This window comes from Sporosarcina aquimarina, from assembly GCF_019748715.1.
GTDB classification, from domain to species: domain Bacteria; phylum Bacillota; class Bacilli; order Bacillales_A; family Planococcaceae; genus Sporosarcina; species Sporosarcina newyorkensis.
In genome coordinates this window covers 1-57,201 of record NZ_JACLBZ010000037.1, presented here as the reverse complement: position 1 = coordinate 57,201, position 57,201 = coordinate 1, and the positions used below count along the sequence as shown (strand labels likewise).

The 57,201-nt window shown below is 40.3% G+C and carries 65 protein-coding genes and 2 pseudogenes (1 of these 67 only partly in view); 11 read left to right on the top strand and 56 right to left on the bottom strand.

Features of this window, described 5'->3' with window-relative positions; all coding sequences use genetic code 11:
* Both modB and modA read right to left on the bottom strand, forming a co-directional pair.
* Nucleotides 1-265: the start of a molybdate ABC transporter permease subunit gene (modB, locus tag H7J92_RS16360; protein ID WP_425441327.1), read on the bottom strand. Its footprint begins 410 nt before the window's first position; the window shows 265 of its 675 coding nt (coding positions 1-265); the start codon lies at nt 263-265; the stop codon falls past the left edge of the window.
* Between the two features lie 27 nt (nt 266-292).
* Nucleotides 293-1,117 carry a molybdate ABC transporter substrate-binding protein gene (modA, locus tag H7J92_RS16355; RefSeq protein WP_221838018.1) on the bottom strand — a complete coding sequence of 275 codons (825 nt, stop codon included), beginning with the start codon at nt 1,115-1,117 and terminating at the stop codon, nt 293-295.
* Between the two features lie 156 nt (nt 1,118-1,273).
* On the opposite strand from modA, the gene H7J92_RS16350 reads away from it, so the two are divergent.
* Entirely contained in the window at nt 1,274-2,230 is a 957-nt protein-coding gene (locus tag H7J92_RS16350; RefSeq protein WP_221838016.1) for a substrate-binding domain-containing protein, read from the top strand.
* 24 nt (nt 2,231-2,254) lie between these two features.
* Here H7J92_RS16350 and H7J92_RS16345 read toward each other — a convergent pair whose 3' ends face one another.
* Nucleotides 2,255-3,484, bottom strand: coding sequence for an AI-2E family transporter (locus H7J92_RS16345; protein ID WP_009496642.1), 1,230 nt, complete (start codon nt 3,482-3,484; stop codon nt 2,255-2,257).
* A gap of 28 nt (nt 3,485-3,512) precedes the next feature.
* The gene (locus H7J92_RS16340; RefSeq protein WP_221838013.1) at nt 3,513-4,469 is read right to left on the bottom strand and encodes an LCP family protein; all 957 of its coding nucleotides are present in this window, start codon (nt 4,467-4,469) and stop codon (nt 3,513-3,515) included.
* A 485-nt stretch (nt 4,470-4,954) separates the two neighbouring features.
* On the opposite strand from H7J92_RS16340, the gene H7J92_RS16335 reads away from it, so the two are divergent.
* Nucleotides 4,955-6,553 carry an ABC-F family ATP-binding cassette domain-containing protein gene (locus tag H7J92_RS16335; RefSeq protein WP_221838010.1) on the top strand — a complete coding sequence of 533 codons (1,599 nt, stop codon included), beginning with the start codon at nt 4,955-4,957 and terminating at the stop codon, nt 6,551-6,553.
* 97 nt (nt 6,554-6,650) lie between these two features.
* Nucleotides 6,651-7,334, top strand: a complete 684-nt coding sequence (locus H7J92_RS16330) for a YgdI/YgdR family lipoprotein (protein ID WP_221838007.1) — start codon at nt 6,651-6,653, stop codon at nt 7,332-7,334.
* A 49-nt stretch (nt 7,335-7,383) separates the two neighbouring features.
* On the opposite strand, the gene H7J92_RS16325 is transcribed toward H7J92_RS16330, so the two are convergent.
* Together H7J92_RS16325 and H7J92_RS16320 are read right to left on the bottom strand one after the other, a co-directional pair.
* Nucleotides 7,384-7,584 carry a cold-shock protein gene (locus H7J92_RS16325; RefSeq protein ID WP_009496637.1) on the bottom strand — a complete coding sequence of 67 codons (201 nt, stop codon included), beginning with the start codon at nt 7,582-7,584 and terminating at the stop codon, nt 7,384-7,386.
* Between the two features lie 211 nt (nt 7,585-7,795).
* The gene (locus tag H7J92_RS16320; protein ID WP_221838004.1) at nt 7,796-8,089 is read right to left on the bottom strand and encodes a DUF1033 family protein; all 294 of its coding nucleotides are present in this window, start codon (nt 8,087-8,089) and stop codon (nt 7,796-7,798) included.
* A 232-nt stretch (nt 8,090-8,321) separates the two neighbouring features.
* Here H7J92_RS16320 and H7J92_RS16315 point away from each other — a divergent pair, with 232 nt between their 5' ends.
* Both H7J92_RS16315 and H7J92_RS16310 read left to right on the top strand, forming a co-directional pair.
* A complete protein-coding gene (locus tag H7J92_RS16315) occupies nt 8,322-8,981 on the top strand; it encodes a 5-bromo-4-chloroindolyl phosphate hydrolysis family protein (protein WP_221838002.1) in 660 nt (219 codons plus the stop codon).
* A complete protein-coding gene (locus tag H7J92_RS16310) occupies nt 8,971-10,161 on the top strand; it encodes a toxic anion resistance protein (RefSeq protein ID WP_078816636.1) in 1,191 nt (396 codons plus the stop codon). Before H7J92_RS16315 ends, H7J92_RS16310 begins: the two co-directional genes overlap by 11 nt.
* A gap of 1,466 nt (nt 10,162-11,627) precedes the next feature.
* Here H7J92_RS16310 and H7J92_RS16305 read toward each other — a convergent pair.
* From H7J92_RS16305 to H7J92_RS16290, 4 genes are all read right to left on the bottom strand, one after another.
* Nucleotides 11,628-11,837, bottom strand: coding sequence for a DUF6501 family protein (locus H7J92_RS16305; RefSeq protein ID WP_078816639.1), 210 nt, complete (start codon nt 11,835-11,837; stop codon nt 11,628-11,630).
* An 82-nt stretch (nt 11,838-11,919) separates the two neighbouring features.
* Nucleotides 11,920-13,137 (bottom strand): 2-oxoglutarate dehydrogenase complex dihydrolipoyllysine-residue succinyltransferase, encoded by a 1,218-nt coding sequence (gene odhB / locus H7J92_RS16300; protein WP_221837998.1) that lies wholly within the window; start codon nt 13,135-13,137, stop codon nt 11,920-11,922.
* Between the two features lie 96 nt (nt 13,138-13,233).
* Nucleotides 13,234-16,044 (bottom strand): 2-oxoglutarate dehydrogenase E1 component, encoded by a 2,811-nt coding sequence (locus H7J92_RS16295; protein ID WP_009496630.1) that lies wholly within the window; start codon nt 16,042-16,044, stop codon nt 13,234-13,236.
* Between the two features lie 188 nt (nt 16,045-16,232).
* On the bottom strand, nt 16,233-17,309 hold the full coding sequence (locus H7J92_RS16290; protein ID WP_221837994.1) for an undecaprenyldiphospho-muramoylpentapeptide beta-N-acetylglucosaminyltransferase: 1,077 nt from the start codon (nt 17,307-17,309) through the stop codon (nt 16,233-16,235).
* Between the two features lie 100 nt (nt 17,310-17,409).
* On the opposite strand from H7J92_RS16290, the gene H7J92_RS16285 reads away from it, so the two are divergent.
* Nucleotides 17,410-18,762, top strand: coding sequence for an MATE family efflux transporter (locus tag H7J92_RS16285; RefSeq protein WP_139365926.1), 1,353 nt, complete (start codon nt 17,410-17,412; stop codon nt 18,760-18,762).
* A gap of 16 nt (nt 18,763-18,778) precedes the next feature.
* On the opposite strand, the gene H7J92_RS16280 is transcribed toward H7J92_RS16285, so the two are convergent.
* From H7J92_RS16280 to H7J92_RS16220, 13 genes are all read right to left on the bottom strand, one after another.
* Complete coding sequence (locus H7J92_RS16280) at nt 18,779-19,843, bottom strand: Ger(x)C family spore germination protein (RefSeq protein WP_009496627.1); 1,065 nt, start codon at nt 19,841-19,843, stop codon at nt 18,779-18,781.
* Nucleotides 19,819-20,862: a GerAB/ArcD/ProY family transporter gene (locus H7J92_RS16275; RefSeq protein WP_009496626.1), complete on the bottom strand. Its 1,044-nt coding sequence runs from the start codon at nt 20,860-20,862 to the stop codon at nt 19,819-19,821. Before H7J92_RS16275 ends, H7J92_RS16280 begins: the two co-directional genes overlap by 25 nt.
* Entirely contained in the window at nt 20,859-22,277 is a 1,419-nt protein-coding gene (locus tag H7J92_RS16270; RefSeq protein ID WP_009496625.1) for a spore germination protein, read from the bottom strand. Before H7J92_RS16270 ends, H7J92_RS16275 begins: the two co-directional genes overlap by 4 nt.
* A gap of 88 nt (nt 22,278-22,365) precedes the next feature.
* On the bottom strand, nt 22,366-23,253 hold the full coding sequence (locus H7J92_RS16265) for a CAP domain-containing protein (protein ID WP_050804620.1): 888 nt from the start codon (nt 23,251-23,253) through the stop codon (nt 22,366-22,368).
* Nucleotides 23,254-23,432: 179 nt separating this feature from the next.
* Nucleotides 23,433-24,335, bottom strand: a complete 903-nt coding sequence (locus H7J92_RS16260; protein ID WP_009496623.1) for a CobW family GTP-binding protein — start codon at nt 24,333-24,335, stop codon at nt 23,433-23,435.
* Between the two features lie 74 nt (nt 24,336-24,409).
* A complete protein-coding gene (locus H7J92_RS16255; protein ID WP_221837991.1) occupies nt 24,410-25,909 on the bottom strand; it encodes a lmo1851 family serine protease in 1,500 nt (499 codons plus the stop codon).
* 106 nt (nt 25,910-26,015) lie between these two features.
* Nucleotides 26,016-26,720, bottom strand: a complete 705-nt coding sequence (gene deoD, locus H7J92_RS16250) for a purine-nucleoside phosphorylase (RefSeq protein WP_009496621.1) — start codon at nt 26,718-26,720, stop codon at nt 26,016-26,018.
* A 78-nt stretch (nt 26,721-26,798) separates the two neighbouring features.
* Nucleotides 26,799-27,023, bottom strand: coding sequence for a YozE family protein (locus tag H7J92_RS16245; RefSeq protein ID WP_078816650.1), 225 nt, complete (start codon nt 27,021-27,023; stop codon nt 26,799-26,801).
* The gene (msrB, locus tag H7J92_RS16240) at nt 27,023-27,448 is read right to left on the bottom strand and encodes a peptide-methionine (R)-S-oxide reductase MsrB (RefSeq protein WP_009499536.1); all 426 of its coding nucleotides are present in this window, start codon (nt 27,446-27,448) and stop codon (nt 27,023-27,025) included. The genes H7J92_RS16245 and msrB overlap by 1 nt, the downstream gene beginning before the upstream one ends.
* The gene (gene msrA / locus H7J92_RS16235; RefSeq protein WP_221837989.1) at nt 27,445-27,975 is read right to left on the bottom strand and encodes a peptide-methionine (S)-S-oxide reductase MsrA; all 531 of its coding nucleotides are present in this window, start codon (nt 27,973-27,975) and stop codon (nt 27,445-27,447) included. The genes msrB and msrA overlap by 4 nt, the downstream gene beginning before the upstream one ends.
* Before the next feature lie 13 nt (nt 27,976-27,988).
* Nucleotides 27,989-28,561, bottom strand: coding sequence for a YpmS family protein (locus H7J92_RS16230; protein WP_078816652.1), 573 nt, complete (start codon nt 28,559-28,561; stop codon nt 27,989-27,991).
* A gap of 7 nt (nt 28,562-28,568) precedes the next feature.
* Complete coding sequence (locus tag H7J92_RS16225) at nt 28,569-29,372, bottom strand: SGNH/GDSL hydrolase family protein (protein ID WP_040758095.1); 804 nt, start codon at nt 29,370-29,372, stop codon at nt 28,569-28,571.
* A 31-nt stretch (nt 29,373-29,403) separates the two neighbouring features.
* Nucleotides 29,404-30,240, bottom strand: coding sequence for a DegV family protein (locus H7J92_RS16220; protein ID WP_009496616.1), 837 nt, complete (start codon nt 30,238-30,240; stop codon nt 29,404-29,406).
* Between the two features lie 82 nt (nt 30,241-30,322).
* Here H7J92_RS16220 and trhA point away from each other — a divergent pair, with 82 nt between their 5' ends.
* The gene (trhA, locus tag H7J92_RS16215) at nt 30,323-30,958 is read left to right on the top strand and encodes a PAQR family membrane homeostasis protein TrhA (RefSeq protein ID WP_009496615.1); all 636 of its coding nucleotides are present in this window, start codon (nt 30,323-30,325) and stop codon (nt 30,956-30,958) included.
* Nucleotides 30,959-30,966: 8 nt separating this feature from the next.
* On the opposite strand, the gene H7J92_RS16210 is transcribed toward trhA, so the two are convergent.
* From H7J92_RS16210 to H7J92_RS16185, 6 genes are all read right to left on the bottom strand, one after another.
* A complete protein-coding gene (locus tag H7J92_RS16210; protein ID WP_221837986.1) occupies nt 30,967-31,449 on the bottom strand; it encodes a dihydrofolate reductase in 483 nt (160 codons plus the stop codon).
* Between the two features lie 14 nt (nt 31,450-31,463).
* The gene (locus H7J92_RS16205; RefSeq protein ID WP_078816654.1) at nt 31,464-32,405 is read right to left on the bottom strand and encodes a thymidylate synthase; all 942 of its coding nucleotides are present in this window, start codon (nt 32,403-32,405) and stop codon (nt 31,464-31,466) included.
* A 264-nt stretch (nt 32,406-32,669) separates the two neighbouring features.
* Nucleotides 32,670-32,807, bottom strand: a complete 138-nt coding sequence (locus H7J92_RS16200) for a hypothetical protein (RefSeq protein WP_009496612.1) — start codon at nt 32,805-32,807, stop codon at nt 32,670-32,672.
* A gap of 134 nt (nt 32,808-32,941) precedes the next feature.
* Nucleotides 32,942-33,538 carry a YpjP family protein gene (locus H7J92_RS16195; RefSeq protein WP_221837984.1) on the bottom strand — a complete coding sequence of 199 codons (597 nt, stop codon included), beginning with the start codon at nt 33,536-33,538 and terminating at the stop codon, nt 32,942-32,944.
* Nucleotides 33,539-34,184: 646 nt separating this feature from the next.
* Nucleotides 34,185-34,964 (bottom strand): class I SAM-dependent methyltransferase, encoded by a 780-nt coding sequence (locus tag H7J92_RS16190; protein ID WP_221837981.1) that lies wholly within the window; start codon nt 34,962-34,964, stop codon nt 34,185-34,187.
* Nucleotides 34,961-35,392, bottom strand: coding sequence for a BrxA/BrxB family bacilliredoxin (locus H7J92_RS16185; RefSeq protein WP_009496609.1), 432 nt, complete (start codon nt 35,390-35,392; stop codon nt 34,961-34,963). Before H7J92_RS16185 ends, H7J92_RS16190 begins: the two co-directional genes overlap by 4 nt.
* Nucleotides 35,393-35,637: 245 nt before the next feature.
* Here H7J92_RS16185 and H7J92_RS16180 point away from each other — a divergent pair, with 245 nt between their 5' ends.
* On the top strand, nt 35,638-35,748 hold the full coding sequence (locus H7J92_RS16180; protein WP_245799415.1) for a putative holin-like toxin: 111 nt from the start codon (nt 35,638-35,640) through the stop codon (nt 35,746-35,748).
* Nucleotides 35,749-36,450: 702 nt separating this feature from the next.
* On the opposite strand, the gene H7J92_RS16175 is transcribed toward H7J92_RS16180, so the two are convergent.
* The 5 genes from H7J92_RS16175 to H7J92_RS16155 form a co-directional block, all read right to left on the bottom strand.
* Entirely contained in the window at nt 36,451-36,642 is a 192-nt protein-coding gene (locus H7J92_RS16175; RefSeq protein WP_221837979.1) for a pilus assembly protein PilO, read from the bottom strand.
* 13 nt (nt 36,643-36,655) lie between these two features.
* A complete protein-coding gene (locus H7J92_RS16170; protein ID WP_221837977.1) occupies nt 36,656-37,231 on the bottom strand; it encodes an ATP-binding protein in 576 nt (191 codons plus the stop codon).
* Between the two features lie 6 nt (nt 37,232-37,237).
* Complete coding sequence (locus tag H7J92_RS16165; RefSeq protein WP_221837975.1) at nt 37,238-37,510, bottom strand: hypothetical protein; 273 nt, start codon at nt 37,508-37,510, stop codon at nt 37,238-37,240.
* Nucleotides 37,511-37,521: 11 nt separating this feature from the next.
* The gene (locus tag H7J92_RS16160) at nt 37,522-38,346 is read right to left on the bottom strand and encodes a DnaD domain-containing protein (protein WP_221837973.1); all 825 of its coding nucleotides are present in this window, start codon (nt 38,344-38,346) and stop codon (nt 37,522-37,524) included.
* A gap of 217 nt (nt 38,347-38,563) precedes the next feature.
* Entirely contained in the window at nt 38,564-38,827 is a 264-nt protein-coding gene (locus H7J92_RS16155) for a hypothetical protein (protein ID WP_221837969.1), read from the bottom strand.
* 100 nt (nt 38,828-38,927) lie between these two features.
* Between H7J92_RS16155 and H7J92_RS16150 the strand changes: the two genes are divergently transcribed.
* Entirely contained in the window at nt 38,928-39,941 is a 1,014-nt protein-coding gene (locus H7J92_RS16150; protein ID WP_221837966.1) for a DUF1646 family protein, read from the top strand.
* Between the two features lie 151 nt (nt 39,942-40,092).
* Here the strand turns inward: H7J92_RS16150 and H7J92_RS16145 are convergent, their stop codons facing one another.
* Nucleotides 40,093-40,536 carry a GNAT family N-acetyltransferase gene (locus H7J92_RS16145; RefSeq protein WP_221837964.1) on the bottom strand — a complete coding sequence of 148 codons (444 nt, stop codon included), beginning with the start codon at nt 40,534-40,536 and terminating at the stop codon, nt 40,093-40,095.
* Between the two features lie 163 nt (nt 40,537-40,699).
* Between H7J92_RS16145 and H7J92_RS16140 the strand changes: the two genes are divergently transcribed.
* Complete coding sequence (locus H7J92_RS16140) at nt 40,700-41,161, top strand: Lrp/AsnC family transcriptional regulator (protein WP_078816660.1); 462 nt, start codon at nt 40,700-40,702, stop codon at nt 41,159-41,161.
* Between the two features lie 204 nt (nt 41,162-41,365).
* On the opposite strand, the gene H7J92_RS16135 is transcribed toward H7J92_RS16140, so the two are convergent.
* From H7J92_RS16135 to H7J92_RS17990, 3 genes are all read right to left on the bottom strand, one after another.
* On the bottom strand, nt 41,366-42,052 hold the full coding sequence (locus H7J92_RS16135; RefSeq protein ID WP_009496597.1) for a M23 family metallopeptidase: 687 nt from the start codon (nt 42,050-42,052) through the stop codon (nt 41,366-41,368).
* Between the two features lie 134 nt (nt 42,053-42,186).
* Complete coding sequence (locus tag H7J92_RS17995) at nt 42,187-43,170, bottom strand: GMC oxidoreductase (protein ID WP_343228102.1); 984 nt, start codon at nt 43,168-43,170, stop codon at nt 42,187-42,189.
* Between the two features lie 135 nt (nt 43,171-43,305).
* Nucleotides 43,306-43,788, bottom strand: coding sequence for a GMC family oxidoreductase N-terminal domain-containing protein (locus H7J92_RS17990; RefSeq protein WP_343228101.1), 483 nt, complete (start codon nt 43,786-43,788; stop codon nt 43,306-43,308).
* A 215-nt stretch (nt 43,789-44,003) separates the two neighbouring features.
* Between H7J92_RS17990 and H7J92_RS18080 the strand changes: the two are divergent.
* Nucleotides 44,004-44,096, top strand: a pseudogene (locus tag H7J92_RS18080) (hypothetical protein); the annotation flags it as partial.
* 150 nt (nt 44,097-44,246) lie between these two features.
* On the opposite strand, the gene H7J92_RS16120 reads toward H7J92_RS18080, so the two are convergent.
* The 18 genes and pseudogenes from H7J92_RS16120 to H7J92_RS17735 form a co-directional block, all read right to left on the bottom strand.
* Complete coding sequence (locus H7J92_RS16120) at nt 44,247-45,212, bottom strand: hypothetical protein (protein ID WP_221837961.1); 966 nt, start codon at nt 45,210-45,212, stop codon at nt 44,247-44,249.
* 43 nt (nt 45,213-45,255) lie between these two features.
* Complete coding sequence (locus H7J92_RS16115) at nt 45,256-45,651, bottom strand: hypothetical protein (protein ID WP_221837958.1); 396 nt, start codon at nt 45,649-45,651, stop codon at nt 45,256-45,258.
* Between the two features lie 416 nt (nt 45,652-46,067).
* Nucleotides 46,068-47,021, bottom strand: a complete 954-nt coding sequence (locus H7J92_RS16110) for a calcium/sodium antiporter (protein ID WP_221837955.1) — start codon at nt 47,019-47,021, stop codon at nt 46,068-46,070.
* A gap of 122 nt (nt 47,022-47,143) precedes the next feature.
* Nucleotides 47,144-47,584, bottom strand: a complete 441-nt coding sequence (locus H7J92_RS16105) for an NUDIX domain-containing protein (RefSeq protein WP_078816666.1) — start codon at nt 47,582-47,584, stop codon at nt 47,144-47,146.
* Nucleotides 47,585-47,633: 49 nt separating this feature from the next.
* Nucleotides 47,634-47,981, bottom strand: a complete 348-nt coding sequence (locus H7J92_RS17985; RefSeq protein ID WP_343228103.1) for a ferredoxin reductase domain-containing protein — start codon at nt 47,979-47,981, stop codon at nt 47,634-47,636.
* Between the two features lie 87 nt (nt 47,982-48,068).
* Nucleotides 48,069-48,344, bottom strand: coding sequence for a hypothetical protein (locus H7J92_RS17980; protein WP_342746507.1), 276 nt, complete (start codon nt 48,342-48,344; stop codon nt 48,069-48,071).
* Nucleotides 48,345-48,438: 94 nt separating this feature from the next.
* Nucleotides 48,439-48,849 (bottom strand): SRPBCC family protein, encoded by a 411-nt coding sequence (locus H7J92_RS16095; RefSeq protein ID WP_221837952.1) that lies wholly within the window; start codon nt 48,847-48,849, stop codon nt 48,439-48,441.
* Nucleotides 48,850-48,875: 26 nt separating this feature from the next.
* Complete coding sequence (locus tag H7J92_RS16090; protein WP_009496591.1) at nt 48,876-49,175, bottom strand: ArsR/SmtB family transcription factor; 300 nt, start codon at nt 49,173-49,175, stop codon at nt 48,876-48,878.
* A 427-nt stretch (nt 49,176-49,602) separates the two neighbouring features.
* On the bottom strand, nt 49,603-51,426 hold the full coding sequence (locus H7J92_RS16085; protein ID WP_343228100.1) for a serine hydrolase domain-containing protein: 1,824 nt from the start codon (nt 51,424-51,426) through the stop codon (nt 49,603-49,605).
* 204 nt (nt 51,427-51,630) lie between these two features.
* Complete coding sequence (locus H7J92_RS16080; RefSeq protein WP_078816669.1) at nt 51,631-52,059, bottom strand: RND transporter; 429 nt, start codon at nt 52,057-52,059, stop codon at nt 51,631-51,633.
* Nucleotides 52,060-52,750: 691 nt separating this feature from the next.
* Nucleotides 52,751-53,113, bottom strand: a complete 363-nt coding sequence (locus H7J92_RS16075) for a VOC family protein (protein ID WP_078816670.1) — start codon at nt 53,111-53,113, stop codon at nt 52,751-52,753.
* A 74-nt stretch (nt 53,114-53,187) separates the two neighbouring features.
* Nucleotides 53,188-53,577: a DUF4181 domain-containing protein gene (locus H7J92_RS16070; protein WP_246603080.1), complete on the bottom strand. Its 390-nt coding sequence runs from the start codon at nt 53,575-53,577 to the stop codon at nt 53,188-53,190.
* Between the two features lie 382 nt (nt 53,578-53,959).
* Nucleotides 53,960-54,229, bottom strand: a complete 270-nt coding sequence (locus H7J92_RS16065; protein WP_221837943.1) for a hypothetical protein — start codon at nt 54,227-54,229, stop codon at nt 53,960-53,962.
* Nucleotides 54,230-54,274: 45 nt separating this feature from the next.
* Nucleotides 54,275-54,640 carry an EamA family transporter gene (locus H7J92_RS16060; protein WP_221837941.1) on the bottom strand — a complete coding sequence of 122 codons (366 nt, stop codon included), beginning with the start codon at nt 54,638-54,640 and terminating at the stop codon, nt 54,275-54,277.
* Nucleotides 54,641-54,676: 36 nt separating this feature from the next.
* Nucleotides 54,677-55,282, bottom strand: coding sequence for a stage II sporulation protein M (locus H7J92_RS16055; RefSeq protein ID WP_221837940.1), 606 nt, complete (start codon nt 55,280-55,282; stop codon nt 54,677-54,679).
* Nucleotides 55,283-55,403: 121 nt separating this feature from the next.
* Nucleotides 55,404-55,640, bottom strand: coding sequence for an ATP-dependent Lon protease (locus H7J92_RS16050; RefSeq protein WP_221837939.1), 237 nt, complete (start codon nt 55,638-55,640; stop codon nt 55,404-55,406).
* 605 nt (nt 55,641-56,245) lie between these two features.
* A complete protein-coding gene (locus tag H7J92_RS16045; RefSeq protein ID WP_246603078.1) occupies nt 56,246-56,896 on the bottom strand; it encodes a DUF3885 domain-containing protein in 651 nt (216 codons plus the stop codon).
* 143 nt (nt 56,897-57,039) lie between these two features.
* Nucleotides 57,040-57,180 (bottom strand): annotated as a pseudogene (locus tag H7J92_RS17735) (dihydrofolate reductase family protein); the annotation flags it as partial.
* Nucleotides 57,181-57,201: the final 21 nt, after the last annotated feature.

Sequence of the window (57,201 nt, the reverse complement as noted above, 5' to 3'; positions counted from 1 at the left end):
CAATCCACGTAAAAACAATTTGAAAATCAAACCATTCCAATAGCCAACTACCGATCCACCCTTTTTTCCCGAATAAAATGAGCAGAGCAAACCCCACTACAGTAGGCGGCAATACGAGAGGTAACAAAAACAAAGCTTCCAATATACTTTTACCAAAAAAATCTCGTTTTGACAGTAAATAAGCTATGAAAACTCCTGCTAAAAACACAAAAAAAGTGGAGATGACAGCTACTTTCAACGATAAAATCAAAGGTGAATAATCCATTTCAAGCAAGCCTACTCCCCCTTCCTCTTACTTAAATCCAAATTCCTGCAATGTTTCTTTTCCTTTATCACTCGTCAAATAATCCAAAAATTGCTGTGCAGCCTCCTGATGTTTGGAATCTTTTACGACTGCTCCAGGATAAACAATTGGCGCATGCCATTCAGGATCTGATTCAGCCAATACTTTTACATCATTCGAAATATATGCGTCACTTGAATAAACCACGCCATAATCTGCATTACCCATCTCCACATGTGTCAACACTTGACGAACATCTGAACCTAACACTAGTTTATCTTGCAAAGGCTCCCATAAATCTAGAGTTTCAAATGTTTCTTTCGTATAGCGTCCTACTGGAACGGATTCAGGTTCACCTACTGCAAAGTGATCGAGAGCAGCTGGATCGATATCTTCAAACGAGTCAATCGTACTGTCCGAATCTTTATGTGTGATTAATACAAGTACATTTGATGTGAAATTTTCTCTAGATTCATTGTTGATTAATCCTTTTTCCTCCATATCATTCATATCTTTTGAGCTTGCAGATAAGAAAACGTCAGATGGTGCTCCGTTTTCAATGTTTTTAGCTAATTTTCCAGAACTACCGAAATTATAAGTCAGTTTAATTTCTTCGTGCTCTTCTTCAAAAGTCGATTTTAAATCTTCTAATGCGTCTGTCAAGCTGGCTGCAGCAGAAATAAATAACGCCACTTCTTCATCAGGTTGCGATTTTGACTCAGGCGTTTCCTGATCTACGGTCGCATCTGTTTTTTCTGGCTCATTGTTATTCGAACATCCGAACAATAGGACAGACAGCACGGCGAATGTAACCGAAAGTAAAAAACGTTTCACTGTTATTCCTCCTTTTCTCTTGAATAAAACTAACTATAACTAGTTATATTTAATTATATTTAAAATTATCTTAATATGGTTTGCTATACTTGTCAATTTTGCATTTTTCATAGAAATGACGGAAGATAGAATGAATGTGCATTGGAGGATGAAAAAATGAGCAATCCAGATAACAGTGTATCGTATACAACAGAAGAAATTGCCCAACTGCTGAAAGTTTCTAAACTTACGGTCTATGATTTAATTAAGAAAGGCGAAATACGTGCCTATCGTGTGGGAAGGCAAATGCGTGTAGATGCAGTGGATTTATCGGCTTATAAAGAGCGGTTAAAAAGCGGAGGTGACTTTCCTACAAGACAGCCAGTCCAAGCAGTTTCGGAAGAACAGGCACCTGGATTATCTAGGGCTTCCTCGATTATTATTAGCGGGCAAGATTTGAGCCTTGATATTTTAGCCAATACGATTGAAGATGCCGGACTAGGCGTTCGTCCATTACGTTCATTTACAGGCAGTCTCAATAGCTTAATTAAAATGGTTCAAGGAGAAGCAGATATTGTCAGTACGCATTTGTTTGACGGTGAAACGAAACAGTATAATTTGCCGTATATTACACGTTTACTTACTGGCCAATCTTATTTGGTCGTTAATTTACTCGGTAGAACAGCTGGAATGTATGTACAAAAAGGCAACCCGAAAGAGTTTAGTACCTGGTCTGATATAGGACAGCCCGGCATTCGCCTGATCAATCGTGAGAAAGGCTCGGGTGCACGCGTCCTGCTAGATGAACAGCTGCGTCTTGCAGGTATTGCCCCGTCTGCTATAAAAGGTTATGAGGACGAAGAGTTGAATCATATGGCCATAGCGGCGCGCATTGCCTCGGGTCAGGCAGATGTGGGAGTAGGAATTGAAAAGGCCTCGCGTCTTATTGATGTGGAGTTCGTTCCGTTGATTCAAGAGCAGTATGATCTTGTATTGCTGAAAACACAGGACAATGAAAGACTGCGTGATCTGGTTTTGGAAACTTTAAATTCTCAAAATTTCCAAGAGAAAATCTCTGCAATCGGCGGCTATGATTTATCAAATACAGGTTCCATTTTATACGAAACACCATAAAAATAACCCGCCGTACATGGCGGGTTATTCTATGTCCTCATAGTTTTCCAAAGTATCATAATACATCTCTTCCTCGGTTTCGAAGCGATTATAGCGCAGTGTGAATAAATGAAAGGCATGTGTCGCTACTACCTTCAGCAATGCATACGAAGGGATTCCAAGAATGACACCGGCTACGCCAAATAACGATCCGGCGGTCAACAAGACAAAAATAATTGTAATCGGGTGGATATGTAGGGATTTGCCCATGATTTGCGGCGAAATAAATTTACCTTCCACGACTTGTACAATGGTCCAGACAATCGCCAGCTTGACCAACATGAAAGGTGACGTCACAATGGCGATAATAACCGCAGGCGTAATGGCGATGACAGGTCCTAAATAAGGCACAATGCTTGTAAACATTGCCAGAACACCGAGCAAAAGTGCATATTTCATTTTAATGATTAGGAATCCAATTGAAACCATAATACCGATCGCAATTGCCACTAAAATCTGTCCTTGAATATAGGCGCTGATCTGTTTGTCCGCATCTCTGAAAATAGTTGATGCGTCGTCACGTAAACGAGGCGGCAACATACGCAAAATCATCTGTGGCAGCTTCTCGCCCTCTTTTAGCAAGTAGAACAATATTAATGGAACCGTAAACAAACTTAAAATAATACCAGTCAATGCGGAAATAAAGGACGTGACACCGGAAGCGATCCCTCCAATTGTTTCGGTGAAGAATTTTCCGATGCTCTCAAATCCTGAATCCAAAAAGCTGTTGACATTGAAATTAAATCCTTCATAAACAGGAGCGAATATGGAAGTTCTAAAAAATAAGTCCATATCTAAAATCAGCTGTTTGAAATACGAAGGAAATTCATCGAATAAGTTGATCGTCTGCTCACGCAGAAATGGCAGCACGAGGAAAATGACTAATGTGAGCAATCCGGCTGCAGCTAGGAATAAGATCAATATCCCATAAACCCGTGGTATCTTCAGTCGTACTTCCAAAAAACGCAGAATGGGTCTCATTAAATAATACAAAATGGTTGCCAGCACCATAGGCAGGACAACTGTTGAGAAAAACACACGGATCGGATAAAAAATAAATGAAACTTGAGTGAATATCAAAATGATCAATCCAATAAGCAATAAACAAAGCAGCACAAACAATGTAGATTGACCACCAAGAAATCCAACGATCGGTGACGCTGAACGAATAGACCAAAAATCCCGTAAAGAATTCTTTTTTGGTGGCTGTCTCAAGATCCTCTTCCCCCTTCTGTACGACCCTTTATTGTGCGGCTAAAAAAGAATGAATCGCTTCCCTATTTTTATCTAGATCGATTTCTATAACAGAACCTGCATGCCGGTAAGAGGTGAACGAATAACTATCCTCTACTGGTATCCTCAATGTTTCGAGATCCAATTTTCTTTTCGCCAAAACGGTCAAGACTTTGGTCAATTCTTCTTTCGAAGTGAGATCGGTTTGGATATAGTTATCAAGTGCGCCTGCTACTTTAGGTGCCTGCAAAATAGTAGATAAACTAAATAATTCATTCTTAACAGCTGAAATAACTTCCTGTTGCCTGTTTACTCGGCCGAAATCTCCTTCGTTGTCCGCGCGATAGCGGGCATAACCTAATAATTCTTTGCCGTTAAGCTTCTGTACCCCCGGAGTTAACGTAACGCCTATTTTTTCAGACATTTCCTTTTTTACATCCATCTCCAAGCCCTTTGGAAACATAATATCCATAATTGATTCAAAGTTTTCGAAATCGACGACCGCGTAATGATGAATTGGAATATTAAACATTCCTGAGATGGTTTCTTTTGCGGTTTGTACACCGCCTAAGTAGTATGCCGTATTTAATTTATAGGATTGATAACCCGGTATCTGAGCATAAATATCTCTCATGAATGAAATCAACTTGGCGTTTCCGTGTGTTTGATCCCAAGAAAGTACCATCATCGTATCCGTACGGTATTTACCAGAACCATCATTATCAATTCCAAGCAACAAATAATTTTCCGTTGTGGGGTCTTGGGGATCTAGTAAATCGCCTTGAAAGTCTCCAGGGTCAATCTCATTTCCCGCAGTCATCGCTTTACCTTGCTTGTATTGAAAATAACAATACGCTGCAACTGTGATCGTGACAAGCAATAAAAGGGTAATAAAAACCCTGCCGACCCGAAGCTTGCGTTTCTTTCTTCTGCGACGCGGCAGTTGTTCTTCCAAGTGTTCTTCCATTTAAACTTCATTCCTCCAATAACCCTGTAGTCCTTTAATCAATTACGCCTCGGCGTAATTGCGTCCAGATTTTGAATTGTGCAAGCACAATTGACTCCTCTCAAAATCTGTGATATCCGCCGGAGGCTTTATCTTTGTTCAGCGGGCGTTTAAACACCCATCGAACAGGAAATAAGACCCCATTCATCTCACCACCTGTAGAGGTGAGAGTCTCCTGCTGAATATAGATAATGACGTTTTTGCCTCCGGTGGGTTGCGTCTGGACCTATGCGTTTCAAATTGATTCGCGATTTTACAATGTCAGTATAAGCATAGCCGAAAATAAAAGTGGAAATACAAATAATATGGCTTGATGATTTGCTGTGTCAGCAAACTTCTGCTTCTCTTATCGTAAACCCAAAATGCAAACAGTTCCAGCCCAAACATTCCATTCCATCATTTTTTAATGTATAATAGGAGCATTGTGAATTTAGGAGGATTTAATTATGTTAGCAGTCAGTAATGTGAGTCTTCGCTTCGGCGACCGCAAGCTATTCGAAGACGTCAATATACAATTCAATCCAGGTAATTGTTATGGATTAATTGGAGCGAATGGTGCGGGAAAATCAACTTTTATCAAAATCGTTTCAGGCGAACTTGAACCTCAAACAGGTAATGTCATCTTAGGTAAAGACGAGCGCTTAGCTGTATTGAAGCAAAACCACTTCGAATATGAAGAATTTGAAGTGATGGAAACGGTTATCATGGGACATAAGCGTCTATATGAAGTCATGAAAGAAAAAGATGCCATCTATATGAAAGAAGATTTCTCAGATGAAGACGGTATGCGTGCAGCTGAATTAGAAGGCGAATTCGCTGAAATGAATGGATGGGAAGCCGAATCAGAAGCTTCTGTTCTTCTGCAAGGACTGGGACTCTCTGAAAGTATGCACCATGTTAAGATGTCCGAATTAACTGGATCGGATAAGGTTAAAGTATTGCTGGCCCAAGCTTTATTCGGCAAGCCGGATGTCTTGCTTCTCGATGAGCCGACCAACCACTTGGACTTAAAAGCCATCCAATGGCTGGAAGAATTCTTGATCAACTTTGAAAATACTGTTGTCGTCGTTTCCCACGACCGTCATTTCCTGAATAAAGTATGTACGCATATTGCGGATCTTGACTTCAGTAAAATTCAAATCTACGCTGGGAACTATGATTTCTGGTACGAATCCAGCCAACTTGCATTGAAGCTTTCCCAGGAGCAGAATAAGAAAAAAGAAGAAAAAGTTAAAGAACTCCAAGCGTTCATTGCGCGTTTTAGTGCGAATGCTTCGAAGTCGAAACAAGCAACTTCCCGTAAAAAGACACTTGATAAAATCGAATTAGACGACATCAAACCGTCGTCCCGCCGTTACCCTTTCGTAAACTTCACGATGGGCCGCGAAATTGGAAATGATGTATTAACGATCAAAGACGTTACGAAAACAGTAGATGGTAAAACCTTCTTGAAAGATGCTACGTTCACACTTGGCAAAGAAGATAAAGTCGTTTTACTAGGTAATCCGCTTGCTAAATCTGCATTGCTCGATTTGCTTGCAGAAGAAACTGAGCCGGATACAGGGTCGATTAAATGGGGTGTTACAACGACACGTGCGTACTTCCCTATCGATAACTCGAAATACTTTGAAGGATCTGAGCAGACATTGGTCGAATGGCTGCGTCAATATTCTCCGGAAGATGAAACGGAAACTTTCCTGCGTGGATTCCTGGGCCGTATGCTCTTCTCGGGTGAAGAAGTAAAGAAAAAACCAAGTGTATTATCGGGTGGAGAAAAAGTACGTTGCATGCTTTCTAAAATGATGCTGACAAGTGCTAACGTTCTTTTACTTGATGAGCCGACCAACCACTTGGACTTGGAGTCGATCCAAGCATTGAACAATGGTTTAATCGCGTTTAAAGGCGCTATGGTCTTCACATCTCATGACCACCAGTTCATTCAGACAATCGCCAACCGGATTATCGAAATCAATGAAGATGGAACAATTTTCGATAAAATGATGTCGTATGATGAGTATTTGGAATGGAAAGGTCAAAAAGCATAATTGATTCATGCCCGCTTTCTCAAAAGCGGGCTTTTTAATTTTCTTGAATAGTTGGTTTCATTGAGGGTATACCACAGAATAAAGGAGGTTTTTTTACATGAAACGCAATTCAATCGTTCTTGTATTTGCGCTTCTGCTTGTAATGGCCGGTTGTTCTTCTAAGCCTGCTACATCACTGGATGACAGTGGCAGCACAAATGATAAGCCAACTAAGGATGAACAAACAAATGAGAGCCAAACAGATCAACAGGATGCAGAAAAAACAGAAGTGCAATTACTGGACTACTTTCTTCCTGATGGATCAAGTGCCCATTATAAAGGTGAAGGAAATGAGTTTGCTGAATTGGATATCACAGTGAATTCCCCTATTGAGGATTATATTGTGGTCCATGAAAATAACGGTGGGTCTTTCATTCAGAAAGTATACAAGCTTCAAGGAGATGAAATCCAGGTTCTTCAGGAAGAGCCGGTCCAACTGGCTGCCGAAGTTCCTTCAAAAGAAGAGTTGGAAGCATTGAAGCCGATCCGCGTCTATTTAAAGGGACCGATCGAAAAAGGCACAACGTTTGATGAGTGGACCATTGTAAAAACGGATGCTTCTGTAGAAACACCGTATCAGCAATTTGAGGATGCGATCGTTATCGAAAAAAAGGATAAAGACATTATCAATCGCATCTATTTAGTGAAAGGATTCGGCGAGGTAAAACGAGAGTCGATCATGACATCAGAAGAAGATTTTGTAGTAACTTCTTTGCTGGAAACCGTAACACAACCTGAATGATTTATACCACATAAAAAGGCGCCTCTATAGGCGCCTTTCTGCAAGTGGATTATAATTTCACAACGTTAGCTGCTTGTAAACCACGGTTTCCTTCGACAACTTCAAATTCAACTTGTTGACCTTCGTCAAGTGACTTGAATCCGTCGCCTTGGATTGCTGAGAAGTGTACGAAAATATCGTCTTCTCCATCAACTTCGATAAAACCGAAGCCTTTTTCAGAATTGAACCACTTTACTGTACCTTGTTTCATTCGATAACCTCCAAAAATGTATAAGTACTTGTTAATACATGAACTTTCGCATAAAAAAAATTCACATATTACAAAAGGTGCCGACGTCGCCGATCCCTTTTGTAATAGGTGAATCAATTAGCATACGATCGTTTGACTATTTCACTTAGAGCAAGTATATCATAATTGGATGGATTGTCAATAAAAAGCATACCGAACTTACAGAATCTTTTTACGATATATCTGGTTGATCATTCACCAATACAATAAGTCCATGATAAATTTGCAAATCGCCTTCACAGCCGTCGCAATAATGCTTTTCAGATGGCGACCAAAATGCGTGAAAACAGCCTTTGCGTATCTCATAGTGCTCGTAACGCGTTTTCATATCGATGACCATAGCACTCACATATTCTTGCATTTCAATTTTATTTGGAAAAGTTTTCGTGGAGATTGTAAAGTCTCTCCACTCTTCAAACATCCACCATGGTTCAAAATCAGCTTTCATATAGACCACTTCATACATTAGTATGCACCCCTTTATCCGCTCTATGCATGAATGACACTTATTCTAGCAAATCTATTCCCTATAGCAAAGTAAAAAGATTGGTGCGACGAAATATATGAGTTTTCATCCGATTTCAGCTATAATTAGGATAGGATGGATTATGGTCAACATCCCCTATTGGGCCGAATGAAACTTTTTCGCTGTCAATCCGTAAGTAATGTATATAGAATGGAAGGTGGCCTGACAAATTATGAATAAAATAAAAAACTTTTTTACGCGACACGCAATTATGGCTCCTGCTAGTTTCCTGACTTGGTTTACTCTGATCGGGGCTACGAGTCTGAATTTCTTTGTGAGTTCTGCGATTGGTATCGCGTTGTATGCAGGTGGAAATGTGGCCATCAAAGAAGTACAATTACGTTCCAACCTGAAACAACTTGGAATGACGCGTTCTGAATATAAGCATATCGAACACCAACTCACCCAATCCAAGCAAAAATTGAAACGTTTGGCCAATATGTATGGACAAGTGCGTTCTATCCAAGCGTTTAGACAAGTATATGATATGTCTTCGATGGCTAGAAGGATCATTAAAATTGTTCAAACGAATCCACGTAAATTTTATCAGGTGGAGACGTTTTTCTACGCACATCTAGATTCTGCAGTGGAATTGACTTCTAAGTATGGTCTTTTAGTTAATCAACCGCTAAAAGATCGAGAAATCAAAGTAGCCCTTCAGCATACACGGGAGACGTTATCTGATTTAAGTCAAGAGATGGAAAGAGATTTACGAAATGCAGTTGCGACGGATTTAGAGCAACTACAAATGGAAATTGATTTTGTTGATGTTACAATCAATAAAGATAAACCGTTGCTCGAATCGAAAGGAGAACATTCTAATGACAGATAAAAATGCACAAGAGGAAACCACAATTGATGACTTACTCGGCAATCCATTCGACATGGATGCCAGCCTATTACCGCAAGAAATGGAGACCACCCTTGCGGAAAGTGGTGCATCTACTAAGCTCGTAGACCGCCTATCAAAAGAAGAACAAGACAAAGCGAAACAGTTGGCTTCGCAAATTCCCGTAGGTAATTATGAAGCGATCATTACGTATGGTGCCAATGCTCAGAACGAACTGTCCCGCTTTTCCCATAAAATGCTGGATCATGTACAAAGTAAAGACATAGGTCCTGTAGGCGACGTGCTCAATGAATTGATGAATAAACTATCCGAAATCGACCCGGATGACTTATCGGAGAAAAAGAAATCTGGCCTAAGCCGCCTATTTGGTAAAGCGACACGCTCTGTTCAGGAAATGATGACGAGATATCAAAAATTAGGTACCCAGATTGATAAAATTGGGGTGCAATTGGAACATTCAAAACGCGGTTTAATGGAAGATGTGCGTATGCTTGATAATCTATATGAGCAGAACAAGACCTATTTCCAAGCACTTAACGTCTACATTGCAGCTGCAGAACTGAAAGTCGAGGAAATTAACAATACAATTATTCCTGAGTTGCACAGAAAAGCAGAGCTTGCGGATGATCAAATGATGGTTCAAGAAGTCAATGATATGGCACAGTTTGTCGATCGCCTGGAGAAACGTCTCTATGATCTACAACTGTCACGCCAAATTACGATTCAGAGTGCTCCGCAAATCCGGATGATTCAGCAAACTAACCAGACGTTGGCAGAAAAGATCCAAGCATCCATTATGACGGCTATTCCCTTGTGGAAGAACCAAATTGCGATTGCCCTGACGTTGAATCGTCAGCAAAAAGCTGTGGAATCGCAAAAGCTTGTTACAAAGACAACGAATGATCTGTTACTGCGTAATTCGGAGATGCTGAAAACGAACAGTATTGAAACGGCCAAAGAGAATGAAAAAGGCATAATTGAAATCGATACTCTGAAAAAGACACAAGAGAACTTAATCCAAACGATCGAAGAAACACTTGTTATCCAAGCAGACGGCCGAGCGAAACGTAAAGCAGCGGAACACGAGATCGCGCGTATGGAAGAAGATCTTAAAACTCGTTTACTTTCTGTATATGAAGAATCAAAAAACCGTCCTTCGTAAGTACAGCTTCGGTTGATGGGAACTAGTACTATAAGTATTATTCTAATTAGTATGCAGTTCACTAGTAAAACGACAAAACACATAGCAAATAAAAACGCTCAGATTTGATTCTGAGCGTTTTTGCATTTCAACAGTTTACAGATGTTGGGAGTTGTTTGTCCGATAATCGTGCCTTTTAATTGAACTATGAATTTAACCTGACTAACGGGTTACAGCCTGGCAGCCGTTGAATTCCGTTGCAGGCGGACGCGTTCCGCAGGGCGGGCGTTGAACCACACTGCTCGCTTCGCTCACCTAGGTGTTTCACCTGTCCCGCTAATCCTGCCGGAGTCGCCGCCTTCCACTCCAATCAACTAAGGAGGTCTGTTTGAAATTTTTCTTTCGCAATTGCGCCCGTTACCTAAGTAAGTCCAATGTTAAAACCACAAAAATAATATTCAAAATTATAATTTCATTTGTAAACTGCAATAGGTTCTACTGAAATGTCCGGATAAGCAACCGTTAAAAACATATCGTTTATTTTGCTAAACTCTTTTACAATTTCATTAATAAACGGACCTAAAGATTTAGCTTTGTTAATCCCTAGTGATTAATTCCTTTTCCTAAATCCTTAACAAATGATTCTATATCTTCACTACTTCTTCCTGGGATATTAGTTATTTGACAAATCAATAGGAAATAGGTGAATGCTTTATCAGAGAAGAAATAGTCAACTTTAGACAAAAAGAAAGCCACTCTGCGCCGTAAGAAGCAAAAGGGTGGTTCTTGAGATAAAAAGGAATTTTAAGTTGACAACCACTCACCTGGATGGCTAAGATTGCGGGAGAGTTCAAGCTCTTCTATCTTTTACTATCTGCCCCCATTCTAACGTAAAAAGTATGCATGATTCAAGGAAGGGTTTCTAATCTTGAGTCATAGAGGAGAATGGTTACTTTTTTCTATTGATGAATAGTGCAATCATCCCTTAAAAAAGGAATTGAAATTTGTTTAATGAACTGGCTATTTAGTGTTGCAAGTATGAAACTCGTAATGAATTTAATCCGTCTTATATTACAACGATTTCGAGAAGGCGTTCGATAGGAACAACTTTAATCAAAATCTAAAAAGGAATGGGTGATTTTATGGGGTTCTGGTACTTACTTTTACTTCTGACAGGTGTTGTCGTTTTTATTGTGGGGTTAGTTAAAATAAAGACAGCTGGAGGAATTAAAGCGTTTGTTCCACTAGTTACAGGAGGACTATTTGTAATCTTATCCGTTTTCTTATTAACGCCTAATAGCTCAGAAATTATTACAGACCTTTTAAATTTGCAATAGTAAATAGCTTTTCAAAGCAAATGGTCGCGATCGTGGAACAAACATTATGGATACCTTCTATTCGTAAAATAGTATAGAAAAAAACGCTCAGAAATCTGAGCGTTTTTTCATGTCAACCGAACTTGTTACCTCATAAGGACATTTTTGCAGTTAGATCTGTTCGTTTGCAAAGTACGTTTTGTAATAGCCGCCGACTTTTCCAGAATTGTCGACGATGAATAAAAATTCATCTGTTTCATTTTTTACTTCGTACGTATTCCCTGCTGTCAACATATGATTGACGACATATTTTTCCGCGTCGGTGTGTGTGCACGTGACAGTTTTCAAAGTAGGTGCCTCTAACCAGTTCAGATAAGACATAGTTTCATCTCCCCTCTCATATTTCATAAAGGAAAGCGACCCGCGAATTGAAACGCGGGTCGCTTTATTTTGAATCAGACGATCAAGAACCTAGTAGAAGGTCTTCAGGGTTTTCAAGCAACTCTTTAACCATCTTCAAGAATCCAACTGAATCCTTTCCATCAATTACACGGTGGTCGTAAGAAAGTGCTACATACATCATTGGACGGATTTCGATGTTGTCGCCAACAGCTACTGGACGTTTTTGGATAGTATGCATACCAAGGATACCTACTTGTGTACCGTTTAGGATTGGAGTAGATAGTAATGAACCGAATACTCCACCATTCGTAATTGTGAATGAACCGCCTGTCATATCGGCAATTGTCAATTTATTGTCGCGTGCTTTTTTCGCAAGCTCTCCGATAGAAGCTTCAATTTCAGCGAAGTTTTTGCGGTCTGCGTCCACAACGTTTGGTACAACCAATCCGCCTTCAGTGGAAACTGCGATACCGATATCAAAATAGTTTTTCAATAAAATTTCATCGCCATCGATTTCCGCATTGACATAAGGATATTTCTTCAATGCTGCAACGACTGCTTTCGTGAAGAATGACATGAAGCCTAGGCGCACATCGTTTTGCTCGAAGAACTGATCTTTCTTGCGTGAACGAAGAGCCATCACGTTTGTCATATCAATTTCGTTGAACGTAGTAAGCATTGCAGTCGATTGCTTCACTTCAAGAAGACGCTTTGCAATCGTTTGACGGCGGCGAGTCATTTTTTCGCGTGTGATGCGGCCGTCATCTTTAGCTTCAGTTACAGCCGGTTTAGCTTGTGGCTGTGCTTTAGGAGCGTTTGTATGAGCGGATACGTCTTGTGCACGTACGCGACCCATTGGATCTACAGGTGAAACCGCTGCTAGATCGATTCCTTTTTCACGTGCCATCTTACGTGCTGCCGGGCTTGCAATTGTACGGTCTGTAGAAGTAGCTTGCTCAACTGCAGCTTCTTGTTTTGGAGCTGGAGCTGCTGCCGGAGCCGCTGCTTCTGTTGCTTGTGGAGCTTGCTGTGCCGGTGCACCTGAACCTTCGCCTACAATCGCGATTACTTGGCCAACTTCAACTGTGTCGCCTTCCGCAGCCAGTAGTTCAGATACAACACCTGCTTCTTCTGAAATGACTTCGACGTTCACTTTGTCTGTTTCCAATTCAACGATGAATTCACCTTTATCTACGTTTTCACCGGGTTGTTTCAACCATTTTGCAATTGTGCCTTCTGTAATCGATTCTGCTAGTTCAGGTACTATGATCTCTGCCACAATAAATTCCTCCTCGTAGGTGTACCGTTTTCACGGATAGCTACTTTTGTATAAGTAGTTTTTGACTGTTTTTGAAAAGCTTCCTTATTTGTTATATCACTTTTTTAATGCTTCTTCAATAATTCGATTTTGTTCAACTTTATGAGAAGCTCCGTCGCCTTCTGACGGGCTGGAACGGTGAATACGACCAACATATGAAATGTCCTTGCCATCTGCCAACTCTTCCAAGTACGGATATGCAAACGACCAAGTACCCATATTTTTAGGTTCTTCTTGTACCCATACCAAGTCTTTCACTTTCGGGAAGCGAGCAAGGATTTCTTTGATTTTGTCGGATGGGAATGGGTAGAGCTGCTCTACACGAATGACGTGCAAGTAGTCAAATCCTTCGCCATCTTTAATTTTCTCTGCAAGATCGATTGCTACCTTACCGCTTGCAAATAAAATTTTCTTAACTTTTTCAGGCTTCGTACCCGTACCCGGCTGTTCAAGCACTGTTTTAAAGTGTCCTTCCACTAAGTCATTGACGTCTGCCCCAACTAGTGGATGACGCAATAACGACTTAGGTGTCGCAATAACTAACGGACGCTCTGCTTCACTTCCAAGAATCTTCGATTGACGACGCAATACGTGGAAGTAGTTAGCTGCACTTGAGATGTTCGCAACTGTCCAGTTATTTTCTGCACACAGTTGTAAATAACGTTCGATACGAGCGCTGGAGTGCTCAGGTCCTTGTCCTTCAAATGCGTGCGGCAATAACAAGACAAGTCCTGATTGCTGACCCCACTTGGAGAAGCTGGAAGATACAAACTGATCAAACATAACTTGTGCCATGTTCGAGAAGTCACCGTATTGTGCTTCCCAGATGGACATCGTTTTGTCTTCTTCCAAGTTGTAGCCGAATTCATAACCGACGATACCCGCTTCCGTTAATGGGCTGTTGTATGCCACGAACGAAGCGTTGGAGCCACCAATATGATGCAACGGAACGAATTCTTCACCTGTTTTTTCATCATGGAGAACTAGGTGACGTTGAGCAAATGTACCGCGCTGGATATCTTGACCAGACATACGGATTGGTTTGCCGTCCTGTAAAATAGAACCGAATGCGAGTTGCTCAGCGTGCGCCCAGTCGATTTTACCTTTTCCGTTAAACGGTTCTTCACGTCTTTTAAGGATTTTATCCAGTTTGCTAAATACCGTGAATTCAGATGGATATGTCAATAGATCTTCATTCATTTTACGAAGACGATCTTCTGCAACACCTGTTTCAAGATCACGCGGTAGTCCAGCAAGTACCCCTTCTGGTGTGGCATTCGAAGTTTTTGGAGCGTCTGCAGAATCTTCCTTCACACGGTCGTAAGCTTCTTGCATAGACGCGATGACGGATCGGTCCATCTGCTGCACTTCTTCGTCTGTCATGATTTTCTGTTCCACCAGACGCTGTCCGTAGATTTGGCGAACTGTTGGATGCTTATGAATCTCATGATACATCACTGGGTTTGTTACGAGCGGCTCGTCCATTTCATTGTGTCCGTAACGGCGGTAACCGATCAGGTCAATTAGGACGTCTTTACCGAACTTTTGACGGTATTCAAATGCTAACTTCGCTACAGCAAGAACTTCTTCCGGGTGGTCTGCATTCACGTGGAATATAGGCACCTCAAAGCCTTTTGCTGGATCGGACGCATAATGCGTGGAACGAGAATCATAGTATTCAGTCGTAAAGCCAATAGTATTATTGGCGATTACATGAATAGATCCGCCTGTTCTGAAGCCCCGTACACGACTGTAGTTGAATGATTCAGGTACAATACCTTGTCCTGGGAATGCTGCGTCACCGTGTACAAGTACCGCATACGCTGCATTTGTATCTTGTTTTGGAATCCCTGGCTGATCTGTGTTCTCCTGTGCAGCCCGAGTTTGTCCTGTAATAACTGGATTCACAACTTCTAAATGTGAAGGGTTATAGGCTAAGAAACGGTTTAGACCGGATTCACCTTTGTAAAGAGCACCCATATGGTATTTTACGTCGCCAAACCAACCGCGCGTAACTTCCAATGAGCCGTCTTTTGGTAAGAATGGGGATGCCGGTACGCCTGCAAATTCTGCAAACATCATTTCATACGGTTTATTTAGATTATGTGTCAACACGTTCAAACGTCCGCGGTGAGCCATGCCAATCAACATTTTTTGTACTTTCGCTTCTTCAGAACGGCGAACCAATTCATCGATCAATACGACAAGAGTGTCCACTCCTTCTATAGAGAAGCGCTTGGCTCCGACGAATGTACGGTGAATAAATTTCTCGAAACCTTCAATTTTCGTCAAGCGTTCGAGAAGTTCCTTTTTCTCATCGCCTTGCAAGCTTGACTGCACGTCGCCGTTTTCAATTTTAGTTTGAATCCAGTTACGCTCAGTTTCGTCGATTAAGTGTGAAAACTCATATGCGATGGAACCTGTATATAAAGATTTCAGGTAATTCATTGCATCCAATCCGTTTTCCACTGTTGGTGGAACATTTTTCAAGAACAAAGATGCTGGCAATCCGACCAGATCGCTGTCTGTCAATCCGTGATATGACAATTCTAGACGTGATGTATCCTTTGGTCGATCGTTTAATGGATAAATGTCTGCTGCAAGATGCCCATACGAGCGAATGGCTTCTAGTAAAGAATAGACGGCAAGTACTTTGCGCAGATCTGTTTGTGAACCTTGCGCTACAACTGCTACTTCGCCGGACTCATCGATCTGAGGCGCACCAAAATTCCTGAATAGCTCTGCTAACTCAGGATCAACTGCATCTGGATCTGTTTTAAACAGATCATACATTTCCATTACATACCCAAGGTTTGGACCCGAAAAAGCAGAATACGGGGAACGATGGGAATCCACAATGTTCGACATGTAATATTACCTCCACATTTGCCTATTGGCTTGTTGTGATTATTTTATATACTTCCATACAATAATAGCACGCAAATCCTAGAACTGAAAGGGATTAATACAAAGTTGTGAACTTTTCTATAAAGGACACGAAAAAAAACATGAAAATCGCGACAAAGTCTTTGACAAAGGTGTATTGCTATTGTTTTTTATTTCTGAAAAGACAAAATCATTTCAGCCATTTTCTCAGGGGTTTTTGGTTCTGTCGTTTTTTCAATATTCGACAGCAGTCGAGTTTTTTCTTGCTCCAGATTTTTGAAGAGTTCATCCATCGGCTGATCTGCAAGATGTTCTTCCTCTACTTTAAGCGCTAATCCTTTCGATTCGAAATAAGATGCATTCAGTAGTTGATCTCCCCTACTTTTGGATGCAGCGAGCGGAACGAGTAGCATAGGTTTATGGATAGCGAGCAGCTCGAAAATTGCATTGGAGCCGGCGCGTGAGATCGCGTAATCGGAAGCCGCCAGCAAATGAGGCAATTCCCCTGTTACATACTCAAATTGAACGTAGCCTGCTAAGTCGTTTAGCTCATGAACTGCATTTCCTTTCCCGCATAAATGAATGATCTGATAATTTTTCAACAGTTGAGGCAATTCACCGCGTATCGCTTCATTCAATACGGCTGAGCCTTGGCTTCCGCCCATGACGATGAATATTGGACGGTCGGATTTTAACCCCGCTATGCGCAAACCTTCTTCTTTGCTGCCGTTAAAAAGTTCAGGACGGATAATAGGACCCGTGCAAGTAGATTTTCCAGCCGGCACATATTGCAGCGTTTGCTCAAACACGGTGAAAATCTGCGAAGAAAACGGCAATGCGAGTTTATTTGCTAATCCTGGCGTGACATCGGATTCGTGGACTACAACGGGCACATTGGCCAGCTTAGCCGCCATCACAACAGGAACCGAAACGAACCCACCTTTAGAGAAAATGATTTCTGGCTTGAGCTTTCTTATAATAGACAATGCCTGAAAGGTACCTGCTCCCACGCGAAATGGATCGGTAAAGTTTTTCATGGAAAAATAACGCCGCAACTTCCCACTTTGTATAGAGTGATAGACCACTTCAGGATGTCCATCTCCGATTAACTCTCTTTCTATCCCTTCATGTGAACCAATGTAGTGCACACTATATCCTTTACCCAATAAAACCGGGATTAAAGCTTGATTGACGGATACATGCCCTGCCGTACCGCCACCTGTTAATACAATTACCGGTCGCTTCATTCTTCCCATCCTTCCTTGTAAATCTTATGTAATGTAATTTTCGCTTTGTTTTTCATGATACAATAGCCATTGAAAAATAATTATAGAGGAAATGAAAACTATGTCTATTGCTGAGAACACATTAAAACAGAAAAGCTCGTTATTCATTAAAATCATGCTGCCGATTTTAATTACTCAAGTTGCACTCTACTTGATGTCTTTCTTCGATATCCTGATGACCGGACGCTATGATACCTATCATTTAGCAGGCGTCACGATCGGTTCTTCTTTCTGGATCCCTGTCTACACAGGGCTATCTGGTATCTTGATGGGTCTTACCCCTATTATTGCACAGCAAATCGGCTCGAAGAATAAAAGTGCGATCCGGCCTACTGTCCAGCAAGCATTATACGTTTCCCTCACTCTTTCGGCAATCATTTTTGTATTGATCAAGTGGGGGATCTTGCCTGCGATCACCAAAATGCCGCTCGATGATCAAGTTGTGGAAGTTGCTACGAATTACTTGACCGGTATGAGTGTCGGCTTGGTACCGCTGATGGCCTATACCGTGTTGCGTTCTTTTTTCGATGCCTTAGGTGCAACTCGAGTGTCCATGTTCATTATTTTATTATCTGCTCCGATTAATATTGTCTTGAACTACTTATTGATTTTCGGGAATTTTGGTTTTCCTGAATTAGGCGGAGCGGGTGCGGGCTATGCTTCTGGAATTACGTATTGGTTAGTATTCTTCATAGCCACGTTAATCGCTTGGTCATCTAAGCACTTTAAAGAGTTTGCTTTGTTCCAAGAATGGCAACCTGTATCGTTTACGAAGTGGAAAGAGATATTATTGGTCGGTGTGCCGATTGGTCTTTCGATTTTCGTGGAAACGAGTATTTTCTCAGTTGTAACGTTACTCATGAGCGGCTATACTGCCCAGGTGATTTCTGCGCACCAGATCGCTTTGAATTTTACTTCTTTACTTTATATGGTGCCGCTAAGCGTATCGATGGGTACGACGATTTTGGTTGGTCAATCAATTGGCGGCAATCGGCCAAAAGATGCCCGGGAGTTTACGTATCTCGGAATTGGGTTTGCCGTATTGTTCAGTTTCCTATCCATATTCATCTTACTGACGTTCCGTGAAGCCATCGCTTCTATGTATACGCCGGATCCAGCAATTATTGCACTCGCCATTCACTTTTTTGTCTATGCAGCGTTCTTCCAACTGTCCGATGCAGTGCAAGCACCTATTCAAGGCGCTCTGCGAGGTTACAAAGACGTAACGATGACGTTTTTGGTTGGTGTCATTTCATTTTGGGTGATTGGTCTGCCGGTAGGGTACGTTTTGGCTGGTTATACGAGTTTAGGAGCGTATGGCTATTGGGTCGGACTTATCACAGGATTGACAGTCGGTGCGGTCATTCTTTCTTTTCGCTTACGCTATATCCAAAAAAGACAAAGCCAGCAGTGATTTTCTGCTGGCCTTTTTATTCTAGAATACCTAAATCACGGAATGTCAGCTCTGCTTCCACCGTGATCGGCAGCTCTGAAAAAGTGTCCTGCCATCTTCCGCGATTCCAAATTTCAGGATGAAATGCTTGTACTTTGCGACCGAGACCGATCATATCGCTTTTTGCTTCCTGCATTTTGCCGACCACATCATTGAAGTCTTTCGTTAACTTTTCCGATAGTTGTTTCTCTACTGCTTGTGTATTATGGTGATAATCAGGAAATGCTTCCATAGTCGCTTTCAGTTTCATGCGGATTATTATACGATCGTTCAAAATATCCCAATTATCTTTTACTTTCAAAACGTCAAATGTCAGTTCGTTTTCTTTTTCATCATTCTCTAGTTTATAGCTGAAGCGGGTGAATTTACCTTTCTCCCCACTTAAGAGCGTAGCGAGCATTGCTTCTCTCCTCTCTAAAACATGACCTGTAAAATCCTTTCCCGAAAACAATCCCACACCTACCAATTGAGGTAGCCCTTCCTCATCTATTCTTAGATAAGGCAATGCAAGGTCCTGTGTGTTTTCTAATAACAAGGTACCTGCACGCTGCAGGTTTGCAGGGGGAAAATATGTGTAAATCTTTCCGGTCAATAAAAGCTCTGTATAGTAATTGGATACTTCCCCTTGTAAATCACCAGAAGGATTAAAATATGTCTGGATATCGCCCTCTACCAAAGCCATGTAACTTTGCAGACGGTTTCTGGGCGCTCTATAGACGTTATCTAGATACTGATATAGATCATCTCGAGCCATCTCTTCAGAGACAAGAAGAACTTCCATTTTAGATAAATTTAGCGCTTCCTTCGTACTGTAGTTGGCGTTCATTTGAGCTTCCTTCATGGAATTCCCTTTCCCTTTGGATGTTGAAAATTTGATCTGATTACCATCAAATACTGGGAAAGCAAATGTCATGTGAACATCGTCATCGCCTCCTTCCATTCCCGCAAGCGGAACGATGGTCACATCTTTAAATAAAAGCTCATCCCAGCAACCGCTGAGCAGTAAAGAGGACAGTATTAAGACGAGGAGTCTTTTATCCATTTATTCAGCCCCTTCTTTAGAAGAATGAGAATGATAGGCAAGACGATACCTATTGCTAAGTGTAGATAATTCACTATTTCTCGAATCCATTCATTTCTTTCCTTTGAAACAAAAAAACCAATGACTGCCAATAAAAATAGGTGGATAACTATATTTTGCCGTCTTCGTTTGCTCTCATTGTCGGCTGGCCAAGTCATCACAACGAAGAAAATGTATAAAATGACTGTGACAATACTCCATATGATCCATGCAATCATATAAAACAAGTCCGCCCGTTCAATGAAAGACAATGTTAAAGATTTCATCATGTATAAAGTGGGCTGCGGGATGGTCTTGATTTCCTCTATCCCAAAGAATAATTGGTTGACGAGGATGGTTGCTAAATAAAAAAACGTCCAACTCATTTGATAGGAGAATAACGGCCAGCCCGCCAATGATCTTACTTCTTTAACAAAGGGGCGTAAAAATAAATAAAACTCCAAGCCAATCATCGGTGCTGTCGCGACTAAAAACGCTCTTGCCATTTTCACCACATTAAAATCCATTTGGGGAGCCATCCTGTACCAATCCAAATGAGGGACGGCTAATAGCCAGGTGATTACGATAAAAATAACTACAGGTATGGCGATTGTCCAAATGTTTAATACAGCAGTTACCTTTCCGTAGTTCGCATAATACGAAACAATAAGAATGATAGCCGTTGTCACAATAATAGGCGTGTCTGGTAACGTCCATAACGACAATAAATAGATGATAAAACTGAGTCCGCTGATGATGACAAGCAACCAGTAGATTTTGAATACCCAGCGAATGAATGTGGGTACGCGCAACGCGTGATAAGTCTTTTCAAAGAGAAGAAACAGCAAGTATTGCATGAGGGCAATCACTAAAAATACCAACCAGCTATTTTGTTTCGCATCTTGAATCAAGTAATGCTGAAAAGAGATAAAGACGCCGCCTGTCTGTATAAAAAATAATATACAGAAGAATTGAGTTTTGGATAGTTCAAACATCATCATTTCCTACCTCTCCGAAAAAACGAAAATGTCTTTTGCTGTGGATGATGACGAAAAAAAGGAAGCCTCAAGAAAACTACCCAAAGACGGGACGCATCAAATGGTATTAATGGAGAAAAATAAGGCTGCTTCAGTGACGAAAGATTAAGTAGATGGATATACAAAAGCAAAGCCATGATACTCATCCCGAAAAAACCAAATAACGTGGCCATGATCATAAACGGGAAACGAATAATTCGGATACTCATATTCATTTCTGGTGAAGGGATGACATAACTCGAAATAGCTGTTATGGCTACCACAACAATCATGATATTCGATACGAGCCCTGCGTTTACAACTGCATCCCCTATTACCAGTCCGCCCACAATCCCAATTGTCGGACCAATAGGAGTAGGCAATCGGAGACTGGCCTCCCGAATTAGTTCAATGAAGAGTTCTAAAAATAACGCTTCGATAATAGGCCGGTATGGGAGATCATTTACCGTAAGCTTTACTTTTTGACTAATATCATTCGGTAAAATTTCAAAATGATAACTCACAACGGCTATATAGAATGCTGGCAGTAAAACAGCCATTGCCAAGCCGCCTAAACGCAATAGTCTATAAAACGTACCGACAATAGGGCGGGCATTGTAATCATCGGGGGATTGGAAAAACGAAAAAAACGTGACCGGTCCAATTAATACTGTAGGTGAATGATCGATTAAAAAAGCAATTTTACCTTCCAATAAATTTTCCACTACCCGATCCGGTCGTTCTGTATTCAATAGCTGAGGAAACGGAGAGTAAACCGTGTCTTCAAGATAATCTTCCATTTGTCCAGAGCCTAGGGCATATTCACCGGGAATATTCTTAAGTCGGTTTGCCGCCTCAAGGACCACATCCGGATCTGCAAGAGAATCAATATAAATATATGTTGCGTAAGAATTATTTTCTTTACCCATCTTGACCGTACGAATCACTAAATCAGGGATGGCAAGCCTTTTTCGAATCATGTATAGGTTTTGCTCCAAAGACTCTACAAAACCTTCGTGTGAGCCGCGGACGGTTGTTTCTCCAATTGGTTCATCGGGAGAACGGGCTGTGAACTGTTGGGTTGATAATTGTATTTGAATGTTCATCTCCGGGAAGATCAGTAGGGTCATGCCTGAACAAATGCTTTCGATTAACTGCTCTTGATTGAAGGTCTGAACGGTTGAAATAGCTGTCGTGCCCCAGTTTTTCAACGCTTGTTCAGAGCGCGAACGCATCAACTCAATTTGTTTAGCCGTTTCAACAGTATCTACTAGGGTTGTGAAATAACAAACGAAACCTTTCCCTATCGTCCATTGTACTTCCTGGATAACTAAATCAGATGATCCATAAAACAAGTCTTCCAAAAAATATTTATCTATCATTGATGCGGGGTTCTTCATGAAACTCACCTCTATGCAAGTCAGTATGCATAAAATTCATCTGTTATATGCAAAAAGGACGATGGAATATTCTCCATCGTCCTACCGCTTATTTTTGAATGAATTGTTGTGTCCAGTAATTTCCGTTCGCATCATAACCGATTCCAATATGAGTGAACTCTGGTGTCAAGATATTTTGTCTGTGACCTGCTGAGTTCATCCAAGCTGTTACGACTTCTTGTGCGTTCCGTTGACCCTGTGCAATATTCTCAGCTGCCTTACGGTATGTGATGCCATTCATCTTCATTTGATCAAATGGTGAGCCATATGTAGGGCTTGTGTGTGAGAAATAATTGTTCTTGGCCATGTCTGCTGATTTTTGTTTAGCAGACTTCTGAAGAGTTGCGTCAAATTGCAATGGTTTTAGACCTGCTTTTGCTCGTTCAGCATTTGTTAGATCTAGAACTGCTTGTTCTTCAGCAGACACATTTGCAGTCGGCTTTTGCTGTTCAGGCTTTTCAGCTGTTGGCGGTGTGCTAGGCTGCTGTGGTTTTTCAGCCGGTGTGCTTGGCTGTTGTGGTGTTTCCACTGGTTTGCTCGGTTGTTCCGGCTTCTCTACTGGTTTACTAGGCTGTTCAGGCTTTTCAACTGGTTCGCTCGGTTGTTCCGGCTTCTCTACCGGCTTACTAGGCTGTTCTGGCTTTTCCACTGGTTTGCTCGGTTGTTCCGGCTTCTCTACCGGCTTACTAGGCTGTTCTGGCTTCTCTACTGGTTTATTCGGTTGCTGTGGCTTCTCTACTGGCTTCTGAATCTCGTTGTTCAAGATGCTACAATACTTATCCCAGAAATTAGAGAATATCCCCTTATCTTGTCCTTGGAGTATATTCCACGTGTACGTTTGGCTGATGTGGACAGTTTTGATCGTGCTTGCCTCCGCTGAATGGTTAGGCAATAAAATAGCTGAGCTTAATAAGATGATTGTCAATGGTTTTTTCATCTTCATACCTCCTCTTCTACGAAACTTATCATAACGTTTTAGAAAAGAAGAAAATATGACGGAAATTGCCAACTCGCCCAATACAATCTACAAACCTATGAGACAAGAGCCTCAGCTTCCTTATAATTGGAAGATATGCCCTTCCATGAAGACTATTGGCAGCGAAAAGCTATTGACAACTACTTTTCAGGCGGATATTCGATGCTTGAAAGCTGCTCACCTATGATGACAAGTTTTGAAGGAATTTGCATATATTCAGGTATCCAATTGACCATTCCATACGCATATTGGAACAAGTGTGAGTATCTGGAGCCTTCTAATTGGATATAGCCCTTCATCCGATATACGGTGTCTGGCAAGGAACGCACCCAATCTTCAAAATGCTCTTGATTAATCGGTTTCTCAAAAGACAGTACCTTCGAAGCGAGTGGAAGGCCGCTGCCTGTACTGACGGCATGTTTCGGAGCAGAGGCGGCATCCACCATCTTCTCGATATAGCTAAAATCGATTTTCGCATTCGTTGTTTGTACGAGAGGAGCAAAGCTATTGAATTGTGTCACTTGCATCGTTACAGATGCCAATTGATCCGCTGTTAGTAAATCTGCTTTATTCAGCAGCATGAAATGAGCATGTCGGACCTGTTCCAAGAATAATGCGAGCATACGCGGAGAAAGCTTATCACGATCCAGCCAGCGCATGGCGTCTACGACCGTGATAATACCCTTCACATCTAATTGGTCGGCGAATAAGGGTGAATAGACGGCATCTAACGCCTCTACCGGATGGGCAGCGCCTGTCGTCTCAATGAACAGCACGTCAACGTTTGGATAGTCAGTCAATAGACTTTGCAGTTGTGCTTCCGTCGATTCAGCACCTGTACAGCAAATACAGCCATTCAGCAACTCTTTTAACGGCACTTCCTTTTTCTCTTCAACGATTTGACTGTCTATATTCAATTCGCCGAATTCATTCATCAGAACAGCAGGCTGCCTCCCTTGTTTGTTTACTTGGTCAATCAATTGAACAAGCAAGGAAGTTTTTCCACTGCCGAGAAATCCACTCAATAAATATACATCGATCATAAACCTCTATCCCTTCTATAGAAGAAACGCGTCCAAACAAGGCTGGACGCGTTTTCTTGTCCGTATTAAACGGATTATGATTTTACTTTCTTCAGGACGACTTCTTTTGCCTTTTGCAATTGAGGATCGTCTTCTTTCATCTTATCCCGTAATTTTTGCATTAAGCCTATCGTCGAATCACCAGTCAGTATGCCTGTTTGTTCGAGTGAAAGGTCTTTCTGCAATGCTTTAACAGCTTGTGCAGTGTTTGCGTCATACAGTCCGTCCGTTTCCCCAGGATGGTATCCTACTACTTCAAGCATCTCTTCAGCTGCTTGAACCGCAGGAGATACCATGCCTTCCTTCATTTCTTCAGAGGCATCTAGGAACGGAAGTGATGCATAAGGAGGGTATGGCACTTTAACATCGGGCTCAATCCCTTTTTTATGAATCCAATTGCCGTCCGGCGTCAACCATTTGGCTGTCGTCAACTTTAGATTGGAACCATCTTGCAGCTGTGTCGGTGTCTGCACAGTCCCTTTACCGAACGTCTTGATACCGACAATCGGAATATGAGCCGATTCTTTCAATGCACCTGCTAAAATTTCAGAAGCCGACGCACTGCCATCGTCCACGATCAACGTGACAGGCACATCAATTTTCTGACCGCCTGACGCCGGGAAAATCTCTGCCGGTCGACCCTTTTCTTGTGTCTGGAATAAAGCTTTCCCTTCTTCTACAAATAGATCAGAAATATCGATAGCGGCACTCAACACACCACCTGGATTTTGACGTACGTCGATCAGGACACCTTTCATCCCTTTTTCCGTCATTTCATTTAAAGATTCCAGTAATTCTTGATACGTATTTTCAGAGAAGGACGTAATGTTAATATGTGCAATATTGTCATCCAGCATTTCGGCATATACCGTATGAACGGGGATGACATCTCGTACGATTTTCACCTCGAACGGCTCTGCGGCTGTCCCACGTCGGACCGATAATGTGACCGTTGACCCTTTTTCCCCGCGAATTAACAGTACAGCTTCCGAAGAGGACATACCTTGGATACTTTTTCCGTCTACCGAAAGGATGGTATCATTCGGCAATAGCCCGACTTTTTCTGCAGGCGAATTCTTAATAGGAGATACAATGCTGATATAGCCATTGGACTCTTGAATTTCTGCGCCGATTCCTTCAAAACTGGATGATATACTCTCATTCAGCTGCTTCGCTTCCTTTTCGTTCAAGTAGTCGGAATAAGGATCTCCTAACGCATCGACCATACCGTTGATTGCTCCGTCCAGTATGACTTGTTCGTCGACCTCATCGAAATAACTTTGTTTCAGTTGATCATACGCATCGAAAAGCTTTTTAAATTCTTTTCGTTCACTTCCCACTTGTTGGGGTTTGACGACCTCTACGACTTTATCATCACCGACTGTTAATGCGAAGAATGTAACCGCTGCTGTCGCCAGTACAAGGGCAAAGATGAGCATGATCAGCGAAAACGGCTTAATCCGGATATACCGGCTAGGTTCGGGTTTCTTTTCCGGCTCTACCTCTCCGTTTTCTTTTGAATCGTTCTCGTTCATCGTCTTCCCTACTTTCTAAACTCCCATGAAAAGAACCGCTGTCTAGAGCGGTCTTTGTTCAAAGGTTCTTTATGTGCAGCTATTCCGCTGTTTAAAATACTGTGTATTATTCAGCGATTGCTGCTTCTAGTGCTACTTCGATCATGTCATTGAATGTTAATTGGCGTTCTTCAGGCGTAGTGATTTCGCCTGTAAGGATATGATCACTAACCGTAAGCACAGCAAGCGCTTGACGGCCAAAACGAGCAGCTAACGTGTAAAGTGCAGCGGCTTCCATTTCTACAGCCAATACACCATGACGTGCTAATTTTTCATGCTGTGCGTCTTCATTATAGAAGAAGTCTTCTGTGAAAACATTCCCCACTTGCAAATGTAGACCTTTTTCTTTCCCTGCATGGAATGCTTTCAATAAAAGATCGAAATTTGCGATCGGAGCATAACGGATGGGACCGAACGTTGTATCGTTTAACGATGAATTCGTTGTCGCAGCCTGTGCTAAAATCACATCGCGAACTTTTACGTCCTTTTGGATGGCACCGCATGTACCCACACGAATCAATTTCTGCACATCAAACTCCTGCATTAACTCTGTTGCGTAAATAGAAATAGAAGGAACGCCCATACCTGTTCCCTGCACTGAAACGCGTTTTCCTTTGTATGTACCTGTATACCCGAACATGTTTCGTACTTCATTGTACTGAACAACATCTTCTAAAAACGTTTCCGCAATATACTTTGCACGCAGTGGATCTCCAGGAAGAAGAATCGTGTCGGCGATATCGCCTTTTTTCGCATTAATATGTATGCTCATGTCTTTTTCAGCCTCATTTCGCTATTTTAATTTTATCATACAGTGATTAAAGGCGAGATGCAATGAAGACCTCGCCATTTATCTGCTGCATACGTCTTGATAGATTGCGTACAGTTCATCAAAGGTAGTGGAGCTTAAATCGTGATCGGCTTGATCCTCGACATAACGTGACAACGTATCGAATTCCTCTTCATTTTTTGGAAAACTCGGATCACGAAACATCTTTTCTGCAAACATCGCCTTCACATCGTCTTTTCCACCGCCACGATACCTCAACGCAAAATGATAAAAGGATCGATCCATCACGTAAATAGCCCTTTATACTCTCCGTAGCCCTCTTTCTCCAAATCGGAGACAGGAACGAAACGCATAGCTGCAGAATTGATGCAATAGCGCAGTCCGCCTTGATCAGCTGGACCATCCGGGAAGACATGTCCCAAATGAGAATCTGCCGTTTTGCTGCGGACCTCTGTACGGCGCATCCCATGAGTGGTATCAAAGTGCTCCGTCACTTCAGACGCTTCAATTGGCTTCGAAAAGCTTGGCCAACCACAGCCCGCATCGAATTTATCATGGGAACTGAACAACGGTTTGCCTGAAACGACATCCACGTATAGACCTTCTTCATAATGTGCGTCAAATTCATTTTGGAAGGGCGGCTCTGTCCCGCTTTCCTGCGTTACATAATACTGCATATCCGTCAATCGGTTTCTCAAGTCCTCTTTCATGATGGATCCCCCCAATGCTTTTCAATAAACCCTGCTCGTCCTGATCCTACGGTGTAACGTTCATAATGCCCAGGGTTCTTTTCATAATATTGCTGATGATATTCCTCAGCTGGGTAAAATGGATGCGCCGGTAAAATGTCTGTGACAATTGGCAAGTCAAACTTCCCACTCGCCTGCAGCTCTGCTTTAGATTCTTCAGCCTCTTTTTGCTGTTCAGGTGAATGTGTATAGATTGCAGATTTGTAGGACTCGCCGCGGTCGTAAAACTGTCCGCCTGCATCAGTAGGATCAATCACTTGCCAGAAAATATTCAATAATTCTTTATACGAGATGATGTCATCATCAAATTCAATCTTCACTGCTTCGCGGTGTCCTGTCGTGTTCGAGCAGACTTCTTCATACGTCGGATTGACTGTATGTCCTCCTGTATAGCCTGAAGTAACAGAATGTACGCCTTCGTATAGGTCGAACGGTTTGACCATGCACCAAAAACAACCACCTGCAAATGTTGCGTATTGTGTCGCCATCTATGTTGCCTCCTTAATTTTTCGGAATCAATACTTCCAATATAATCTCATCTTCAGCTAAATTCACTTCTTTTGCTTTCACTTTAACGTCACCGGAGATCGGCAAATCTTGCAAATCAATGAAAATTTCTTCTTCTTTCGGCCGAACGATCATCCATGGAGGAAATTCGACAGAGTTTTTCAATAGCTTTAATACAGTCGAAGGAGGAATATTCAAATCCCCTAATTCCATAGACGATTGCTTCAGGATTAAGTTTCCATCTTCCCGCACGATCGGGTCAAAGTGCATGGCAAGTGGCAACGTATAGGAAAACACGGTTAGTTCTGACGTCAGCAGTACATCATCACGCATTTCCAACTCAACAGGTAATGCGCCTTTGACCGCTTTCCGAATGTACGTATTCGCAATGCCTTCGAAATTTTCCTTCGTCGTATTTAATTCCAGCGAATATCCTGCCTTCGAGGAAGCGTTTGATTCAGGAAGAGGAGGTGAAGATGCGGTATTGCCGATTACTATGATCAGCCCGACGATCGATGCTGCGATTAATCCTGCAAGGCTGAAGAATGCTATTTTCCAATAATTCATTAGTTGCTCACTCCACTTCCAAATCAATTGCTGAACATTTCTTCATTTCATCCACAAATCGTTTTCCCATCAAATCATAGCCTTTACTGTTTGGATGGAAGAAGTCTGTATGATAAACCATATTTGTATTCGAATTAAATAAATCTTTAACAGGAATGAAACAAGCTGCTCCGTCTTTCCGTACTTGTTCTTCCAATGAAGCATTCCAATCATCGACAATCTCCTCAAATTCCTGCACTTCATCCGTAACGACAGAAAATGGATTGTATAGACCGGCTACAATGATCGGTGCATTTGGATTGAGCAAACGGATCAACTGAAATAACTCTTCCATTCTATTTTCAAATTTACCAAGTTCCTTATAAAAATCGGAAAGCTTCATTTTCATGAAATTCCCTTTGACTACTTTCATCAAATCATTGCCGCCAATTGTAAAAACGATATAGTCGGCTTGCACGATTGCTTCTTGCACGTCGGTATCTTCCAGCTGATCTAACAGCTGATCGCTTCTCTTTCCTCGCTTTGCTAAATTCACAGCATCTACTTCCATTATCCCTTTCCATTGTTCCATCTCTGTTGTTAAGCGTCCGAAATAACCGCCTTCTTTACGTTCATCCCCTACCCCTTGTGTCAATGAATCTCCTAAACCGAGTACGTTGACCCGCTTTGGAACAAAATATTCCGGTATTGAGAAAGGTTCGAAGAGAACTGGTTCTCTTTCTGGCAAAGCCGTTTCTTTTTGGCTAAATGGTGCTTGGCACCCGGATAAAAACAATGAGAAGACGAACAGGAATAAAACCATTCTTCTCATAAACTCTATCTTCCCCTTTGTTTTGATAGTGTTACTCTGTGTAAAACATAAAACCAATCGCGCCTTCGCCCGTGTGGGTACTGACAATTGGCGTTGTAAATGTAAGCTTTACTTGAATACCCATTTCTTCAATCGTTTTTTTCAAAGGTTCGGCCATCAATAGTCCATTCGCATGGGCGATGCCAACGCTACGAATTACTTTCCCCGCAGTCTCTTTTTTAAACTCATTCAATAAATACGTGACGACTTGTTTGTGACTGCGTACTTTCGCGACAGGGGTATAAACGCCATCTTTCAATGTAGCGATCGGTTTAATGTTCATTAATGATCCGAACATCGCTTTCCCCTTGCCGATCCGGCCGCCTTTTACTAGATTATCCAGTACGTCCACCACTACATATAGTGAAGAACGTTTACGAACGCTGTCAAGCCCGTTCACAATTTCTTGGACAGATTTCCCTTCTTCCACCATACGGCATGCTTCGAGTACTTGAAACGTCAGGGCATGTGAAATGTACATGGAATCAATGACCGTAACGTCTGCAGAAGAAGCCTGGGCCGCCGCTTGGGCAGATTTCACTGTGCCGCTCATCCCGCCCGTCATGTGGATCGAGATAATTTGAGAGCCGTCCGCTCCTAGTTCATCGTATAATTTTTGAAAGACACCGACAGCGGGTTGTGAACTCTTTGGAAGTTCTTTTGACTCTCGCATGAGGTCTAAAAATTGGTCGGGCTGAAGTTCTACTCCATCCACAAAAGATTGATCGTTAATTTGGATAGTCAAAGGTACAACGTGAATTTCGTGTTTTTCTATGAGTTCTTTAGTGAGATCAGCGGTAGAATCCGTGACTATGTGTATTTTTTTCATGTTTATGGTCTCCTTCGCGTACTGTGAAATGCGATTTTCTGTTCATTTTTTGCTATAGTGAGGTTTGAGGAGTTGTTGCTTTTTGTCAGATGCATTTGATTTCAAGAATTTTTCGGAAGAACGTTGGAATGCGATTACCCACGCAATCGGTTTCTTGCTCAGCATACCTGCGCTGGTCTTTCTGATATTGGCAGGTATAGAGCGCGGAACCGCGATAGCCGTTGTTAGTTTCACGATTTTCGGGGTCTCTATGCTGTTGCTTTTCTTAATGAGCACGTTACTACATAGTATGCCCATTAAAGTGAAAGAGTTTTTCTCGATTTTGGATCACTCCGCCATTTATGTCTTAATCGCGGGAACTTATACGCCCTTCTTGCTCGTAACATTAAAAGGGGCTCTCGGCTGGACATTGTTCGGCATTATCTGGGGACTTACGATATTAGGGATCTTGTTCAAAATCTTTTTCATTCACCGTTTTGAGAAAGCCTCACTGGCGCTTTATATCGTCATGGGCTGGCTGATCATTATTGCGATCAAGCCATTGTATGAACAACTTCCGCCCGCAGGCTTTTGGCTGCTCGTAATTGGGGGAGTTCTCTACACATTCGGTTCTGTTTTTTATGCGTGGCGGCGCCTGCCGTACAATCATGCAATTTGGCATTTATTCGTCATTGCCGGCAGCGCAGCCATGTATTTTAGCGTCCTTCTGTATGTATAAGAGGGGCGCTATTCTTTTTTGTCCCAAATTTGATAGACATATGCTGTGCGGTCTTCTGCATATTGTACGTCGGACTCACTGGTCAGCTGCCAGCCTTCTTTATATTCAGGGAAGAACGTGTCGCCTGGATAGGAATTTTCAATAACGGTGATATACAGTCGATCCGCCAAGCCCATTGCCATATCAAAAATCTGTGCTCCTCCAATGATGACTACTTCTTCGGAGTATTCTTTAGCTTTTTGGATAGCTGTTTGCAGTTCATGCACGACCGTAATACCTTCTGCTTCATATGATTCATTCCGAGTGACAATAATATTCAAACGTCCAGGTAACGGACGCCCGATCGATTCAAATGTTTTACGCCCCATAACGATCGCTTTACCCATCGTCATCTTTTTAAAATAAGCCAATTCTTCAGGAATATGCCAGGGCATTTGGTTGTCTTTTCCTATGACGCGCTGTACGTCATGTGCAACTAGTAGTGAAATCAAAATTTTTCTCCTCCTTACACAGCAATGGGTGCAGTGATTTTCGGGTGCGGATCGTAGCCTTCTATCGTAATGTCTTCTACGTTTAAGTCGAAGATGGAACGACCTGCGTAATTGACGTTGAGTTTCGGCAAGTCTCTAGGCTCTCTCGATAGCTGCTCCTGTACTTGCGTCAGATGGTTTTGATAGATGTGGGCGTCTCCGAGTGTGTGAACGAACTCACCCACTTCCAGACCGCATTCATGGGCAATCAAATGAATCAATAACGCATATGAAGCAATATTGAAAGGTACACCTAGGAAGACATCTGCACTTCGTTGATAGAGCTGGCAAGATAATTTTCCATCCGCCACGTAAAATTGAAACAGTAGGTGGCAAGGAGGCAACGCCATCTCATCCACTTCCGCCGGATTCCAAGCCGTGACGATATGGCGACGTGAATCAGGATTGGTTTTGATACTTTCGATGACTTGAGCCAATTGGTCAATGACACCGTGGTCTGTATCCCACGCCCGCCATTGTTTGCCATAGACAGGACCTAAATCGCCATACTTCCTTGCAAAATCTTCATCTGCGAGAATCTTTTCTTTGAATGCAGCAAGTTCAGCTTTGTACGTTTTCGCAAATTGCTCATCTTCCACTACACGATGCCCGAAATCCGTCATATCCGGCCCTGTATATGCATCGCTCTCTACATATCGTTCAAATGCCCATTCATCCCAAATTCCATTGCGGTCTTGGATAAGCGTCCGAATATTCGTATCGCCTTTCAAAAACCATAATAACTCGGAGACGATCAGACGAAATGCTGTTCGTTTGGTCGTCAATAAAGGAAAGCCTTTGGCTAAATCGAAGCGCATTTGGTAACCGAAAACGCTGTATGTCCCCGTACCGGTCCGATCTCCTTTTTTCGTTCCTGTTTCCAGAATATGTTGACAAAGATTTAAATATTGCTTCATTTTCAGACTCCTTTTTTCAAGCAACTGCTTCTAAATTACATACAGTATAGCATTATTTTAGTCATGACCCTACCAATGACATTTTTAAAATCGAGAACAAAAAAACACCTCTTTAGATGGCGAATTACGAAAGCCATTTTGGAGGTGTGTTTTTGAACAGAATTTTGGTGGTGTTTATACTGTTTGGTTGTATATAAACACAATATTTGTACGCTCACATCAAGTGGATCGCATTGAATCCGCTTTTTATTTACTTCTCTCTTGTCACGTACCTACATCATTTTCTCCGTTGTCCTCTGTCAGCGGATCTTCTACTTTGAAATTATCTTTGTCATTGTCTTCTCCACAAGCACTTAACAACAATACTGCCGCCAATGGCAATGCTAAAAATTTCCCTTTCATTTTGGCACCTCCAATGATTTATAGTACGTAGAGTTATTATCTTCTCTCCGGAATAGTAATTTATTCATTGTTTTTGTTGCCATAAAATAACAAAATAAAAAACACCCGTTTTCACAACGAGTGTTTCAACATTTTTAAGACAACCATTTCGGCGGTGTGTTTTTCGACCAATAAATGTCGCCCAATGTATGATGAGCTGTGAACCCATCGTCAGCCGTATGATAATGGAAATTGTAAAAGTACCCATCAAGAGGACGTTTCTCGGTGCGAACGTGGAAACGGATAACGTCCTGTCCCGCCATTTTATCATGCACATGGAAAATCTTTTCTGCGTAATCGCCGGAAGGCTGTTCTGTGATCGCAAGACGACGTTCTGCTGCATTATGTATAGTGGTCTGTATCACTGCTTCGATTCTAGGGAAAATCTCCGAATCAAATTCATCTTGAATCACCGGACCGATGCGCTGACCGAATTTTTCATAAGACAGCGAACGCGCGTGATCGAGCAGTTGGTCTTCTTCTGAATGAATCGGATAATCAGGTGTAGATAAAAATTCCGTAGGCGAGTCGTCGAGTTCAATTGAATAGTGCGAATCTCCAGTTGTAGAATCCATTTCATTTGGCTCGTCCTTCGGCTGAAAGTTCGACCAAATTTCATGATTGGACGTAATGGCCCCAAGCGTCAAGACTGCGACCGATGCGATCATAAATCGCTGCAACCATTGTTTCATGCTACCACTCCCTTCAACATTTCGTCATACATCCTAGTAACTCATACGAAAAAGCCGACAAAAGGTTTCTTCTTTCTCCAATTCATTGTACAATAAAGTCAAACTTCAATCATTCTTTTCACAAAAAGTTCGTTGATTGCAAGTTAAGCGGAATTCAACCAACCAACACGCAGGATAAAGGAGGTCGCACGAATGGACGTTAACTTCCTACTAGGAATCGGAATGCTCGTTTTGACATTATACTTAAGTTCCTTAAACTTCACTCACTGATCAAAAGTGAAAGACGCCGTCTAGTCTCGACAGGCACTGGAGGTCTTAAAAATAAAGGCGCTCTTTGCCTTTATCTTTAAGACAGAAGTGTCCCGAGAGACTGGCGCCTGCAGCTGGATGGTACAAAAGCGAAAGATGCCGTCTAGCCTCGACAGGCGAAACGCAAAAAAGACTGTACAAGCCAAGAATTCGGCCTGTGCAGTCTTTTTTTATGGAAAGAAGTTGTTACGCTCGCACTACGGTTGTTTTGGTGCGGTGTGGTGCGAGTTACGAGCGTTTGTGGTAGAATTTCGCTCGGTACAAAGCAGTTTGGTGCGGCTCTGTCTTGGATTGGTGCGGTGCGGTGCGGACGAGTTTTCGTTCGGTTCTCCGTCACTCACTTCTCCAGCACGCCATAATGCACTTTCGTATGCAGACGAATTTGCTGAGTGAAGCCAAAACGTTCGAACATTGGTGACTGGTAATGGTCTTTCAATACCACGCGTCGCTTGCACACTCTTAAAGCCTCAGCTACCCACTCTTCCGACAAACGATACATAGCGCCTATTTCACGCAAACTCTCAAAATTGGAAGATTCCTCAATGGGTGTTGTAAACATCGGATCTAAAAACACCACGTCACGCGAACTTGTCGGACACTGCTTCAAAAACTGAACAGCTTCCGAATGAATGACTTCAATCCGTTCCATTGATTCCTTCAACAAAGGAAAATCAATCGGAAAACTGCGTAATCCAGTCGCAGCCAAAAAAGCGATTACCTTATCTGCTTCGATTCCTACGACCATCCCATTCGGACCTACGCTACTAGCCGCGATGATGGCATCCGATCCAAGACCCAACGTACAATCCAAAAAAGAATCTCCCGCCATTAACTCTGCTGCTTCAATTAAAGGATCTAGTTCACCTTTCAACAGACGCTTCAATCGATACGTAGCAGAATTCGGATGAAAAAAGAATGGCTCCGACATCCCGCGTCTGTAAAACGAATAGCGGTCCTTCCCAGCCACCAAGACGTCCGATTGATAGACGTCTTGCAACTTGGACACGGACCGCTTTTTTCGTTCGACAACAGGAGCATCCAAACAATCCTCGGCATATTTCAATAAAGCAGCAGATTGTTCATCAGGTCGGCCGGCAGTCGTAATAATCACGTTCACTGACTAACAACATTCGTCAACACATCGACGAGGTGATCTTTGATTTGTTCTTTTTGAAAGTTCTCAATTTGTTCACGTGGAATGAAGTATGCTAATTTCCCATCATTCCAGATCGCAACAGATGGTGAACTTGGCGGCACTTCAGGGAAATGCGAACGCATAGCTTCCGTCGCTTCTTTATCCTGTCCAGCAAATACGGTCAATAAATGATCCGGTTTTACTTCCGCAACTGCTTCGCGAACCGCGGGACGCGCTAAACCTGCTGCACAACCGCAGACCGAGTTGATCACAATGACTGCAGAACCTTTTAAGTCCTGTAATGTATGTTCCACATCTTCAGCTGTCGTTAATTCCGTAAAGCCCGATTGTACTAACTCTTCGCGCATGGGCTGTACAATGCCCCTCATGTACTCATCGTATGCGTTCATTAAAAATCTCCGCCTCTCTTTAATCGATTACGTTTCTATCTTATCGTGTTCAGTGGAGATTTTCATCTTATCTACTCTTTTGTTGCTTTTATAGTAAATTAAATTCGGAATGGTTTCTTAATCAACAGAAGGCGAACATATGGTCTATTTATGTTTCTTTTCACTCTTAGGAATGGTATAATTGAATGGTAGACGACATATAGCGGATGGGCGGTTGGCACTCCCTTGAGAAAGGGGGTGTTAAAATGGTGACATACGAAGCAATGAACATGCTATTCCAATTTGGAATGTTTCTCGCAGCAATAGTAACAGCAGTTGTAGCGATGATTGCTCTATTCATCAACAGAAAAAAGTAACCACCCTCCGCTTATGACTAGGAAAGCTGAGTGGTTACTTTTTGTAACACCTTAAGACTTTTACTGGCCAACCGCACTTCATGCGGATGTCAGCTACAAAGACCGGGTGTTAGCGCACCTGGTCTTTTTTAGTATATGTTTATCATACCATGTCCATTCGTTTTCTGCACCTGAGTATGTTTGAAAATTAGATATAAGTGAAGGAGCTAGCATTGTTTATTCCAATTTGGAATGTTTCTCGCGGCAATGGCAACAGCCCTTGTAGCGATGGTTGCTCTATACACCAACAGAAAAAAGTAACCACCCTCCGCTGACCGGCAAGTTAGCAGGATGGTTACCTTTTGTAAAAACTCTCGTGATACTGGCCAGCCGCACTTCATGCGGATGTCAGCTGCATTGACTGGGTGTTGACGCACCCGGTCTTTTTTAATATTTGTTTATCTTACCACACTTATACGATGTCTACACTTTATTCAGCACTTGGACTTTGTTGAGCTCCCATTTACAATCAGTCAAAAAAAGCTTCGCTAACTGAATATAATTTAGGTCTGGCACCCGAGGAATCAATGACATCCAGCTCGATTAATTTCGTTAACATCTTTCGAATCGTTTTATCCGATTTCCCCATAACACGTACCAATTCCATCTAATCAGCATGAAAATAGTCATTTCATGTATAATCGACAAAAATTTCACGTTGGTTTATGAACATGGGATTTCGACACAAATCATACTTTTTTCAAACGACGCCATCCCCCTCCGCGCAACGATCGCCGCCTCTGCAATTTGCAATCTCTCCTCCAGCGCATCCATATCCGCGTTAATCTGCTGCTTATCCACCTCAGCAACAAGTAACACTGTATAAACCCCTCTACTGTTTATCCAATTAGTCATTTCCAGCACACCCCTAATATAATAATCGATCTCTATAATCATGATCCGGAGTAAATAATTCGATGGTTTCTGAATTCTCACCTATCCGAGAAACAGAACGAGCGCCGATCACCGCTTTTAGCGATTCCTTGTCGAAGTTTGTTGTGTATACGGTTGATTTACCGCGTCGCAAATCAATTAGTTTTACCCATTCACGGCTAGACCAGGAGAGTTCGTCGGCCGCTTTATTTGTTTCAACTCCGACATCATCTAACACGACTAGATCAAAGTCAGCAAATTGTTTTTCAAAACGCTCTTGCGCCACCCGATTGCCAAACGTATTTTTGATATTGTCGAAGAGCTTTCGAGATTCGATGAACGCCACTTTTCTGCCCTTATGTTTGAGTGTCCGCGCAATCGCCTTAGCGAGATGCGTTTTGCCTGTACCTGGCGTTCCTGATATCCGTAAATTCCGGATCTTACCTTCTAACAAATCTTTGATATAGTCGGTAGCTTTTCCTTTCGCCGCCGTCAATTCAGGATTCAGTTCTTCAAAATTCTTAAAGCCTGCTTTGTCATCGCTATTGATGTAATACCAATCACCATCCACGATATCCTAGCGCTTCTGAATCAATTTAGCCCCCACTTGAAGGGTATAAAATTGTTTCTGATATTCATGACAAATCGACCAAACGTCTTCTTGAAGCCGGTCACCGTCAAAGCAATATACCCATGCTTGTTTTGTATGCTGTTGACAAGCTGGACATTGAACATATTCCATACGCACTTCCGATACACTTTGCACATAATCCGGATGGATCTTAAAAAATAAATCCTCTACTTTGCGGACGTTCAGCTTCTCAAATACACTTTCAAATGCATGAACCAATACAATCCCTCCTAGAATGGCAAGTTCGAGTAATCGATTTCTTTCGGTTTGTAGTTCTCCACTGTTTTTCTCTGTCGCTCAAGGGTTTCCGACGAGGCATCGAATAACGACCGAACCTTGGCTTTTGGTTGCCCTTTGCGCGCTTTTTGCTTTTCGTCATTTTCCGCGTCGGTGATCGTTGTAAAATTTTGCGACCTCCAGCTGCGTATGATGCCGAACGAATAATTAATTTTATGCGTCGCGTTCGTCAATACAGCCTTCTTTAAAGCGAGTAATGCAAGTTCGGAATTTAGTTCGTCGCACATTTCGCCGAGAACCTGCCCAATTTGTGGGGTAAGCGGCGCGATATTGGTTTCATAAAAATTAGCGATTTCTGCAAAACCAGCGTCCACAACAGCCGAGCTTTTTTCTCTAGTCGATTTAATTCGTTCATCCGAAAGACTTTGCTGTTGTCTAACGATTTGTTTTATTTCATTTTGTTTAGGTTTACTTAATGTGGTTACGTCGTGTTCGTTTCGTGTCCGTACTGTGCTCGCTTTGTGATCGTCCTGTGTATCAAAACGTACCAGCGCATAACAACCAGCTTGATTGGCCCGACCGGATTTTGTGTAGACGATTCGTCCTGCGTTCATTAATTGCGTTCTGGATCTGTCTAGTTGTTGTCGGGATAAACAACACTTTGCTTGTAATGTTAAGTTTGCGACCGTAAATTCATCCGACCAGACAGTTTTATTGTTGATCGCCATCAGTGTGTGCCATAAAGCAATCGTCCCGCTCGATAGAGGGTTTGTGTCCAGCCAGTCATGAAACGAAACAAGTTCTTTTAAGTAGTTCATTATTTCACTACCTTTTATTGAACAGAGGGTACCTCTTTATCTGTCATATAGAATCTTTTTTGGAAAAGGATACACTGTTGTTGAAATTATTTTCTGTTTTTTTAAAAGGATACACTTTTGTTGAAATTATTTTCTGTTTTTTTAAAATGAACAATAAAATAGAGTCGAAGCTTTTTGCCTCCACTCTCGTAATTACTATTCGCCTAGTTTGCCCATCTTATTTTCCATTGCCATCTTCCTCGCAATCCTTTCGTTTCACCATCGTCTTACTTCCAGAATACAACCCGCTCGCGGACAATCCCATAATCAGCCCGCTTAACACACCGGACTTCCAATCATTCGGGAACAAATAGAACATGCCTCCGCCAATACCTAATGCCAGTGAGAAAATGGGCATCATTTTTTTTGGCAAACCATATAATTTCAGCAGCTCAATCAAGCCGATAATGACGGGAATTAATACGATATCTGTCGCTTCCATGTTCCGTCTCTCCTTTTTTTCTATCGTATGGACATTCTATGCAAAATGAGGCGGCACTTTGCATAGAGTAGTAGGAAATAATGAAAGAAAGGAGTAGCTTATGGTTGCTGGCTTGATAGTGATTCTAATGCTTGTATTGTTGTTGCCTTTTACCGTTACTCGTATAGAACGAAACTTGGAAATTTTTCTGTTTTTCATGGGCTGTGCTGCCGCATATATTAGCGGAGTGCTTCAACCCGAATTAATCATGCAGGCGCTTCGTGACCCGCTCCATATTACAATAGCAGTCGTCGCAGCGGGCATTGTATTCCGTTGGGTGCGTGTGCCGTTTGAAAAAGCCATTCTATACGGCAGCCGGCTTATCCCTTTTCGTCTGTATTTAGCTTGTATTATTATGATTTTAGGTCTCGTTTCCAGTATCATCACCGCAATTATCGCGGCACTCGTCCTCGTTGCGATTGCTTCGGTACTCCAAATGGACCGCCGCTCGGAAATTCGCTTCGTCATTTTGGCATGTTATGCGATCGGCATGGGGGCAGTGCTTACACCCATCGGAGAGCCGCTTTCAACGATTGCAACCAATAAACTGAATGAAGATTTCTATTATCTGATGAATTTGCTCGGAACGGATATCATAGCAGGGGTCTTTGTCTTCGGACTGCTGGCACTGTTCATCATCCGTCCTCGCTTAACCGTCCGCAAATCATCCGGACAAGCGGCGGAATCTTATTGGAGTATTTTGGTGAGAGGCATGAAAGTGTATGTTTTTGTCCTTGCTTTGACACTTCTCGGCGCCGGATTCGAACCGTTGATTCGTCTTTACTTACTCGATCTTCATCCACTGACGCTGTATTGGATCAATATGATTTCTGCCGTTCTCGATAATGCGACACTGGCTGCAGCGGAAATTAGTCCTTCTATGGACGAAGCGACGATTCAGGCGATTTTGCTTGGATTGCTCATTAGTGGAGGGATGCTGATACCGGGGAATATCCCGAATATCATCGCGGCAGGTAAATTGAATATACGCAGTGGTGAATGGGCGCGAGTCGGTGTGCCGCTAGGTTTGCTTGCGATGGTTGTGTATTTTGTGATTTTGCTGGCTAGGCAATGAAAAAAGACCGCTCAGTTGGCGGTCTTTTCTCTATTTGCATCCAATTAGACGAAGTCACTCCGAAGTGTTCGGTTGGGATATCGATTACATGGAATTATTGAGTTTGTTTCTCAGACAGGTACTCTATACGAATAATACATTTGAAGTTTAATTAGGACAAACCTAATTCATATTGATAAAAATGTGAGTCTCGAACGTACCCATTTCTTTCATATAGTCTTTGTGCAGAATAATTATCCGGTGCCGTACTTAAACTAATACTTTTTGCCCCTGTCTCACCAGCAAACTCTTTAGCTTTGTCTATGAGCATTTCTCCTACCCCTTGGTTCCTAGCTTCTGCATCCACATATAAGTCATTTAATATCCATACTCTTTTCATCGATATTGATGAAAATGTTGGGTAGAGTTGAGTAAATCCAACGTATCCTTGTTTATCTTTAACAACTAATATAACAGAATCCCTGCTTTCTAAACGTTTTTTTATGTAAGTCTTAGCCCCTTCTAAATCCGATGGTTGTTGATAAAACATACGATACAAATTAAATAATTTTGAAACTCCTTCTAAGTCTTCAATGGTAGCATGATATATGTTCATTTTAATTCCTCTCCCCATTCCTATATAATTTAATTTTTTCTTAATCACAAGTATATATGGTATATTATTCTGAATACATAACGATTTTAAGTTTTATTTTGAGAATACCTAAATTAAAACTTTAATAATATATATGTACTTAAAATTTTAAGGAGGAAAAAACTTGGACGAGATTGATCATAGCATTCTTATACAACTTCAAAAAAACGCTCGAATATCAATGACAGAATTAGGAAAGAAAATCGGGCTTTCAACGCCTGCAACAAATGAAAGGGTAAAAAAACTTGAAGATAAAGAAGTTATAAAAGGATATCGTGCTATCATTGACCCTGAAAAACTCAATAAAAACATAACAGCATTTATCTTATTCGATACAAAACAAGGGGGAAAATTCAAAGATTTTTGCAAAGAACAACCTATAGTAGTAGAGTGCCATCGTTTAGCCGGCCAGTTTAGTTACTTAGTAAAGGTTGTAACGGAATCAGTGAAAATACTTGAAGAATTTATTGATGCTACTTTATCTTTCGGAGAACCGACTACCTTAATAAAATTATCTTCAGTTGTAGACTATAAACCATTTACTAATGACATGGTTGTTTTAGATAGACAAAGGCATCCTGAATAGATCTATTCAGGATGCCTTTGTCATACTTAAGCTCTTTTAAGCAATGAGGAGACTATTTATATCTTTTCTTTGCATAAGACCATTGAGTTTGTTTAAACTTACGCGATTAATGAAATAATCACGACTATTGAAACCTTCCTGTTAGTTTCTCACACAGGTACATTATACGAGCCTATTTTCATTTATTCCTGTTCATCAGAATTTTTAAAATCTTATTCTATCCTTATTTGTTGGAATCCCATTATTTACTTTTTCCCATAGGCCATTTTTAAATATTTCGTATTGTTCAAAAGCAAAAGGCAATCCATTTGCAGTAGCTATGTCACTACTATCCATAAGTTGAAAATGCAAATGCGGAGCAAAGGAGTTACCCGAGTGACCAACTCTACCAATAACTTCACCTTTTTTTACACGCTGACCAACTGAAACCTGAATTGACCCTGTTTGAAGATGGACTAATCCAGCATATATATTGTCGGCACATTCTATAATGATGTAGTTGCCAGCCACTGATTGTATGTCGTCTTTTTTTAGGTCGAAATAATGAGCATTTTTATAAGCGTTAGACATATCTGAAAGCAATTTTGTTCTTGCTCGTTCTTTATAACCGTCCTTTGCTTGGACAATGATTCCTTCACAAGGAGCAAATACTTCTTGCCCCCAACAATAATAATCATCTAAGGGAACCCCGAAAAGTAAATATTGCGCCAAACTAGTGCGATAGGCGGGCCAACCCATTCTTTCCCAATCCACTTGAATAAAGTCATAAGCATATCTTGATCCTAATTGGTTTGTGCCGTGACTAGGAATTTTTGTCCCTGGCGTGTTAGGAGAGTACCATTCTCCTCTTAAAGGAAACTCTACAATTATCGGCTCGCGTGCTTCAATCATCTCATATCCCTCCTTCGTCGATTCTTTGGTTGAGGTACCTGTGCACGAAACTATTGAGTTTGTTTAAACAATTCGAAAATCTCAAGATTTTTCACATTAGGTACCTTGTATTATAGCAGCCACTGTCACCTCGTTTAATGACCCGCAAGGAGATGATCCGCAATGTTTGCTCCAATGAAGAATGCAGGCGCCGAGGTGTTACCGTCCGAAACGAACGGTGCAATGGAATCATCTGCAACTATCAAATCCTGTACGCCAAAAACGTGTCCCCTGGCATCTACAACCCCACTCTTTTCATTGGGTGCCATTCGAAGCGTACCTTGTACATGATGTGTGGGGGCAAGGTTGTTCTTTATATACATTTCAAGCTTGCTATTGTCGTTAATAGTATCAAGTGTGGGCGAAACAAGTTGATACTTTGGGTCAATCTTTAATAGCTCCGCCGCAATATTTCTAATATAGATTTTGTAAACTGTTTTAAGGGATTCCAGGTCGGCTGGGTTATTCAGAAACCCCTCGTCCGCAAGCACAATCTTTAATGGATCATAGTTTTGGATTTTAACAGAACCACGGCTTTTTGGTTCTAACAGGAAAAAGACAATGTTTAACATTCCATTAGAATCAATTTGGCCAATAATTTGTACCCCACGACGGTTTGGATCAGATCCAGGCGTTGGGTCCGGTAAAAAGGCTCCACCTGTATAAAGTGCAAATGGATCATTGGCTGGCAGTGCTTTGTCGTTTGGATTCGTTGTAAAAGTAGCTGTATTGGCGGAGTGGGTGGTTAGGTTCATTCCGACATTGGGATTATGAAACACAATGGGGATTCCGGCTTTATCCAGGATGTCTGACGATCCAATTCCAGAAAGCATTAACAGCTGAGGACTATTGATTCCAGCGGATACAATGACCTTTCTGCGAACGTACGCACGGACACACTTCCCTGCTCTAAGGAACTCGACGCCAATTGCGCGTTTTTCATTATCAAAAATCACACGAAGAGCTGTTGAATTATAATATACTGTTAGCTTTCTCTCATTTACGCCTTGACCACTCACAGTCATAACATCGGGCGATAGAAAGGCGGTATCCGCACTCTCTCGTTGACCGTCAGGCATCTGATAAAGTTGCTATCTCGTAAAGGGACCAAGTGGCGTATTCGGGTCATTATAGTCAAGAATTCTTGAAAGACCAGTGGCCCGTTCCATAGCCGAAACCATCTTTTCTGCCATGTCAGTTGGGTACGCCGGAGTCTATCTGATATTCAATCGCCCGCCGTATCCCCGAGCATATGGATTATAGGTTGCACCGTTGTAGTTCTCCAACTTTGCAAATTGATAGGTTTCCTGTTCAGGCGACCAAAGCGGTCCAAGGCTTTTCTCCCATTGTTTTATATTCACTTGCGAAGGTCGTACATATTGTTCATTATTAACTGAGGAACTGCCGCCTAGAGTCCGTCCACCCGTCCACTCAAAGGAACGGCTATTTACGTTTTTCTGTGGGACACCCTTTCCCTGCCAAAAATATTCAGGCAAATAGTTATCCGTTAGAATGAATGGCGGGGCAAAAAGCGAATTGCTTATTGGCTGCTCCCCACTGTTATGATCCCCCGCCTCCAAAACAAGCAAGGATGTTTTTTTATCATCTGTCAGCTTTTTCGAAATGACTGATCCAGCTGGTCCAGTACCAATTACGATATAATCAAACGTTAAATTCCCACTATGAACCTTACCCACCCCAGCACCCCCATATTAGCCTTTGCATGTTTATAAATTAGCATATGCATCCCTATATAAAGGTGCCCATTTCCAATGATAGACTTATCAATACCTTATATTACGCAACTTAAGATAATGAGTATTATTCCTCCCAGCTACAAGACTCGAAAGATTTAGGCGATTTTGTTTTGATTGCTCATTAGTGGCGGGATTTTGAATCCCCCGGCAAATTAAATATACACATCGTCGAGTGGGCCCGCGTCGGTTTAATACTTGGCTTGCTTGCGATGTTTTTGTATTTTGTGATTTTGCTGGCCAACCAATGAAAAAGACCCTGACTAGGCGGTATTCAAATAGTATTGCGTGCTAAATTGTATGAGTTCTTATCAATTGCTCATTAAAACACCCCATTTCTATTAATAAAACGCCCAATACAAAATATTCTTTTGTAAGAATTTGAGAGGCAAGTTAATTGCCTAACTCTCTTGTTGTATATGTGTAATCATATAATTTGTAAAATAGCTCTTTACTTTTTCTAGATTCAGCGCGCTGTATAGGACAATCCCTTGTGCATCATGATCGAACGTTAAAACGACTTTATCACTTGATTTGAAAATTCGGTTACGGCCAGTTCGGTTCTCCAGCTTATTTTGAGATACAATGAACGTATCGTTTTGATATGCTAAGTAAAATAATTTTTCGAACACAATATTTAATTCATCGGTGTTCTTTACTGTTAAAAAGAAGCCGGGGACTTCCGCATGATACATCCCTTTTGAAGAGAGGGTCAACACACGCTGCCCAGAGTCTATATATTCTACATCATACTCCGCCCAATCCTTCTGCATTTGACGTTGCTCTCCGTCGTGCGTTTCAATATAGATAGACAATGGATAAAAATAAAGATTTTCAATTGTTTCAAAAGCAAATTTCTCCATACAATCATAGTCCGTATTGATATAATACGATTTAGCCTGTTCTTGTAAATCTACATCACGTTCTCTATCTTTATCGGGAATATAAATTTCCAGTTGAAATGGCAGCTCTTTCACTGGCAACACACCACATGGCAAAGGCACTTGTTCATAAAACGATACATGTCTATTAAAATCGGCAATCACTTTGTCGTGTTTATCATATATAACGCTCGTACATTCACTGATATTATTTGCTGTAATCCAACTCCTGGCAGCGTCATCTAAAAAGAATTTGTAGCATTTACCATGATGATCTGTTTTTACTCGTTGGTTTTTAAAAAGCTTCTTCATCTGCTTTAGTATCTTCTCTTCAGTTAACCCTTTGTACATCAATATATCCACAGTACAGGCTTTCATAATAAAATAATCAAAAAGCATTTTCCGCTGATTTTTCACTTCGTTATTTCGCACATCGAACTCAGGTGAATCGATATCCAATTCATTCGTTTGGTCTAAAATATACACAACTTCACCTCTAGTTCCGTTTTTAAAAACTTCACTTTCCAGATTATAGCCTATAGGATTTAATTTCTTTAACTTTTCCAGTCCTCGAACTATTACTAAATGTATATACATCACAGAAGTCAATTTCTGTACCATTTATTAATGAAATCACACCATTTATAGAAGCAAATTTCCCGTGAGTTATCACTTGGTAAATTTCAAGGCAGGAAACAAGGTTTTTAACTTCATCTTGCAAGGTAGTAACAAATGAACCTATACCTTCTATTTTTTTATGATCTTTTAACTGATACCATATAATTGATTCAACTGCATACTCCTTAATGATTTCATGTTGCAGCTTAACTATAGCTACTGTAAAGTCAATGACTATTTGTTTTCTTGGAGCATTATTACATCCTTTTGGAATGATAAGTTTCATTTTATTTGGGGAACTACTCACTCATTTTGACCTCCTAAAAAATCTAATTATATTTGTTATACTTTATTTTAAAAAGGCAGTTTGGTAAAGAAAATTTCCACCTGAATCAAGTTCTTATTCTATTCGTTCCACTTTGAACGCGACGGCAGGATGTTAGTTCCATCAGTCTCTTCAACAGTTCCTTAAACCTTATAAAAAATAATATAATTTAACATTCGAAGCCGACTCTCTCCTTATGTAAAAAACGCAATTTTTAAAAGGACCTGGCTCTATCATCTTTCCGTCATATAGAAAAGAAGATAACACAAGGTCAATTTCATCAACCGTGTCATCTTCTTTGGTCATACCGCGACTTCTTTCACCAAGTCTCATCACCAAATGTGAAACTTGTTATAGCCCGGGGTTTCATACAGCACCCCAGGGCATAACGGTTCCCATTAATTCCGTATTATAATATATACCAAATAAACAATATAGGCGGCAGCAAGCACTGATCCTTCCCGCTTCCCAATCTTGAAATTGGTCCTTGAGAAAATCATTAACACAACAGTTAGGACGATCATGAACACCACATCAATAAACACCTTATCATTCACGGCTAATGGAGAGATTGCAGCCGAAGCACCAAGTACAAATAAAATGTTGAAAATATTACTCCCTACAATATTCCCCAGTGCTATTTCACTTTCTTTTTTCAGTGCCGCCGAAATAGATGTGACAAGTTCAGGAAGAGATGTTCCAATTGCAATAATTGTGAGTCCCACCAATGTTTCACTCATGCCAAGAGAGTAGGCGATTTTTGTACCATTATCTACTACTAAATCCCCTCCAAATATAATAGCAGCCAAGCCTAATATGGTAATTAATATATTTTTACCCCAGCTGATATTCTCAGGTACGGGTTCATTCGCAGCATTTTTTCGGCTTTTTAGTCCAATCTCGATAACGTAATACATGAAAATGGAAAGGAACAATAAGAAGATGAATCCATCACCACGTGTAATCATGTTGCTGCTGAACCCTTGCAATGCCATGTCACTCATAAGAATAAGCAATGCCACACTTGCGAGTAAGGTAAATGGAATTTCTTTTCTAATAGTCTCACTTTCAACCTTCAAAGGATATAGAAAAGCAGCCACTCCTACGACGAGAGTAATGTTAAAAATATTGCTTCCAACTACGTTTCCTACTGCAACCTCAGCACTTCCTTCCAGTGCTGCAATAATACTGACCGTCGCTTCCGGTGAACTTGTCCCAAAAGCTACAATTGTTAACCCGATTAAAATAGGCGGAACCTGAAGCAGTCTCGCGATATTGGAAGCCCCGTCAACAAAATAGCCAGCTCCTTTTATTAACAATGCAAATCCAATAATTAATATTATATATGCCATTGGTTTGTTTTCCTCCTAGTCATTCACGTATTTTTACTATTCTTTTCTGTTTACCTTAAATACATACCCTATTATTACGGAATATAAAAACGGATAACGTAAAAACGATTCCAGAATATTGGTCAGCGAATAAATGCTGCTTCCTTTTTTGAAAGAGCATCCTCTAACCATTGAGGGTGCATTGTTAACAGATCTTCTGGTAAATTATCCTGGCCGAAAAATTTAATTTCAAGCGATTCGTCTGAATTACATTTCAATTCCCCACCTGTAATTTCAGCAAGAAAACAAGTCGTTATAAAATGAACTGTCTTGCCATTTGGATAATTGAAAACTTGTGAATTAGGATCGGAATAAACACCAATTAGCTTTTCAATTCTTACATCTAAATTCGTCTCTTCTTTTACTTCTCTTATAACTGCTTCAGACACGGTTTCACCAATTTCCACATGTCCTGAAGGGATACCCCACAGGCCCACATCCGCTCTTTTTTGCAATAGAACTTGATTCTCTTGGTTCAAAATAATTACAGCAACCCCGGCTTTTAATGCATCAATTTTTTTCAAATTAAAACTCCTTTCTTCTAGAAAATGGTCTGGTTGTGTGTGTTAATTTTTAATTTCCGAAAAAGGCATCTTTTTTGATATTTTGTTTTGAAATATTATTGTTTGTTAGGGATATTGAAATTGTATCTACCATTGGCTTCGGTCCCGCAATATAGTATTTACTACCATTCTTATATACATTGGTAAACTTGTCTATTTCCTGATGTAATTCATCTCTTGAATCAAGGTAAGTTACACTTATTGAAGTGTTTTCAGCAATTCCATCAAGTTCATCTTTAAATATAAATGCTTTATTGCTATCTAAATAAAGCAGATGTAAATTATTCTGTCCAATCTCTTCAGTCTTCAATTGTGTTATTATCGACCGAAATTGTGTTATTCCGATCCCGCCTGCAATTAGAAGGGAAGGACTGTTATTTTGGAGATAACCCGCCCCCCCCGCCTAATGGTCCACTCATTTTAAGTTTCATGCCTTGTTTTAACTCTAACATGGCTTTCTTAAAATCGCTTGGTTGATACTAATACGCATTGTGAGTCTAATCACATTCTCGGTTGGAGCAAATGCAATAGAAAATGGCCGTATCGGTTTTTTTGTCTTCCTATGTATAATCGTAAACAGACCATGTTGTCCTGCTTTCCAGGTTAAACCCTGTTCTTTTTCGAATAGAAAGGAATATACCCCTTCAGACTCTTTTTTGCTTTCTATTAATAACAATTCTCTCTTTTTGAATATTGATAAGGTATCTTGAATAAAGCTCATCATCCTGTTCTCCTTAAAACGAAAAACAGATCATTTTAGTGATCTGTTTAACATGATCTATTTTATCCATTCATTTAATTAAAGCAAAATACGATTATTGTTCCAACACTTTTTTAAGTTGCTCACCAAAGTTCGTCCAACTATATTTAGCTCCTTCAATAGCTCCTTTGGTTGCTTTTGTTTCCTCACTGAAACCTGTTTGTTCAAAATGCAAATGTGTAGCAACGTCCGCACCTGTTTTCAATGTCCATGTAATCATAGTGGTTTCTCCAGCGCTTGCCCAAGTGTAAGACAATATATGAGGTTCCTCAACTTTGAGTACCTCCCCATTAACAATTCCATCCCACCATTCATTTGGCTCAGAACGGAATTGGAATTTTTCTCCGACAGCTGGTTTAAAGTCATTGTTCCATATCCATTTTGCCAACATATCTGAATCTGTTAATGCCTTCCACACTTGTTCAATAGAACTTGTAAATTGAAAATCTAATGTTACGTCTGCCATAGTTTATTCCTCCGATAGTAATTTTTTTAAATGCGACACTTTTCCACCCAAAAGTTCTCATAAAAGGATACCCAGTCTTTAATTTCCTGCAAGGGGGCCGCATTTATTCGATACCTTGTTTCCCTTCCAACTTTACGAACGGTAACCAAACCCGCTTCTCTCAGGATAGCCAAATGTTTAGAAACTGCAGTACGCCCTATTTGGAATGGGGCAGTTAGTTCGTACAAAGGTAACTCCCCTGCATCTGCCAATATACGTAGCAATTTACGTCTCGTTGGGTCTGCGACGGCTTCATAAACATCACGACCTTCTTTTTTCTCGCTCAAAACCTCCCCCCCTCACAAATAGGATACCATTCAGTGTCTTTACAATAGGTCACTAAATGGTGTCTCGTCAATGTTTATTATTGGTATAACTGGCATAGATTTATTCTCTTGTTATTAAGTAAATTCTTGAACTGAACCAACCTTCTGAGTTGGACAGTAATTAAATCAATATTATTTCATTATTTCTCCTTAGGTGAGGTAAAGGACCTTTAAATTCTTATTCCCCTAATATGGGAATGACAACTTTTTTCAAGGTATTCTCCACCATTTCCTTTTAATCAATGATATTTTCTTCTACTTCCCTTAGCTATTTTATTCAACTAAATGGCCTGGTTGTTATACAATCTATTTTTAAAGTTGTCGTTCTATTTTGGTTGTATCTATACTTGGTATCTCAAATTATTTTCTCATTATCGACATGAAATATTTAATAATAAAACGCCCAATACAAAATATTTACGCACAAAATAACTGTAAAAATAATTGTCATAATCCAAACGATTTTCTTATATTTAGATAGTATTTTACCTTTTATTTTAACAATTATAAACCCACTATTGATAAGAGTGATCACTATATAAACAAAATTTAAAGTTAAAAATGGCTTAAGAAATGAATAACTTACCATAGATGAGGCCTTATAAACTATCCAAAGAATATTAGTAAAAACAAGTAGATTTAAAATATGTTGAGTAAATAGTAATAAGTGCAGATATTTTTCATTCCATATTCTTCTAAAAATCGTGACTATACTACAGAGTAAAGAAAACAGTATAGCGAATAATCCTAGAATAATTCCTCCCCACTCTAGGAAGTGTTTATAGTAAGGGACGTAAAGTAAATCTGAATACATATTAGATAACATTTTTTTAGTTTGCGGATGATGTGAATAAAGGTCCAGACTGTGTATACTGAATCCATCTTCTGTTCTGTAGATGCCTGGTTCTAGCTGTGAATACTTCAAGTCGTTTACCATTAAATCGTGTGACCCATTTTGCTTCGTCTTGCTTCTTAAAAATAACCCGTACACTCTACTAAATCCGTGTCGTGGTAACCGGGCCGGCTCATAAATACCTTTCCACTGAGATGAATCTTCTACTTTTTCTTCATTTTCTCCATGTTCATATTCTCCAAAAATGATTTCAGGAATCCCCGCTGTGAACGTACTTTCATCTTTAATGTTTGTCAACACTAAAACTCCGATACGTTCTTTTCTATCTACATAAAATGAGGAGCTAAAAGCCTTAGAATTCCCACTGTGACCATAAACATGCTGACTTTTCGAAGGTAAATAAAATAAACCGTTTGCAACCCTTGGGATATTGATTTCTGGGTAATATAATGTTGGCTCAAACATTATATTAATCGTTTTTTTATCTTTAAATAAGGGGGTTCCATCCTCGGTTAATAACGCTTGTAACAGCTTTTGCAGATCTGTAGCTGTTCCCATAGCACTACCTACTGGATACATAGGAATCGAGTAAAAATTAGGTTCGATTAATTGCAGCGTATTCGAATATCCCTGCACTTCTTTCCGCCGTTCTTTCACCCATTTGTTATCGTCTTGTTCAGGATCTATTGCGGTTTTCGTCATTTGAAGTGGTTCTAAAATATTCTTCCGTACGTATTCCCGATAGTCTAGACCACTCACTTCCTCAACAATATAGGCAGCGAGACCACTACTGTAATTTGAATAGGCAACGACTTCATCAGGAGGAAATATTTGTTTAATATCGGCCTCTTCAAGTACTTCTCGTAAGGAGCTCTTTTTTGTTGAACGATGAATCATTAAATCTGTATAACTATCATCAAATCCCGCTGTATGATGCATTAAGTACTGCATCGTGATCGGATCCTCAAATTTTGTTTTGGAGCGGAAATTATTTGGCAAGTAAGTCTCAATATCTGTTTCTAAATCAAGCATTCCTAACTCTACTAATTGCAAAACACTGATCCAAATTAGAATTTTAGAAACGGATGCCCATTCAAAAACCGTATTTTCATTAACTAGGTGTTGTTCTTCTATATTTGAATAACCTTTCATTTTGTAAATGATTTCACCTTGGTCAATTACAATCGTTGCTAATCCAGCAACATTTCCCTCGTGTTCTAGCATATAATTCTCTAATTTATTTTCTAAATCAATATGTTCATTCGCAGAAAACGTTGACTGAGGGTTATATCCAAATAGGATCCAAAGGAGTAGAAAACAAATGAAAGTATTAAAGAACTTATTATTGTGATTACTCACTTTGTTCCCCCCTTTTTCTATCAATTGAACTGGATGTATAACTTTCTGATACATTTTATTGCTCGCGAAAGCCCTTATCTCTGACAAGGCTAATAACTATCAAACAACCGTCCGAAAGGGTTCCTAAAATTGCTACTTTACTCCTCACTAGACTTCAATCGACGTATTAAATTGTCCTATAATAATTGCAGAAAAAAGTGGTGGCTACGTATTATTAGATGACCTTTTCCGTTTTTCATTCAATAAATAAACGGAATACACTATTATTAATATCATTCCTACCACGATAGCAATGGCTAAGCCAAGTAGTCCCACCATGCCTACCCAGCCAACTGTAAACGTTAAAAAAAATAGCGAATACAATAATCCTGCTATGATCAAAGCAATGGGAACATTGAAAGGAAACAGTCGCTTCCAACCTAATCCCAAAAAGGTCAAAAGAAGAATTAATACTACCGAGAAAGCTGTGTGTATTGAACTCCAACGAAACTCAGCGCGAGATTGATCAGCATCAAAAGAATGTGATGTACTATTTATATCTAAAAATGCAAAAACTGCTGTAATAACCCCTATCAAAACAAGGGATATGAACACAAACCAATTAATTGTTTTTAAAATACGCTTATTAATCATTTTACCCCTCCACACAGACGATCTTTTCCCAAACAAATTACCCCCCTCATAATTACTAAATGAGATATTACTATATTTTATTCTGTAATCTGGATCCGATTCAGGCACAGTGTTCTTCGTAGACTAAACCCATTAATTTTACACTATCAGTCTTACCGTTTTTCAGTTTTCTGAAGAGTCAGAAGAGAAGGCCTACCCCGATAACGATTAAAACACTTGCAACAATAACAAAATAAGTCGTTTTAAACGTCCAACTAAGTGAATTCAAATTGAACACGAGAGAGCTGCCTTAACCGACAAACATAATTACCGATGCTACTAATAATCTTCTCTTCATTGGCATTTTCCCTTTCTGAACTCTATTCACAAATCAGCTCCAATTATGAAGAATGAGCGCTGATCTTTTTTCAAGAACAGCGCCCATTAGGTGAATTAGCATCCTTTTGTTGATAAATCATACGATATACCTTCAGAGTCCTTATCACTTATCTAACTTATCGGCAATATTCTGCAGTATGTCATTTCTGCGGTCCTGTATTTTAATGAATTTCACTAGAAACCAAACAATGAATATAGCCGGAACCATATAAAATAACAAACCTAAAATGGGAAGAAAAGCAAAAAATATACTACCATCCATGGTCTAACATCCTTTCTTTTCCGGTTCAATTCAAGCTTCTGAATCTCAACCTCATACTTCCTGGATCATCTCCACTCGGTTACCAAAAGGATCTCTGAATTCAAATCGTTCGAAACCTGGGATGGGAACTCCTTCAATCACTTGAATGTTATGCTGTTTTAACACGCTTCTCCAATATGAAATATCCTGTACCTGATAAGCTAAGTGAGCTTTTGTTGTGACTCTGTCAAACCCATCTTCTGTCCCCACGTGAACGTCTCGATCTCCGACTTCTAACCAAAATCCCCCACGTCCTTTTAAGGAATCCGGCTTTTCTCTCTCCGTTAAACCAAGAATTTCGCAATAAAACTTTTTCCCCTCTTCTTCAGCCCCAGTGGGAATTGTAATCTGTGCATGGTGTAAACCGATGATCATAATATAACTCTCCCTTTAATTAACTGATAAAGCATCTCTATCATAAAATTTGTATAAATCGCGCCTAATTAAGGTTATCCAAATAAGCCGAAAAAATCAGTTATAAATAACGAAAATAAAAGTATTGAGAAAACTACCATTTGAATAATCGTGAAAATATAATTATTCCCATTTTCAGCATATCGTTTTTCCATAACAGCTCTAACTGTTTCAGATACAATCATAAAGGCGAATAAAATGAAATACGTCTCCAAAAACCAAATACGCTCTGTAGGTACGCGTGTAATGTTAACGGAATAACCAATTAACAGCAAAACAATGGAAGCAATTCTAATTGTCCAATCAATCTTTTTATGTTTGGCATTTACATGGTCATACGAAAAAGGCTTTTTCTTTTCCACGTTCAGCCATTTCCTAAGAATCTTATTAAGAAAAAAGACGAAAAGACTGAAAACAGATATCATTAGAATTAACTTTACAAAAATACTCCCCATGACCGATCCACCATCTTCCAATTAATTTTTTATTGACGTTTCTTTAGGATCGTTGCAATCTATTGGGAAAATTAAGCTAGAGAAAGTGAATCACCAAAATAGGACAATTCGATATTGGGAGTTAAGCTTTCCTTTCCACATACACACTCGAAATTCCTAGCCCGAATAACAGCAATACCCCTACTAGAGTTAAATTCGACCATTGCAGTCTCGAATCAAACAATTGCAAGAAAAAGGTAATAACAGGTATGAAACATAAAGACATCATAACCAAAAAAGTTTCACAGTACTGTATTCCTTTTTGCAGTAAGTACATGGGGATGAGAACACCTGTAAATGTTATTACCAAAATTCATCCAATATTCTCTAGCGCATAATCAAAAATCAGATCATATGTAAAAAAGAATGATAGTAAAATAATGCCGTAAAATCGTTTTGATAATATCATTGAACTCGTCCAGCCTTCATTGCTTAACTGCTTGGAATAAATAGTACATAACACTGCGCCTAAACCACATGCCACGCTCGCAAAAATACCAAGAAGAACATTCACATCCCATTGTATTGCGGTAGCGGATTGTCCCGTGAAAACTGCATAAATTAGCAAAAAAGTCGTAAGCAAAGTTCCAACTGCTATTCCCCATTTTTCTAGTACAACGGCTTTTCTTTAAAAAAGGGTAATCAAGATGACAAACAAAGGGCCAATCCCCATCTCCAATGAACTGACAATGGCTGGCTCAATATACTTCAACGCATAGTAAAAACCCATGAACGTTAACGCGGATGAAAGATTCAACTTTACTAATGGAGAAATGGCTTTCCGCCAATAATAAGGCAGCCTTTGCTTACGTGCAAACCATTGAAAATAACAAGTCGTAATAAAAAAACTAATACCGGTGAATAAAAAAGGATGAACAGATTGTACCCGATTCCCATAATAAACCTGACTTAGCGCAGTGAGGATTGCCGATAATATGAGAGCCGCTACCCCGATCATATATTTGCTTTGAGTCCTGTCTGCAGCATATTCCATGACACTCCGCTCCTTTTAAAAAGCTTTTTCTATCAATTAAAATAAATTATATAGGAAATCGGCTATGTACGTTTCCAGTAATGCGGCTAAAATAATGATGGGTAAAACAAAAAAAGCGTACGTCCTTACAGTTGCTAAAAATGGCTTAATAAATGATAATCCCAATCTATCTTTCTTAAATATATTTTTTATATTCGCTCTAATCACTCGGTTCAATTCAAATAGAGCCGCTGCAAGTAAGCATAACGCAAAAACCTCAAAAACATAGTGAGGAAGAGAAGAAAGTATAATTTCAAAGCCTTTTCCAAAATCACTTTGCAACGCAACTCCAAAAAGAATTCCTGGCAAGGAGACTGTTGTAATGATATTGAGAAAATACAAAAATTGTATTGGAATCAAGGCTAGGATAAACATCTGAAAAGGTACCATGAAACCGTTATTTACAATATATGACCATACTTTATCCACACCAGTAGCTTCTTTAACTTGTTCGGACGCCCTACTGTCTATTCCTTTCATTACCTCTTTTAAATCCGGATTGATTATGTACGTTATGATTGCGGCAAGTATTGTTATGGATGCTGCAAATATGAAAAACTTAATAGCTCTTTTAAATAAAGCCTTATCGATTATGTTTGGCATAGTAGACGTTACGATTTGGAATCATACTCCTTTTTTAAACATTCACGATTGTTTCAATAGGCTGGACTATTGGAACTTCGCGATCATTTTTTATACAGATACTCTCTATGATACAAGAACATCATACATTAGTTTCCCGTTCTCTTTCTTCCCTCTCTTTTATGTATCTTTCATAAACATCTTTCGATCTGTCATTGCTATTGATCGGTACTACCTGTTTATGTATCTCATTAATTAAGATAAATAACCTGAAAATGACTCCAACAATAATTGCACATAAAATATATATTCCAATAGGACCGAGGAAAACCAAGGTGCCTAAAAACCCTGCTAAGAGAACGGATAACAACAACTTCATTAAAACCCTCCTTAATTTACCTATTTGTAATCAGTTAAATGAACTTTTACTGGCACAACGTTGTACGGCTTTTTCCTCCAGACAAATCACCGGCAACGTTGCTATTTGATAATCTTTTTATTAGTGCCAATATGAAATAGTGAATAACTCCACCGACCATGCCGAAAATAAGCATAGACAAAATTGGAAATAAATCATATAGAACTACGCTCCCCAAAAGACCTGCCAAACTGCCGAAACCCGCATATAAAAACGTCTTTATCCATTTCGAACAATTTTTAATTCTAGCGGAAAAATCGATGTACAATGAAACTGGGAAAGCCTCAAACATAAAAAACGGAAATGAATAAAGGATCACTACCAGTATTGTTGGACCGAAATTCCAAGAATCATGTAAATATGTTATTGAATAGATTGCTAAGAGAACCCAAAAAGTACGGTGGAAATCAAGATCGCTAAAAAATAGAGAGAAAAGCGATTAAATGTCTCATTATAGCTCATGTCATTTATAATCCCTTCTTATTCTTTCCTACCACTTAAGAAAAATTTGGTCATATGTTGCTTTAAAGTCTGACTCGATTCTGACATATGATTGTTCGAGTAATTCAGTGGCTCTTCTTAAAGATGTTATCAATCTCGTCTCGGTCGTAATCTAATATCCATTCATTGTATTCTTCAAAATTACCTCGAATTGTATCTAGTGAGTTAGCTAGCAAATCACAACCACGATCATCATATATGTGAAAGATCGTGTTTTTACTGACATTGATAAAATATATTCTGTGAAAAATACTTGGCCTTACTCCCATGTCTTGGTTGCAAATTGCTTTAAGTATAGGAGAGTAGTTTAAATCAGATACTTTACATTTTAAACTGAATCTATGTGTGCTATATGTTCCTTCCTCGTCATCTTCTGGAAAAATGTAAGGAATTATATGGTGTTGTAACTTAAATAGGATTGCTTTTTCCTTTACATACTTAGTAAAGATGTTTAATTTTCTCTTGTAAGCTTTGTGCTCCCCAAAGTCATTCACATCCACTACGATGTAAACATCATCGTTCGACGAATGGATAGATTTAAATAAAGTACTAGCTCTTTTATAAACCTCCTCTAAATAAGAATGGCTTTCATGGATATTTTCTAATTCGTAATTCACTCCTAATTCATAGCGAATACCAATACTCCAATTATAAAATAGTGGTGGTCTAAGTTTTAAGTTAGGAAACTTTTCTTGCATATATTGATCTACTGACATATTCCATCCTCATTTCTTTTAACAGGACAATCCTCTTTTAACAATTTGGCTCTATTTCTGAACAAACGAAAATTCTCGTTCAAGAATTGCACACGATTGTTGTAAAATTTACTAACAAATATTGCCTAATGACATTTTTGTATTTAATTTCTATCCAAATGGTAGATTAATTGAACAACGCCGGAAGAATAAGTTGTGGTGTTAATCAATTTCAAATTCAACCTCTGTCTTATATCAATAAACAGTGGTCTCCCTTCCCCCAAAACCACAGGGTGGATTGTCAACACTAAACTGAACAAAACTTA

What these genes read in the sequence shown, in the direction of transcription:
- H7J92_RS16050 (WP_221837939.1), bottom strand. Translation starts at nt 55,640, where the DNA reads ATGAAGTTGTTGTTATCCGTTCTCTTAGCAGGGTTTTTAGGCACCTTG.
- H7J92_RS16255 (WP_221837991.1), bottom strand. Translation starts at nt 25,909, where the DNA reads ATGAACGAGAACGATTCAAAAGAAAACGGAGAGGTAGAGCCGGAAAAG.
- H7J92_RS16230 (WP_078816652.1), bottom strand. Translation starts at nt 28,561, where the DNA reads ATGAATTATTGGAAAATAGCATTCTTCAGCCTTGCAGGATTAATCGCA.
- H7J92_RS16260 (WP_009496623.1), bottom strand. Translation starts at nt 24,335, where the DNA reads ATGATCGATGTATATTTATTGAGTGGATTTCTCGGCAGTGGAAAAACT.
- H7J92_RS16185 (WP_009496609.1), bottom strand. Translation starts at nt 35,392, where the DNA reads ATGAACGCATACGATGAGTACATGAGGGGCATTGTACAGCCCATGCGC.
- H7J92_RS16310 (WP_078816636.1), top strand. Translation starts at nt 8,971, where the DNA reads ATGACAGATAAAAATGCACAAGAGGAAACCACAATTGATGACTTACTC.
- H7J92_RS17980 (WP_342746507.1), bottom strand. Translation starts at nt 48,344, where the DNA reads ATGAGCTTTATTCAAGATACCTTATCAATATTCAAAAAGAGAGAATTG.
- H7J92_RS16080 (WP_078816669.1), bottom strand. Translation starts at nt 52,059, where the DNA reads ATGATTAATAAGCGTATTTTAAAAACAATTAATTGGTTTGTGTTCATA.
- H7J92_RS16145 (WP_221837964.1), bottom strand. Translation starts at nt 40,536, where the DNA reads ATGAACATATATCATGCTACCATTGAAGACTTAGAAGGAGTTTCAAAA.
- H7J92_RS16290 (WP_221837994.1), bottom strand. Translation starts at nt 17,309, where the DNA reads ATGAAGCGACCGGTAATTGTATTAACAGGTGGCGGTACGGCAGGGCAT.
- H7J92_RS16320 (WP_221838004.1), bottom strand. Translation starts at nt 8,089, where the DNA reads ATGTATGAAGTGGTCTATATGAAAGCTGATTTTGAACCATGGTGGATG.
- H7J92_RS16195 (WP_221837984.1), bottom strand. Translation starts at nt 33,538, where the DNA reads ATGAAACAATGGTTGCAGCGATTTATGATCGCATCGGTCGCAGTCTTG.
- H7J92_RS16155 (WP_221837969.1), bottom strand. Translation starts at nt 38,827, where the DNA reads ATGGAAGCGACAGATATCGTATTAATTCCCGTCATTATCGGCTTGATT.
- H7J92_RS16270 (WP_009496625.1), bottom strand. Translation starts at nt 22,277, where the DNA reads ATGAAGAACCCCGCATCAATGATAGATAAATATTTTTTGGAAGACTTG.
- H7J92_RS16110 (WP_221837955.1), bottom strand. Translation starts at nt 47,021, where the DNA reads ATGGCATATATAATATTAATTATTGGATTTGCATTGTTAATAAAAGGA.
- msrB (WP_009499536.1), bottom strand. Translation starts at nt 27,448, where the DNA reads ATGAAAGAGGACTTGAGAAACCGATTGACGGATATGCAGTATTATGTA.
- H7J92_RS16335 (WP_221838010.1), top strand. Translation starts at nt 4,955, where the DNA reads ATGTTAGCAGTCAGTAATGTGAGTCTTCGCTTCGGCGACCGCAAGCTA.
- H7J92_RS16305 (WP_078816639.1), bottom strand. Translation starts at nt 11,837, where the DNA reads ATGTCTTATCTGAACTGGTTAGAGGCACCTACTTTGAAAACTGTCACG.
- H7J92_RS16200 (WP_009496612.1), bottom strand. Translation starts at nt 32,807, where the DNA reads ATGAAAGGGAAATTTTTAGCATTGCCATTGGCGGCAGTATTGTTGTTA.
- H7J92_RS16180 (WP_245799415.1), top strand. Translation starts at nt 35,638, where the DNA reads ATGGTGACATACGAAGCAATGAACATGCTATTCCAATTTGGAATGTTT.
- H7J92_RS16205 (WP_078816654.1), bottom strand. Translation starts at nt 32,405, where the DNA reads ATGAAGCAATATTTAAATCTTTGTCAACATATTCTGGAAACAGGAACG.
- H7J92_RS16315 (WP_221838002.1), top strand. Translation starts at nt 8,322, where the DNA reads ATGAATAAAATAAAAAACTTTTTTACGCGACACGCAATTATGGCTCCT.
- H7J92_RS16265 (WP_050804620.1), bottom strand. Translation starts at nt 23,253, where the DNA reads ATGAAAAAACCATTGACAATCATCTTATTAAGCTCAGCTATTTTATTG.
- H7J92_RS16245 (WP_078816650.1), bottom strand. Translation starts at nt 27,023, where the DNA reads ATGGATCGATCCTTTTATCATTTTGCGTTGAGGTATCGTGGCGGTGGA.
- msrA (WP_221837989.1), bottom strand. Translation starts at nt 27,975, where the DNA reads ATGGCGACACAATACGCAACATTTGCAGGTGGTTGTTTTTGGTGCATG.
- H7J92_RS16275 (WP_009496626.1), bottom strand. Translation starts at nt 20,862, where the DNA reads ATGATGATGTTTGAACTATCCAAAACTCAATTCTTCTGTATATTATTT.
- H7J92_RS16075 (WP_078816670.1), bottom strand. Translation starts at nt 53,113, where the DNA reads ATGATCATCGGTTTACACCATGCACAGATTACAATTCCCACTGGGGCT.
- H7J92_RS16225 (WP_040758095.1), bottom strand. Translation starts at nt 29,372, where the DNA reads ATGAGAAGAATGGTTTTATTCCTGTTCGTCTTCTCATTGTTTTTATCC.
- H7J92_RS16285 (WP_139365926.1), top strand. Translation starts at nt 17,410, where the DNA reads ATGTCTATTGCTGAGAACACATTAAAACAGAAAAGCTCGTTATTCATT.
- H7J92_RS16095 (WP_221837952.1), bottom strand. Translation starts at nt 48,849, where the DNA reads ATGGCAGACGTAACATTAGATTTTCAATTTACAAGTTCTATTGAACAA.
- H7J92_RS16175 (WP_221837979.1), bottom strand. Translation starts at nt 36,642, where the DNA reads ATGACTAATTGGATAAACAGTAGAGGGGTTTATACAGTGTTACTTGTT.
- H7J92_RS16135 (WP_009496597.1), bottom strand. Translation starts at nt 42,052, where the DNA reads ATGATTGAAGCACGCGAGCCGATAATTGTAGAGTTTCCTTTAAGAGGA.
- H7J92_RS16070 (WP_246603080.1), bottom strand. Translation starts at nt 53,577, where the DNA reads ATGATATCTGTTTTCAGTCTTTTCGTCTTTTTTCTTAATAAGATTCTT.
- H7J92_RS16150 (WP_221837966.1), top strand. Translation starts at nt 38,928, where the DNA reads ATGGTTGCTGGCTTGATAGTGATTCTAATGCTTGTATTGTTGTTGCCT.
- H7J92_RS16160 (WP_221837973.1), bottom strand. Translation starts at nt 38,346, where the DNA reads ATGAACTACTTAAAAGAACTTGTTTCGTTTCATGACTGGCTGGACACA.
- H7J92_RS16220 (WP_009496616.1), bottom strand. Translation starts at nt 30,240, where the DNA reads ATGAAAAAAATACACATAGTCACGGATTCTACCGCTGATCTCACTAAA.
- H7J92_RS16350 (WP_221838016.1), top strand. Translation starts at nt 1,274, where the DNA reads ATGAGCAATCCAGATAACAGTGTATCGTATACAACAGAAGAAATTGCC.
- H7J92_RS16330 (WP_221838007.1), top strand. Translation starts at nt 6,651, where the DNA reads ATGAAACGCAATTCAATCGTTCTTGTATTTGCGCTTCTGCTTGTAATG.
- H7J92_RS16045 (WP_246603078.1), bottom strand. Translation starts at nt 56,896, where the DNA reads ATGTCAGTAGATCAATATATGCAAGAAAAGTTTCCTAACTTAAAACTT.
- H7J92_RS16325 (WP_009496637.1), bottom strand. Translation starts at nt 7,584, where the DNA reads ATGAAACAAGGTACAGTAAAGTGGTTCAATTCTGAAAAAGGCTTCGGT.
- H7J92_RS16295 (WP_009496630.1), bottom strand. Translation starts at nt 16,044, where the DNA reads ATGTCGAACATTGTGGATTCCCATCGTTCCCCGTATTCTGCTTTTTCG.
- H7J92_RS16340 (WP_221838013.1), bottom strand. Translation starts at nt 4,469, where the DNA reads ATGGAAGAACACTTGGAAGAACAACTGCCGCGTCGCAGAAGAAAGAAA.
- H7J92_RS16060 (WP_221837941.1), bottom strand. Translation starts at nt 54,640, where the DNA reads ATGGAATATGCTGCAGACAGGACTCAAAGCAAATATATGATCGGGGTA.
- deoD (WP_009496621.1), bottom strand. Translation starts at nt 26,720, where the DNA reads ATGAGCATACATATTAATGCGAAAAAAGGCGATATCGCCGACACGATT.
- H7J92_RS16055 (WP_221837940.1), bottom strand. Translation starts at nt 55,282, where the DNA reads ATGCCAAACATAATCGATAAGGCTTTATTTAAAAGAGCTATTAAGTTT.
- H7J92_RS17995 (WP_343228102.1), bottom strand. Translation starts at nt 43,170, where the DNA reads ATGCCTGACGGTCAACGAGAGAGTGCGGATACCGCCTTTCTATCGCCC.
- H7J92_RS16280 (WP_009496627.1), bottom strand. Translation starts at nt 19,843, where the DNA reads ATGGATAAAAGACTCCTCGTCTTAATACTGTCCTCTTTACTGCTCAGC.